Here is a 57671-nt window from a genome sequence, read left to right as displayed (position 1 = left end):
TCCTCGGCCGATACGGCGGCATCGAGCTCCTGTACCAATCGCCCAAGCCCGGACGTGGTGTCCATCGGGTCGGGGACGGCGGCCGGGTCGGCCACTGCACGAGTCGGCGTGGGCGTCGAGATAGTCTTGGCCGTATCGGTGCGCTTCAGACGCGGTGGGCGGCGGGTGGAGACGAACAGCGGCTGCACCTCGACCAGCGGGTTGTAAGGTGCCAGACCGAACCACTTAACCGGCGAGCCGGCCATGCGGCGGATTGCGTACTTGGCTTGCAACGACAGGGCACCGCGTGCGGAAACCTTGGATTCCGGCATCAGGGCCTTGTGAATCAGCACGTAACGGATGGTGCCGATGTCCGGATCGGCGTCGACCTTGGGGTAAATCGATTTCTGCTTAGGCAGTTCGCCGGTTTTGGACAGGTCGTGCATGATCTGGTGGATGTACGCCGGGATGGACTGCGAAACCTTGAAGCCCAAACGGAAGCGCACGCGGTAGATGTAGTTCGTGCCGAGGTTCTCCACCGAGTATTCACGGGTGAACGGCTCGTCGGTGGTTTCCACGCTGACTGCCCACCAGGCGCGGGCGCGCTTGGGGTGGTCGGCGAAGATGGAGAAGAAGATGTCCGTGTCGAGTCGCTTGGTTTCCGAGTCGGAGGTCAGGTACACGATGTTGTCCGCAAAATACGGGATGCGGAAATCACTGTGCAGCTTGTCGAGCGCGGGTAGGAAGTCGTTGGGCCTCATGTGACGGCGTTGCGCACGTTCGAGCTTGGTGCCCTCATTCCACGTGTACATGACGAACAGAATCGCGGCGGTCAGCAACATGGTGAACCAACCACCGTGCAGGAATTTGGCCATGGACGCGATGAAGAACATAGCCTGAATCGCCAAGAACAGCACGGTGAACACGATGGCACCGACCCGCTTGCCGGAATGCCATAGGTAGACGCCGAGCAACACGGTGGTGGTGATCATCGTAATGGTCAACGCCAGGCCGTACGCGGCGGAGATGTGTTCGGAATCCTTGAAGATGGCGAGCACGGCGAGCGTGGCCACGCACAACACGCCGTTGACCACCGGAATGTACAGCTGGCCGCGCGTACGGGCCGGGTAACGCACCTGCAGATGGGGCATCCAGTTGAGGCGGGTGGCCTCGGAAACCATGGTGAACGCGCCCGTGATCAGGGCCTGGGAGGCGATCACGCCGGCCGAAACAGACAGAATCACGGCCAGGTACCGCACGTTCGGGGTCATCATCTGGAAGAACGGGTTGAGCGACTTCATCGCGGTGTATTGCGGGTTATCGCTATTGGCCAACATCCACGCGCCTTGGCCGAAGTAGTTGAGCACCAGCGCAACCTTGATGAATGGCCAGGTGAAGTAGATGTTGCCGCGCCCCACGTGGCCCATGTCGGAGTACAGCGCCTCGGCACCGGTGGTCGAGAGGAACACGGTGCCCATCAGGGCGATGCCGGCAGCATTGTCCGGGCTGAACAGGAATTTGATGCCGTACACCGGGTTCAGGGCCGCGAACACAGACCAGTCGTTAGAGAGATTCGTGACGCCTACGATGGCGAGGAAGCTGAACCAGACCAGCACCATCGAGCCGAATACTTTGCCGATGCTTTCGGTGCCGCGCGACTGCACGGAGAAGAGAATCACGATGATCACGACGGTAATCATCAGGGTCAGGCTTGGGTTTTCGTCGAACAACCCTTCCAATGGCGGCAGGGTCTGCAAGCCTTCGACTGCGGAACTGATGGAAACCGCCGGGGTAAGTACCGAATCCGCAAGGAATGCCGCGCCGCCGAGCATGGCGGGAATCGCGAGCCATGCGCCGTACTTGCGAATCAACGAGTACAGTGCGAAGATGCCGCCTTCGCCATTGTTGTCGATGCGCATGGCGATGAGCACATATTTGACGGTAGTGATCAGCGTAATCGACCAGAAGACCAGCGACAGCATGCCGAGCACGGCCTCTCGGTTTACGCTGCCAAGCCCTCCCTGACCGGCAAGGAAGGTCTGCGCGGTGTAGAGGGGCGAGGTGCCGATGTCGCCGTACACCACGCCGAGCGCCACGATCGCCATGCCCCAGGTAACCTTGTCTGGGCTGGATTGCAGGCGGGCCCACCATCGGCCGAGGCCGCCTTTCGACCATGCGCTGGCGATTTTCTCGGCTTCCTTGGTTTCGGCTTCCCTCTGCTTGGCGAGTGCCTCGCGCTCCTCCTTGGTGAGAGTGCGGCGGGACACCTTGGGAGCGTTGGTAAAGGTGTCGGCCCTCAGCAGTGCTTCTTCTTCCTGTCGGGCCTTGGCTTTGGCGGCGCCAGCCTGGGCTGTCTGGGCCTTTGAGGCTTTTTGGGCGCGTGCGGTCCTTTGGTTCGACTCAGCCATACGTTCAGTCCTCCATTGAGGTGGAGATCATCCCCCTCGCTTATGTTAGGTACATCATGGTAGACCTCGTTCACAATTCTGACAAATTTTACAAGTCAACACATCGCCGCGACGGCCGCACACCCGGCCCTCACAGTCCGTATACGGCGCGGGTGGTATCGCGGGTGCCGCGCGCCACATCCGCGATGGGCAGGTCGAGCGTGTCGGTCATGGCGCGCAAGGTGTAGGGGATCATGTACGGCGCGTTGGTGCGGCCGCGGTAGGGCATGGGCGTCAGATACGGCGCGTCGGTTTCGACCATCGCATGGTCCAGACCCACGATTCGCAGCGATTCGCGGATGCCGTCGTTGCCCTTGTAGCTCACAGTGCCGGAGAAGCTCAGATACCAGCCATGTTCGCGCGCGATCTCGGCCATCTCACGGTCGCCGGAATACGAGTGGAATACGGTGCGTTCGGGCGCGCCGTCGGCCAGCAGGGTTTCGATGACCTCGCGATGGGAGTCGCGGTCGTGAATCTGCATGGGCAGGCCCAGTTCCTTGGCCAGGGCAATATGCGCGCGGAAAGCTTCGCGCTGCAGTTCCTTGGCACCTTCGCCGGTGCGGAAGAGATCCATGCCGGTCTCGCCGATAGCCACCACTTGCTCGGGGTATGTGGTGGCGAGGCGATGCACTTCGGCGAGCGCCTCCTCGAAAGACGTGTCATGGTAAGGCTTGTATTTGAGGGGCAGACCATCCGGCCCCGGCACACCGCGATGCCCGTGGAGCACGGACTCATTGGGGTGTATTGCGAGCGCCGCGTGCACGTTACCTGGATGATCGAGGGCCATCTGGACGGCGGTCATCAGGTGCGGCAGCTCGCAACCGCAGTCGATGATACCCCCAATGCCGACAGATTGCGCCTGCGCCAGCAATTGGTCGACGTCATACACCGGAACTTCGGGCTGCCCCTTCTCCTGCGCCTCATGGCTCATAGCGCGCGCGAAAGGGATTACGGAGGCCACGTGAGTGTGGTTGTCGATGGTCTGGGCGTCGTCCGGCAATGCTTCAGGTGCCGGGGCCCAGCTACGGTCGCGATGGTGGTGCTTGCTCATGGTTTCTCAGTGTAGGCTACCGCCAGCAACGCTCGTAAGGCAGTCCGGTAAGACGTTCGACTACACGACGGGTATCGTCGGTCACGTCCGCCTTGGCACCACCGTTGCGCAAACGGGTGATTTCAGCCAGAACGACGGAATCAGTGCGCTTGTCGATACTTACGGGCCAAGCCTTCGAGCGATTATATGCCGCCAATCTCGGCCGCCTGAACTTGCCGTTTCTTGCCACGAGCGCAACATTCCCGGGAAAGTAACGCAACCGGCAAGCGAGACGGCCGCCATCCTGCCGCCTTTTCTGCCTCATCAGCCCATTTTCTGCCTCATTTTGATAAAATATGATGCAGAAAAGTTCGCATGATGCAGAAAATGAGGCAGTATGAGATCATTCGACTACATCGAATCAGGTAAGACGTTGCTCACCCCACACACCACGAGTTTGCTTGCCGCTATTCACGAGGCAAAAGGGCGTCAAAGCATACAGACAACGATCAGACCGGATATATTGGAGACGCTGGTTGCCGTCGCGCGCATCCAAAGCACAGATGCCTCAAACCGCATCGAAGGTATTTCTACCAGCGATAGCAGGCTCAACGATCTCGTCTCGGAGAAAGTCACACCGCGCAATCGCAATGAAGAAGAAATTGCCGGTTACCGTGACGCGCTATCGGTTATTCACGAAAGCCACGACTATATTCCGATTACCCCGAACGTCATTCTTCAACTGCACCGCGACCTCTTCCGACACACACCACTGACCTTTGCGGGGCATTTCAAGGACAGTGACAACGTCATCATCGAACGAGATGCACACGGGACCAGCACCGTGCGATTCGCCCCACCGTCCGCACTTGTCACACCGGAACTGATTGAACGCGCGTGTTCCGCCTACACGCAAGCAATCCGAGATGAACATACCGATCCATTGCTTGCCATCGCCATGTTCATTCTCGATTTCACCTGCATACATCCGTTCAATGACGGCAACGGCCGCATGAGTCGGCTACTCACGCTCCTGATGCTGTACCGCAATGGCTATATGGTCGGCAAATACATCAGTATCGAACACCTTATCGAGCAAAGTAAAAGCACTTATTATGAGGCGCTGGCCGCAAGCACCCAAGGATGGGACGACAACGCCAATGATTATGCGCCATTCACGAACTACCTGCTTGGCATCATACTGTCCGCGTGCAAGGAATTCGACGAACGCATCAATCTCACGGCAGGCGGCAGAGCGCAGGGAGCACCGCGAGTAGCCACCAAGGGAACGCGGATTGAAGCACTGCTTGATCAATCCCTAGTTCCACTCTCCAAGGCCGATATTCTCGCTCGCATGCCCGATACCAGCACCACCACCATTGAGCGCACGCTGAAATCACTGTTGGACTCCGGTACGATCATCAAAATCGGTGCTGGTCGCAGCACCCGCTACGTGAAACGCCGCTAAACACATCCTTGTGCGCAACATTCCCGGGAAAGTGTTACGAATCCACCACGCACAACCCTAATCCGCGACGCAATCCCGGGAATGCGTCGCCATTCCACCGCGGACCGAGTTTGGTCATGCCGATGCCGAACAGCGGCATCAGCGGCAGCGAAATCGCCGCGCAACCCAGCAACAGCGAGGCGAACGCAGCCGTATGATTCTAGTCGTACACCACGAAGAACACGAAGGTCTGGCCGAATATGTCCATCGAGACCTGCACCGATACAGTATTTCAACCTAAGACTTACCAAAAGACCTTTGCGGGGAGCCTCGTTGCCTCAACCGGAGAATCACCAAACTTCAACCACATATTTCACATACCCACAAAAGGCCGCCACCGCGGGAGGAGCCACGGTGACGGCCTGCCCCGGCGCCCTGTACAAGCGGCGCCGGCGACGGTGATGAGAGGAAGGAGGGTACGTGTAGTAAGTGAAGCGAACGATCGCGTGGACCGGTGCGGACAGGAGACGAACAGACTCAGCCGGCCGCAGCCAGTCCAGCCAGCCACAAGCCAAACCGGCCCAGCCAGACACAAGCCAGCCCACCCGGCCCGCGCGCGCCGTTTACTTCATGCCGGTCATCGCGATGCCTTCGACGAAGCGCTTCTGCACGAAGAAGAACACGATGAGCAACGGCAGGGCGGAGATCAGCGCGCCGGCCATCACCACGCCGTACGGCGTGACGGACGAACCGTGACCGGTCAGCATGGCCAGACCGGCGGTGATGGTGCGGGTCTCCGGCTTGGAGGTCATGATCAACGGCCAGAGCAGGTCGTTCCAGTTGCCCATGAAGTTGAACATGCCCACGGTCAGGATCGCCGGCACCGCGTTCGGCGCGCAGGCCTATGTGCCCGAACGGCACCATGTCGGCGTCGGCCCAGTGGCCGGTGTTCTGGAACGGCGCCCAGCGGGCCAGGCGGGCGAACTGCTGGTAGATGTCTTCCCAACGGTCCCACAGATCGTCGGAAATACGCCACATTTGGGCGTTCTCGCGCAGGAAGTCGACGTAGCTCGTCGCCACCCGGCCGCCGGGCGAGAGAGACAGGTCAATCGAACGGCCGTATTTGGCTTCGGCTTTGGCGATGGCGCGATGATAGGCGGCGATTTCGTCGGAGTGGAACGGGGTCTGCATGTCGTCGACCTTGAGGAAGTCGAGGCCCCAGGAGGCGAACAGATCGAGCTGCGCGTCATACCAGGCCTGCGCGCCCGGGTGGGACTGGTTCAGGCCGTAGTTGTCCGGATTCCACTTGCACACGTGGTCGAGGTCGGCCACGTCCTTGGCGGTGTAGCTGGTGCCGTATACGGGCAGGTTCTTGTCCACGGCGATACGCGGGATGCCGCGCATCATGTGCACGCCAAGCTTCAAGCCCAGTTCGTGGACGGCGGCGGCGAGCGGGCCGAATCCCTTGCCGCCGGCGGCACTCGGGAAACGCACCGGGTCGGGCAGCTGACGGCCGTATTCGTCGAGAATCAGCGGCGCGTTGTCGTTGTAACCATGTGCGCGGGCGGTCGGGTCGTACCAGTCGATGTCGATGACCAGCGTATCCCAGCCGACGTTTTTCAGGTGTTCAGCCATGAACCGCGCGTTGGCCAGCAGCTCGTCTTCGGTGAGGGTCGTGCCGTACGAATCCCAGCTGTTCCAGCCCATCGGCGGACGCCATGCCTGAGGAAGGGCCTGGGGAAGATTCGCCATCGTATCCTGCTTTCGTTGATATTCGCATAAGTTGCCATACGGCGGTATGCCAGCCGCAAACCAATCGGCATAGCGCACGTACGGATAGGTGAAGAGTGACGCCACTCCCCCGGAGAGTCCCATCCCAACGTACGACGAACTTCATGGCCTCTTGGCACACCGCCGTATGTACCGTTACATATTCTTCCACCGGAACGATATCAAGCAAGCGCATGTTACGCTCGGCGCGTCATCACCCAAGCGCAGCATTTTCAGCGATTCCGGTACACAGCCACCATTTGCCAAAACACGATGTTGTGAATACCGTTACAACCATCGGAAGCATTACGGGCATTGTCCAATGCCCATCACAGGCGAAACATGAGGTGACGTTATGCCGAGCGGCAAACCAACATTGCGCGACGTAGCGAAGGCCGCCGGGGTCTCCCCCATGACCGCCTCGAATGCGCTGCACGGCAAGCCGGGTGTTAAGGGTTCCACGCGCGCCAAGGTGCTGGCGGTGGCCGAAAAGCTTGATTACCGCATCAATCTGACGGCCAGCATGCTGAAGTCCGGCCGCAGCAACATCATCCACATCATCGTCAACGAATTCGATTCGCCGTTCTACTCCAAACTCGTCGAATCGCTCGTCACCGAAACCACCGAGCGCGGGCTGACGCCGTTCGTGGAGCAAACCCGGTACTCGCCGGACGCCGCCAAACACGCGCTGGCCAACAATCCGTTCTCCGGTCAGTTGTTCGACGGCGAGATTATCCACGCTTCGGGCCTGAATGCCGGTGTGCCGCTTTCCGCGATCAACCACGGCCGACCGCTGGTTCTGATTGACGCCTGCGAGGAAACACCCACGTTCGATACCGTGAACTTCCCGAACGAAGACGGCGCGCGGGCGGCAGTGCAGCATCTCATCGAATGCGGATGCCACCGCATCGCCATCGTCGGCGACGGGTATTCGCCACGAACCGAACTGGCGCATGTGGAAAGTTCCAGCGGACTGCGCCTGCGCGGGGCCAGCGGCGCACTGCTTGACGCCGGGCTGCCGTATGACGAATCGACGAACTTCATTGGTTACGGTAGCGACAGCGGCATCGAAGCCGGTCATGCCATCGCCGAGGCGATGCTCGAAGTTCGCGCACAATCGGCTGATGGCATTACTGAGTCCCGTTCCTCGGACGCCACGCAAGCAGAGGGAAGCACCCCGGCCATCGATGGCATCTTCTGCATTAACGACTATGCCGCATTCGGAGTAATCCGAGGCCTTGCCGACTACGGCATCCGCGTGCCCGACGATGTGAAAGTCATCGGCTTCGACGGCGCCACGGCCGGTTCGTACACCACACCGACGCTGAGCACCGTTCAAGTGGATCTCGATCAGCTCGCCCAATTCGCGCTCGATATGATCACCCGCCGCGTGGAACAGCGCGACCAGGGCGACGGCAGGTCCGACGAATCCGCTGGCATGCCGGCCACGCGCGCCACCATTGGATACACACTGGTTCCGCGCGAGTCCACTGTCGGTTCGGCAAACAGGTAACGCCGAAACGCCGAAATAGGGCGGCGATTCCCGACTGCCGCGCCCACTGCCCAAGTGCCGTGCGGCGTGACGTGCGAGGTTTCGGTATGCGTCAAACCGTTCCCAGCGCTCCCATGTGGTGGTGGCGCCCATGCACACTTTTCCTAGGGTTAGGACCATGGCCTTCCCCAATCACACGGTGTTGTAGAGGCGGGCGGGGAAGGCGTCGCGGTATTGGCCGGGGGTCAGGCCAGTGCGGCGATTGAAGACGCGCATGAAGTACTTGGGATCAGCGTAGCCCACTTCTCGCGCAATATCCGCCACGCTGGAAGCGGTAGAACTCAGCAGTTCGCGCGCACGGTCGATGCGATATTCAATGATCTGCTCGGCCACACCCACGCCGAACACGCGCCGGTACATCGCGGTCAGATAGCTGGGTGAATAGTGGAAGCGCGCGGCCACTTTGGCCACGGTGATGTCGTCGAAGGCATTGGCCATAATCCACGAGCGGATGGCCAGCATCGGCGCTAGGCCGGATGGAACCGGCGACGGCACCGATGCCCCGCTATCAGGGCCCGCAGCCGCACCATGAGTGCCATTCGGTCCATCAACCTTTGTGATATGCGCCGATTTCGCGAGTCCAGCCCTAAAGCCATTGTCCAGCTGAGCTTGCTTCCGCTCTTGCCTGGCACGATCCATACTGGTGATGGGCTTGCCGTCGCCCCGGTAGCCGGCGAGCGTACGATGGGTGGCGAAGTCCGCCTTCAGCCGCTCCTGCGCGCTGGCCTCCAGCAGCAGGCCGGTGGCGAAGTAATCGCAGTAAGCGTTGGAATACGGGCCGAATCGCGCATAGATGTCGATGAGTTGCCCACACATCACCGCCAGTCGGTCGGGATCGGGCAGGGTGCGTTCATCGGGCAGCAGCAGGCAATGGTCGTCCTGCGGCAGATTTGCGGCATCGGGAAGCGCACGCGCATCCGGCAATTTGAAATGCATCCAGTAGAAGTCCACGTCGGACGTGATGATGTCGGCGCCCGCATGCTCCACATTCGGCGGCAACAGTGCGATTTGGCCGGCCTCGATATGCAGGGTCCGCTCCCCTACCCGCATTGGCAGGACGCCCCGACGCACGAACATCAGCTCGAAGGTGTCGATGGTGCGCCGCATGTGGCGCCAGCCCGGTCCGGACACAAACTGCCCGACCGAGTAAAAGTCCACCGGCCCTTCGAGCCGACACATCGTGATGCCCATGGCTACCAGAGTAGCCGAGAGCAAATATCAGCCGCGCAGCCAGACGGTCATTTCGTTTTCGCCGCGGTTGGCCCAGGCGAAGTACGGGATGAGCGTGGCGGTGACGGGCTCGCGCTTGACCGGCGCATAGGCGGTGTAGAGCGGTGCGAACGCCGGCACCTCGGCCGCGCCCTCACCCGCGGCGGCCACAGCAGCCGGCAACGGCTCGCGCCAAGCCGGCACCTCAAGCTTCACCATGCGGCGGGCCACATCTTCCACCTCACCTTGTCCCTGCTCATCGATGCCAGTAGCGCCGGCGTGGAAGTCGAACTCCTCGACCTTGGCCACGCTCGGGTCGGCCAATAGTGCCTCCGTATCCGCGTGCATCAGGTGCAGGTTCGCACCATTATCCTTTTCTTCAGCGCAGAAAGTAATCGGACCGCGCACAAACGCCACCTTGCCGGCGTCCTCGCGCACCAGCGGGTTGGCGGCCAGCATACGCACCGGCATCGGGAAGTCGAACGTCACGGTGTCACCGTCGCGCCACTCACCGGTCAGATACAGGTAGCCGTCGCGAATTTCACGGGTCACGCGGGAACTATCGGCCCCAGACTCAGACTCGCCCGTGGCCGTAATCGCGGCGGCAGCAGCGGACTCATCACCCACCCAACCGGGCAGACGGAAGGCCAGCGTAAAGCGAGCAGGAGCCTGAGCCGAGGCACCAGCGGCGTCATTACCCAAACGCACGACCGCCTTGCCATCGCCATACCACGGCAGGTTCGCCGTAACATCCAGCCCCACAGCCGTACCATTCAACTCAGCTTTGGCCACGCCGCCCATATACAAGTGCGTGAACAGCGTACCGCCATCCTCGGCAACCGTGTAGGCATATTCCTGCACCGACTCAACGATGCGGGCGACGTTCGGCGGGCAGCATGCGCAGCCGAACCACTTCTGACGCACCGGCTTGACGTGGCGCAGGCGGCTGTCTTTATGGCAGGCATACGGATTGACTTCCAGCGGGTTCACGTAGAAGAAGCTCTTGCCGTCCAGCGCCATGTCGGCCAGCGTGGTGTTGTACAGCGCCGACTCCATAACGTCCGCGTACTCGGCCTTTGGCGCGAGCTCGAGCATGCGACGGGCGAAGAACGCCAGCGAAATCGCGGCGCAGGTCTCGGAGTAGGCGGAGTCGTTGGGCAGGTCGTAGTTGTAGGAGAACGCCTCGCCGTCCACCGTGCCGCCGATGCCGCCGGTAACGTACAGTTTCTTATCGACGATATTGCGCCAGAGCCGCTCGGCCGCATCGGCGAGGTCCTGGTCGTCGGTCAGTCGGGCCACGTCCGCCAGACCGGAGTAGAAGTAGCCGGCGCGCACGGCATGGCCTACGGCTTCGTCTTGTTCGGTGACCGGCTTGTTCGCCTGGTGATAGGCGTACCGATTGGGGTCCGTGTTGGGTTTGTAGTTGGCGTCGGCGTCGCGCTTTGCGTTCTCGTCTGCCTGAATATCGAAGATGTACGGTTGCCGGCCGCGCTCGGTCACGAAATATTCGGCCAGATCAAGGTACTGTTGCTCACCGGTGACCTCGTACAGCCTCACCAAAGCCATCTCGGCAATCTCATGACCGGGGTAACCACGCAGCTGGCCCGGCTTGCGACCGAAGCGCTCATCTACGTAATCGGCGAAACGGCAGGCGGCCTTGAGCAACTTGTCTTTGCCGGTGCCCTGGTAGTAGGCCACCGCACCTTCAACGAGGTGGCCGAGGCAGTACAGTTCGTGATGATCACGCAGATTGGTGAACGCGCGATCCATGCCGTTCAGGATGTAGTAGGCGTCCAGATAGCCGTTGTCGAGCTGGGCGGCACACACGATGTCGATGGCTTGGTCGGCGGTCCGCTCGAGTTCAGAATCCGGGTGATGGGCTAGGGAGTAGCCGACTGCCTCCACCCACTTGGAGAAGTCGGTGTCTTGGAACACGAAGCCGTAGAACTTGTCTGGGTCGGGATTGGCCGGGTCTTCGGGGAGCGCCTCAAATCCGCGGAACGTGTACTTCGGCGGCACGAACGCCTTGCCCAGGGTATCCTTGCGCTTGTTTTGCGCGGCAGCGGCCTTGAAGTTGTGCATGCAATAGCTGGGGGCCGTGCCGGGGACGTTATCGTTCAGGGCGTTCCACTGATAGGGAATCACAGCCGTGCGCACGAGTTCCTGCTCGGTGCGCCAGAACGAATCGGTGACGGTGACGTTTTTCAGGGCCAGCGACTTGCTATGCAGCGAAGTCATGACGTACTCCTTTGGACTATGCGACATTCGTCAACAATATGTATCGGTACATATGATACGTGCGCCCGCGCGGGCAGCAAGGTGGACAAATCGTTGCCGGGATGGAATCGCCGGCGCATATCCGCTCGTACGATTTCGCCCGGTGAATCGCCCGACGAATACACGGCGACTTATACTACCGACGGACCACAAACGTCGCCTACATGAATGGAAGATCAATCATCATGACAGCAAACGCCAGCGCACGGGCCATCAAACCCGAACTTCTGCGTACGTACACCGAAGACTTCAACAAAGACCGCGCCAACCTGATCGCGGCGGACGCGGCGGTCTCGGCCGGCGTGCTCAAGGCGGCCACCGACTATCGCGGCGTGCGTGCGCTGCCGCGCGACTTCTCTATCGAACTCAAGCAGGGTTCGATCACCGATCAGGAGCGTTCCGGCCGTTGCTGGATGTTCGCCGCACTGAACACGCTGCGTTACGAACTCATGCATCGCTGGAATCTTGAGGATTTCGAGTTCTCCGAAACCTACCTGTTCTTCTGGGACGCGATGGAGAAGTCGAACACTTATCTGGAAAACGTGCTGCGCACGCTCGACGAGGCGACCGATTCGCGTCTGTTCGAGGCCATCAATGAGTCGCCTGCAGACGATGGTGGCTGGTGGCAGATGTTCGCCGCACTGGTGAACAAGTACGGCCTAGTGCCCAAGAGCGCCTACCCGGAGTCTGAGAACTCCCGCAATTCCGACGATTTCAAGCAGTATCTCAACTCCAAGCTGCGCGAGTTCGCGGCCGAGCTGCGCCGCCGTTCGGCTGCGGGGGCGTCTGAGGACGAGTTGCGTGCGCTGAAGGACGAGTACATGGGCACCGTGTACCGCATCTGCGCCGTGGCGCTCGGCGAGCCACCGGAGAAGTTCGACTTCTTCGCGCGCACCAAGGATGATGATGAGGATAAGAAGGGCGAGGCTTGCAAGTGCAAGGTCGAGGCCGACGCAGACGGCAAGGCCGAATCCTGCAAGTGCGGCGACTCCTGCAAGTGCGAGGGCAAATCCGACGCCAAGGCCTGCAAGTGCGATAAGGACAAGTCCGACAAACCGAAAACCGGCAAGGACGAGCGCCCGCAGATTCGCGAAATCGGCATCACCCCGCTTGAGTTCTACAAGAAGTACGTGCCGGTGGACGTCAACGATTTCGTGACGCTGGCCAACGCCCCGCTCAAGAACCGCCCGTTCAACCAGCGCTACCGCATCCGCTTCAGCGCGAACGTGGCCGAGGCTGGCGATATGGAATTCGTCAACGTGCCGCTGGACGTGTTCAAGAAGGCCGCGCTTGACCAGCTCACCGCCGGCCACCCGATCTGGTTCGCCTGCGACTGCACGCAGTTCGCCCTGCGCAAGGACGGTTTCTTCGACCAGTCCGTGGTGCGCGTCGACCAGCTGTTCGGCACCGAATTCACCGGCGACAAGGCCCACGGCCTCGAATACGGCGACAGCCCGAGCAACCACGCCATGACCTTCACCGGCGTGAACCTCGGCGAGGACGGCAAGCCGAACCGCTGGAAGGTGGAGAACAGCTGGGGCAAGGACGCCGGCAAGGACGGCTACTACGTCATGTCCGACGCCTGGTTCGACCGCTACGTTACCGAGCTCATCATCCGCAAGGAATACCTCGACGACGCCACCCGCGCCCTGCTCACCACCGAACCAGTCGAGCTCGATCCCTGGCAGCCCCTCACCCGTCGCTGCCGCTGACATATTCCGTCTATTGCCCCGCTGACGTGACGAGCCACGAAGCAAACAGCCCGCCGAGCTGTTTCAGGCGACGCCCGTCAGCGCGAGCGTATATTTGCGCCCCTTCTCCGTTCTCCGGAGGAGGGGCGTTTCCGTCTATTTGATGGGTTTTGGCACCTCACGCTTGGTATACGATTACCACATCGGAAATCATCAGCAATAAAAAGAAACCCGGCGGAGGGGGCCGCCGGGTGAGAGAGAAGAAGGGTTCAGTTATGGGGTTCGGAAAAACCTCGCCACCGGTATGAACTTCATTCCGTTGACATCTTCTATATAACCGTCTCTTTCTTGGGGATTCGATGCGCTTGTCTGAGAAAAGTCTTGGCAAACTGTGACGGGTTTGTAACGCCGCCCGACAACCGGCCTCGCTCTGTCGGGGCTTGGCCGCACATACGGCAACGGGCCACCTCGCAACACTTCATGTGCGAGGTGGCCCGTCAGCTACGAGCTAGCAATGCCGAATCACTCGGCGGCGAGCTTGGCCTTCTCAGCGGCCAGACGCTCGGCTTCGGCGGCACGGCGAGCAGCCAGCGCTTCATCGAAACGAGCCAGCTCCTCTTCCACGGCCTCGGTCGGAATCTTGGCGAAGATCGGTGCGGGCTTAGGCACCACGGCGCCGACCTCGATTGCCTCGCTCTTCCACGGGTGCACGTTCACACCGAGTTCGTAATCGCCGGTGATGATCGGATACGTGAAGCCGAGCTTGTCGAGATCCTCGACTTCCTTGAGCTCAGGCAGCGGCGAGAAGGTGCCGGTGCCGCCGAGCGCCTCCCACACCTTCTGTGCGGAGTGCGGCAGGAACGGCGCGAGCAGGTGGTTCGCGTCAGACACGGCCTGAGCGGCCACGTGCAGCACGGTGCCGAGACGAGCCTGGTCGTCCTTAATCTTCCACGGTTCGGTGGCGGAAATGTACTTGTTGATGTCGCCGACCACACGCATCGCCTCGGACAGGGCGTGCTTCTGGTGGTGGGTTTCGATGGAGGAGCCGACCACGTCGAACGCGGCGGAAGCCTCTTCCAGAAGGCCACGGTCTTCGTTGGTCATCGAATCCTCGTCCAGCGGCGGAATCTCGCCGAAGTTCTTGTTGATGAGGTTGGCCACGCGGTTCACTAGGTTGCCCCACGAGGAGGCGAGCTCCTCGTTGTTGTGGCGCACGAACTCGGCCCACGTGAAGTCGGAATCCGAGGATTCGGGGCCGGCCACGGAAATGTAGTAGCGCACGGCGTCCACGGGGTAGCGGGCGAGGATGTCTTTGACGTAGATCACGATGCCGCGGGAGGAGCTGAACTTCTTGCCTTCCATGGTCATGAACTCGCTGGCCACCACCTGCTCAGGCAGGTTGAGCGGACCCATCGGGCCGGTTTCGCCGCCCTTGGAGCCCTTGCCGTTGTACGCCAGCATTTCGGACGGCCAGATCTGGGAGTGGAAGGTGATGTTGTCCTTTCCCATGAAGTAGTAGGCCGGGCAGCTCGGGTCGTTCCACCATTCGCGCCACTTCTCCGGGTCGCCCTGGCGGCGGGCCCATTCGATGGAGGCCGACAGGTATCCGATCACGGCGTCGAACCACACGTACAGCTTCTTGTTCGGGTTGTCAATCCAGTCCTTCACCGGCACCGGGATACCCCAGTCGATGTCACGGGTGATGGCGCGCGGCTTGACTTCCTTGAACAGGCCGAGCGAGAAGTTGATGACGTTGGTACGCCAGCCCTTGCGGGTCTCCAGCCATGCCTTATTGGCTTCGGCGAGCGCCGGCAGGTCGAGGAAGTAGTGCTCGGTCTGCTCGAAGCGCGGGGTTTCGCCGTTAATCTTGGAGACGGGGTTGATGAGCTCGTCCGGGTCGAGCTCGTTGCCGCAGGCGTCGCACTGGTCGCCACGCGCACCTTCGGCGTGGCAAATCGGACACTCGCCCTCGATGTAGCGGTCGGGCAGGGTACGGCCGGTGGACGGGCTAATCGCCACCTGCTGGGTGCCCTTGTAGATGTAGCCGTTCTCCAAGCACTGCTTGAACATCTCCTGCACCACGTGCTCGTGGTTACCGGTGGTGGTGCGGGTGAACAGGTCGTAGCTCAGGCCGAGGTCGCACAGATCCTTGGCGATCACGCGGTTGTAACGGTTGGCCAGTTCCTGGGCAGTGAGACCTTCCTTCTCCGCCTCGACGAGAATCGGGGTGCCGTGCTCGTCGGTGCCGGACACCATGAGCACATCATTGCCCTTCATGCGCTCGTAGCGCGCGTAGACGTCGGAGGGCACACCAAATCCTGCAACGTGACCGATATGACGGGGGCCGTTTGCATACGGCCAAGCAACATTCACCAAAACATGACTCATAAGGCTTGATTATCCGGCGCGGCGGGGACACGCCCGGATAGCTGCCGCGCCGCCATCCTCATCCCACTCACCTATCCACCCGCAACTTCCCCACATACTTATCCGTACACCTCTTGCGCGCTTATCCACATACGCATTCGCACACGTATCCGCGCACCCATCCGTACGCACGCCCACGCACATCCGCACACACTTCCGCCTGCCAATATCCACCGAGTTATCCACATCATTTGCGCATCTAGTAAAGTTATGCACTTATCCACCGTTTTCGCCTATCCGGTGGCGCGCAAGCCGCATTTCTGCATATTGTTCGGTCATGGATATCACAGCAGGTCCGATGACGGACATCACAACAGTCGCCTCGCCGGCAACCGCGCAGCCTGCGGTGCCGCCGATACTGTTTACCAAGGATCTTCCGGGACCGCTCAGCCTTAACCGTCTGGCAGCCTTCGGCACGTTACGTAAGCTCGACGATTCCGCCGGCTACTGGATCGAGCATTCGGGCACACTGTATGGTCGCGCGAAAATCGTCGCGGAGGTCGCCCCGTTTGGCACTGTGGTGTGTTCGATGACCGCCGCTTGGGTATGGCTGGGAGGCCCCGACTTTCCGAGCACCATAGACGTGATTTCCACATCGCACTTCCGCTCGGCATCCGTCAGCCGCCGTATCCGCGTATTCAAAAGATTGACGTTGCCGGAGCAAATCATCAAGCTCGGCGGGCTGCCTGTCACCACGCCAGCCCGTACGGCTTGCGACCTGGTGATGAGTCCTGAAGACATCCCCGATCCTTCCACCGTCAACGCACTGGTGTGTCAGCTGATGTCCGCGTACCAGTTTCGGCCAAACGACTGTCTGCAAATCGTCAAGGAGCATCGGCATCACAAGTACGCCGGACGCGCACGCATGTTTTTTGAATCGGTGCAGCAGGAGATGGACGAACCGGCTTTGGAGCAATGCGCATGACGAGGGGGTTCATTGTCAGAGGCCATCGCAGAGGCCGCCATGCCACTCACCGTTTACGGCATTTGCGGCAGGCGCAACGGTTGCCTCGCCACGCGGCGGCGGCACACTCATCCGAATCCGCATCGCGCGCAATCTCGGATATGACCGCGCCGCCTGAACCGCCCATCAGACTTACGCCCGCGGTGGCATGTTCGCCCGATACGGATGTTGCCGTGCTCTGGCACATCGCATATCACGTGCCCGAACTGCGTAAATGGCTGGTTGCCAATCCCAAAGCCGACGCGCCTTTGCTGGAATTGGTCTCGCAGCGTGGTGGGCCCGGGATCCGGCAGGCGTTGGAAATATTGTTCGAGTCGATGGAAGCGTAACGGGGAGATAATCGCCGGCTGCTGCGCTATCCCTTGATTTTCAGCACAGCCGCATACACCTGCTTGTGATTGGCCAACGATCCGTCAGCCAGTGGATGCTCCTGCACCACTTGCGCGATGGCGTCCTTGATACGCAGGCCGTCCTCCAAAGCACGGTCGATGGAGAGCACGGCCATGTCATCCACGCTCAACGTGCTGGGCGCGGCCGCTTCGGCCTCCTCGTTGGACGCGCCGCCAATGACCAGCACCATCTCGCCACGGGGCGGATCATCAATCACACTTTGGCGAATCTCGCCAATCGGGCCGCGACGAATCTGCTCATAATCCTTGGTGAGTTCGCGGCACAGGGCCATCGGGCGATTCGGGCCGAACGCGTCCAACAGATCGTCCATCGAATCGGCAATGCGATGAGGCGTCTCGTAGAACACGATGGTGCGGCGTTCGGGCAACAGCGTGCGCAGATACTGCACGCGCTCGGAATGCTTTCGCGGTAGGAAGCCTTCGTAGCAGAAGCGGTCGGTGGGCAGGCCGGAGAGGGCGAGCGCGTCGAGCACAGCGGAGGGGCCGGGCGCGCAGGTGACGGGCAGACCACGTTCGATGGCACGGCGCACGATGGCCAAGCCGGGGTCGTTGATGGTGGGCATGCCGGCGTCGGACACGACGAGCACGGTGGCGCCGGTTTCGACCTGGTCGAGCAGGCCGTCGGCCTTGTCGCGCTCGTTGTGGTCGTGATAGGCGATGACGCGACCGTTCACATAGACGCCGAGGCGACGGGCGAGATCGTAGAGGCGGCGCGTGTCTTCGGCGGCCACGATATCGGCCCGTTCCAAGAGGGCCACCAGACGGGCGGAGGCGTCGCCAACGTTGCCGATCGGGGTTGCGGCGAGCACCACGGTGCCGGCGGGGATGGTCACGGCCGATTCGCGGGATTGGGCGACGGCGGATTCGCCGGCATGAACTTCATCATTGCGTTCAGGCACTTGCGTCACGCTACCGTCAGCGTCATACTGCTCATTCAACTCATCTGCGCTTGTCATACTCCCAGTATTGCCCATGCCACAGAGCAATCCACGACAATCCATGGCGAAATCGAGGCATTCTCCCTTTGCAGGGGCTGATTTCACATGTTCCGGAGGTCTACTTCCGTTTCAAGAGGCTCCTCATCCGGTGAAGCACCAGTACAAACGGCTTTGACGCAACGCTATTCCGCCATTTTGGCGGCGTATCTACTTGACCATCAGCCCCTCGAAACGCAAGTAGACCTCCGGCAAACCCCAAATCAGCCCCTTGAAACGCGAGATGGCAGAATTTCAACGAAAACAAATGAAAAAGACCCTCTGCGGTGGAATGAATGCAGAGGGTCTCGTGGAGCTGACGGTAGTCGAAACCGCGACCTCTTCGATGCGAACGAAGCGCTCTACCAACTGAGCTACAGCCCCTTGGATGTTACTTTGCTCCGCAAAGCAACTCGCAACAATATAGTACGGAGTGCGGTCAAACGCAATTTGACGCCGAAGTGTCGCACGCGTGTCGACACGGTAACGTTTCGGTGTCGCCGGTCGGGCCGCCGCAGGCGCAGCATCGCCCCAGCCGTCTGCCGGCGTAATAGCTCGAACTAAGACCACCACTCCGCATGGATACCGCGGCGGCACCCGGCAACGTCATCACGTCTCCAGCACGCCCAGCACCTTCTTCTCGTTGTAGAACGCGAACACGATGCCGCCCAGGCCGCACAGCACGGCCGCACACACGGCGGCGATGCGGTAGCCCGCGCCGGACGCCATGCCGATGGTGGAGACGCCGGTGAACAGCAGCATGGCCACGGACTGGCCCATCTTCATCGCAAAGGTGCGGGCCGCGTAGAACATGCCCTGACGGTCCTGGCCGGTGGTCTTGGAGCTGGCGTCGGCGATATTCGCCACGATGGCCTGCGGCAGGATACCGAACGCGGCCATCGGAATCGCGCCGACCACCGAGAGCGCCAAGCCCTGGGCCATCGCCGGAATGAAGCCGAGCGCGGCCGAACCAAGGGCGCCGGCAAATGCGAACGCACAGGTGAAGATCACGAAGGCAACCAGCAGCAGCCTCTTCTTGCCGACCTTATTGGCCAAGATATTGACCGGCAGATAGAACAGCACAGAGACGCCGGTCATGAGCACGAAGTAGATGGTCGTGGTGGTTTCCGGCAGCCTGAGCAGGCTGGTCACGAAGAACGGCAGACCGGTCTGGAAGGTGGTGATGGCCACCCAGTAGACCACGTCGGAGCATACGAACTTGCGGAATTCGCCGTCGCCGAACGTCTGCTTCAGGGATTCGATGGTCGATTCGGAGGTGGGCTGGGAGTTGACGTAGTCCTTCTCGCGGATGGCCAGCGGCGGCACCAGCATGCACACGAACGCCACGGCGGCCATGATGGTGAAGGTCACGCGGATGGCGGTGATGCGGCCCATCATCGGCACGAACGCGCCCCAAATCACCGGCGCCACGTACGCGATGGCCGTACCGGCCACCCAAGTGAAGGAGATGGCGGTGGAGATGGTGAGTTGCTGCTTGGAGTCGTGGCCGAGTTCGGCGATGAGCGCGTTGTACGGCGTGCAGTAGAACGTAAGGGCGATGTAGTAGCCGATCACGGTGACGAACAGGAACGCCGCGTTCACCCAGCTGGTGCCGTTGATCGGGCTCCAGAACACGAGCACGGTGACTACCGCGAGCGGCAGGGCGGCGAATTTCAAGAACGGCATACGGCGTCCGGATTTGGCGTCGCAACGGTCGGAGAGGGACGCCACGGCCGGGTCCACGAAGGCGTCGAAGAATCGGGCGAAGGCGGTGATGCCGCCCACCACGGTCACGATGCCGAGCACAACCAGGCCTTGTGGCACGAATACGGTCTGGCCTTGGGAGATGGTCTCCTGGTCGGGCTGATAGAAATACACGAGCCAGTTGGAGATAATGCCGGAAAGCAGTGCCCAGCCGAACTGGCCGACCGCAAACGCCCACACTTTGGCGATGGGGAGATCTTTGACGGCTGATTTCGCCGGTGCAACTTGCGTACCCGTTACACTTGCTGTAGTCGTATTGCCCATTCTCACAACCTCCGAATCAACATTGACACAGTGTCAATATCCAGTATACGCCGGCACACCATGCGTTCTACGATAGTGGGCATGACAAGTCTGACCGAGCAACTGCCATACGTATACGCTTTTCCTGATGCGTTGGGGACCGGATTACTGGTGCACACCGAGAGCGTATTGGACGATGAGATACGCGATCGTATTGGCTCGTTCATCCATGAATATGAGGTTGTATTATCTCGATTCCGCGATGATTCCATTGTCGGCCGGATGCGCACGGCCGCACATGGCGGCACGTTCGATTTTCCCGACTGGGCATCGGGTCTGTTTGGCCTGTACGACCGCCTGTTTGCGGCAACCGATGAGGCGATCGACCCGTGCGTGGGCGAGGATTTGATTCGACTTGGCTACGACGAGTCGTATTTGTTTGCGGCTACGCCCGATGCCGCTGAACATGCAGGCGCGATCCACGGACGAGCCGTTTGGTCAGCCGACGTTGAGCGGCACGGCACCACACTTATCACCCACAGCCCAGTCGCGCTCGATTTCGGTGCGTGCGGTAAGGGGTATTTGATGGATTTGCTTGCGGGGATGTTGGGTGATGGCGCGGGTCACCCTCAACCCATTCAATACGTCATCGACGCCGGGGGTGATTTGCTAGTGCACACGGACGGACCAATCACCATCGCCCTTGAAGATCCTGCCGATCCGGCCAACGCCGTAGGTACGGTCGAAATCAGTCAAGGTGCATTCTGCGCGAGCTCCCCCAGCCGCCGCCACTGGTCTGACGCCGCAGGTCACCAACTTCACCATCTGCTCAACGCCATCGACGGACTACCGGTTGACGATGTAGCCGCCACATGGGTGGCCGTCATACCGCACGCAGCATCTTTGAGCACCGCACTGGCCGACGGACTCGCCACAGCCCTGTTCACTACCTCGGCCGCCCAGTTACGCGCTCACTTCGATTTCGAATGCGCCATCCTCAACGCCAATCGTGCCGCCGCACAATCCCCCAATTTTCCGGGCGGTTTTTCCACACACTAATGTACGAAATCATCAGTATCGCATCCAGTGGAGCATTCCCTCGGACGGACCGATGGGTTGCTCCCCTCAGTCAGCTACGCTGACGGCTCCCCTCGGAGAGGGGAGCCGAGTATAGCTAATCCGCTAATCCGCTAACGCAGGAAACAATCCGTCAGCTGGTGAGCGCGAACTGGCTGTTGTAGAGGTCGGCGTAAAAACCGCCCGCCGCCAGCAGTTCGTCGTGCGTGCCGCGCTCGATCACGTCGCCGTGGTTCATGACGAGAATCATGTCGGCGTCGCGAATCGTGGAGAGGCGATGCGCGATCACAAAGCTCGCACGGCCCACGGTCAGCGCATCCATGGCCTTCTGAATCAGCTCTTCAGTACGGGTATCGACCGAGGAGGTGGCCTCGTCGAGAATCAGAATCGGCGCGTCCTGCACCATCGCGCGGGCAATGGTCAGCAGCTGCTTCTGGCCCTGGGAGAGCGACGACTTGTCATCGAGCACGGTGTCATAGCCATCCGGCAGCGAGCGGATGAAGTGGTCGAGGCCCACGGCCTTGCACGCATCCTCGATTTGCTTGTTGGTCACGCCAGGCTTGGAGTAGGCGATGTTCTCGCGCACAGTGCCGCGGAACACCCACGTACCCTGCAGCACCATGGAGAACTGGTCGTGCACGTTCCAGCGCGGCACGGACTTGGTGTCCACGCCGTCAATCGAAATCGAACCGCCGGAAATCTCGTAGAAGCGCATCAGCAGGTTGACCATGGTGGTCTTGCCGGCACCGGTCGGGCCGACGATGGCGACCTTCTGACCGGCCGAGACTGAAGCGGAGAAGTCGTTGATAATCGGCTTGCCCGGCTCGTAGCCGAACCGCACGTGGCTGAATTCCACGTCGCCCTTCACTTCGTGGCCGTTGGCCCCAAGCAAAGCGGACTTGCCGGATTCGTCTTCCATCTCCGGCTCTTCAAGGAAGCCGAACACGCGCTCGGCGGCGGCCGCGCAGCGCTGCAGGTTCTGGAAGGCCTGCGCAAACTGCGAAAGCGGCTGAGTGAACAGGCGGACATACATCATGAACGCCACGATCACGCCGAACTCGATCTGCCCGTCGAGCGCGAGCGCCGCGCCCACCACGCACACCACCACGTAGCCGAAGTTGCCCACGAAATTCATGAGCGGCATCATCAGGCCGGAGAGGAACTGCGACTTCCAGCCGGACTCGTAGAGGTCCGAGTTGTACTTCTCGAAGCGACGAATCGAATCGGCCTCGCCGTTGTATGCCTTGACGATGAGGTGACCGGCGTACATCTCCTCCACGTGGCCGTTGACGTCGCCCAGCGCCATCTGCTGCCGGGCGAAGTACTTCTGGGAGGACTTCATGATGGCCATCATGACGATCAGGCCGATGAGGCTGGCACCGATGGCGCACAGGGTCATGATCACGTTGTTGTAGAACATCATCACCAGCGCGCCCACGAACAGCGTCACCGAGGTAATCAGCGAGCCGAGCGACTGCCCCAGCGTCTGGCCGATGGCGTCCACATCGTTGGTGATGCGGGACAGCACGTCGCCGTAGCTGACCTTGTCGAAGTATTTGAGCGGCAGTTTGTTGATTTTGACCGAGATCGATTCGCGCAGTCGCTGGGCGGTGCGCTGGGTGACGTTGGCCATCATCCAGCTTTGCACGTAGCCGAGCACGGCGTAGCCCACGTACAGGGCCACCAAAGTCCAGGCGATACGGCCGACCGCATTGAAATCGACCGAGTTCATCACCGGCTTGCCGTTAACGATGGCAGGCAGGCCCTTGACGATTTCGTTGGTCATGTCCTTGAGCTTGTCCGGGCCGATGATCTGGCAGACGGTGCCGGCCGCGCCCAGGATGAGCGCGATGATGATGACGGGAAGATAGTTGCGGCAATAGTTCACGAGCTTGCCCATGACTTTGCCGAAGTCGTTGGGCTTTTCGGTGGTGCGCCCACCGCCCATTGGTCCTCTTGGCATTTGTGTTACTCCTTAAAAGTCCGTATTGACCTCCCTCTGATGAGGGAGGTGGCGCGAAGCGCCGGAGGGAGAGAAGCCGTACGCGACTACCCCTCAGTCAGCTGTGCTGTTTTATTCGCTCGCTTATCAGCTCGCCTTCGCCTGGGAACAGCCCCTGACATGGGGAGCTACTGCTGCCGCCCCCTACGCCGTAAGCTCCGACTGGCTGAGCTGGGATTCGGCGATCTGGCGGTACACGTCGCAGTTGTCGAGCAGTTCCTTGTGCGTGCCCTGACCCACGACCTTGCCGTCGTCGAGCACGACGATGCGATCGGCGTTCATGATGGTGCCAATGCGCTGGGCCACGATGAGCTTGGTGGAATCCTTGGCCTCGCGGGCGAGCGCGTCGCGCACTTCGCGGTCGGTCTTGAAGTCGAGCGCGGAGAACGAGTCGTCGAAAATCAGGATTTCCGGATGACGGTACACCGCGCGCGCAATCGACAGACGCTGCTTCTGGCCGCCGGACACGTTCGATCCGCCCTGAGCGATCGCGGCGGAATACCCGCCGTCCATACGCTCCACGAATTCGCTGGCCTGGGCCACATCGGCCGCGGCCTTGATGCGATTCAGCTGCTCGGCCGGCATATCGGCACCTTCCGCAGCCTTGCCAGCGGCGATCAACGCGGCCTCGCGCTTGCGCCCGGCCGGGGTGGAGGTATCGGCCATCTCGACGTCCGCCGATTCGCCCGGCCGATCGCCGTAGCTCACGTTGGAGGCCACGGTGCCCTTGAACAGCACGGACTGCTGCGGCACGTAGCCGATCTTGTCGCGCAGGGCCTTCAGGTCGTAGTCGCGTACGTCCACGCCGTCGACCAACACCTGGCCTTGGCTGGTGTCATAGAAGCGCGGCACGAGATTGATAAGAGACGACTTGCCGGAGCCGGTGGAGCCGATGAACGCCACCATCTGGCCCTGCTCGGCGGTGAAGTTGATGCCTTCCAGCATCGCCTCGCGCGAATCCGGGTAGGTGAAGCTGACGTTGCGGAATTCCACGGTGCCCCTCTGGCCGGTTTTGGCCACGTCGGCGGCGGTTTTGGTGCCGTTCTCGACGATTGGCTCAGTGTCGAGCACCTCCATGATGCGCTGCGCGGACACGTCGGCGCGCGGCCAGAGCACGAACACCATGCTCATGAGCAGGAAGCTCATGATGACCTGCACGGAGTAGTTAGAGAACACGACCATGTTGGAGAACACGGTGAGCTTGTCCTTGAGCCCGGCGGCGTCGATGAGGTAAGCGCCGATCCAGTAGACGGCGAGCATCAGGCCGTTCAGGACGGTGTTCATCAACGGCATCATGAACGCCATGACGCGGTTGGTGAACAGCTGGGTCTCGGTGAGGTCCTTGTTGGCCTTGGTGAATTTGGCTTCCTGGTAGTCCTCGACATTGTAGGCGCGCACCACGCGCAGGCCGGTGAGGTTCTCGCGGGCCACGAGGTTGATGTTGTCGGTGAGCTACTGCATGGCCTTGAACTTCGGCATGACCATGGCCATCATGACGGTGATGGACACCAGCAGAATCACCACGGAGATGCCGGTGGCAAGCGTCCATTCGAAGCCTTCACCGGCGATCTTGCACACGGCCCATACTGCCATAATCGGCGATTTGACGATGAGCTGCAGGCCTATGGTGATGAACATCTGCACCTGCGTGACGTCGTTGGTGGAGCGGGTGATGAGGCTGGCCGTGGAGAACTTGCTCATCTCGGCCGGGCCGAAGGACTCGACCTTGCGAAATTCGAGCGAGCGCAGACGCTGGGTGAACGAGGCGGCCACGCGCGCAGCGATGTAGCCGGTGATGATGGCACACGCCACGGATCCGAGCGAGATGAGCAGCATCTTGCCGCCGGCAATCCAGATGTCCCTCATTTCGCTGCCCGGCGTCTCGACCAAGGTGGTGATATCTGACATATAGTCGGGCAGTTTCAGGTCGAAGTAGACCTGCCCGACGATGGTCACCAGGGCGATGAGCATCTGACCGATCTCCGCTTTGGAGAGGTATTTCATGATGCGAAACATTGGTTTCCCCTTGTGTTGGTTGGGTTGGTTATTGGTTATTGACGATTGGTTCTTAAGTTGGCTGGGTTATCAGCGATTATCGGTTCACGATGTCTTAATAGTTTCCATTGTATGATTACTTACACTGTGAGATATTACGCGCACTTCTGTATGTTCGCTGTGAGCGTCCTCAATTAGCCTTGCCGATTAGTTCTCCGCGCGCTTAGCTGCCATGTGTTCAGCCACGCGCTTGTCCCGCTCCACGAATGCCTCACGCACCTGTTCAGCAGTCGGCCGAGGCTGCCCCGGATGGCAAATCGACATATATGTGGTGAACTCAGACACCAGGTCAACGAATTCGCGCGTGCGCCGCTCCCCCATTTGCGAGAAAATCCAGCAAATCGCGGAACGCATTTCCTCTATCATCCGATGAGACTGCTCGCGCCCGGAATCAGTAAGATTCACGCGAATGATGCGCCGATCTTTGGGGTCAATGTCACGCGTGACCCAGCCCTTCTTCTCCAGAGACGACAGCACGGTGGAGATACGTCCGGAGCTTGCTCGCAGCGCCGACGCCAATTGCGATGGCGTTTGCGTCCCCTTCATGGACAGCTCCCGGAGCACGAACTGCTCACCATGGGCTCCACGAGTGAATTCCCTCTGCATTGTCGAACGATTACCCCACACGCTGGCATACAGTTCACTAACTGCTTCCTGCTCAAATCCCATAAGAGCACCATCCATTTCCATTCGCTACACGGCAGAGCGCCGCAAACATCCCAAGAATATCTCACACACCGTAAACAATTCACTACTAGAAGCTATTCCAGAAATGCACAACGCACACACTCCAAGCTCTTTGAGATTCTGAAAGCCGCATAGATATTCACTTTGGGGCGTCATCTAAAAGTCATGAGCCATTCGAATTGCGCTGGCCCAATCGCTACGAATCATATTTGCCGTAGCCCTTAAGTGAATCCCACTGCATCGAGATATCGCGCCCGCTATCCCTTCCGATAACGCCGACCACGCGTGTTGCCTTCAGCAATCATCTTTCCTTGCGCAACTAAACCGTTTAGGAATTTGCGGACTGTTCTGTTATCGAGCTCTGTTGTCTTGGCGAGTTCAGGTACAGTCACATAGTCGACCTCTGTCAAGCGTTGATTCATCGCCGACAGCATCGCTGTCCGCGAATCAATCTCACCCGATGCGGTTGCATCTGCTTTCTTACCATCCACGGTCTTCAGCGCAGGAACAATAGGAATCGTCGCCTCGAATATGTCACCATCGCGGAACTCAGGCTCTCGCTCAGTATATTGCCGGGACGCTCTTATCAGATTCCGTAGTCCGCTACCCAGCTGCTCGGCTATGCCAGTCTGCACAAACACATTAGCGATAATCGGATTCTTTGGCATTGGCGTGAACTCGCCCAGCTTCATTCGACCTTCAAAGAACGAGCGCGAAGCATTAACCGTCCGGATGGATTCATTATCAATGGTGACACGCGCCACCACCGGACTGGAATACTCCCGATGCATGAGGCTGTTTGCCACCAACTCACGGGCGGTCATCGTACGCGGGCTCACTCGCTTATCGCCCTTTAACACAAAGCGGTCAGGCAGATTCCGCTCAGTAAATTCACGGAGTTGCTCGTACGAATCGAGCAAGTTGGTCCGCACCATAAGTCGGTCATCGTATCGGTCAATATTGTCTCGCCGAACCACGGCATCAGTAATATACGCTGGGCAAACCGAGGAAATGACTTCATCCTTGCCCAAGAGCAGCACTGCAGCAAGATTAAAGCCCTCTTCGCCGGTCGTGTAATCACGATCGTATAGCTTGGCGCTGCGGAACAGTTCTTCGTCGGACATAGTTCCCCAAGGGTGCCCAGCTCGCTGAGCAACCGCCAGCTGCCGCATTCGCGCAATCAGCTCAGGACGCAAATCAAACGGAGTCACGTAACGGAAAATCCGCCGTTCGGAATAGTAGTTCTGCTTGCGAATATACATTTGACTAATCTGGATATCTCTTTCGATACGCGTATCCACATCAGCAATACGATCAAACACTGCGCCCTTGAACCGTACAACCGAAGAACTCGGAGCTACCCAAATACGAACAACAATCCGTTCGTCGTACTCGATATGTTCCGTTTCCACCATTGGAGCCGGTTCGAACATTTTACGATTAGACACTACGTTGACAACGTTGCGCTCTACCTCACTAACGCGCTTAGAATCGACGCCGAGCACTTGACCGTCATCGTCAACGCCAAGATAAATGCTGCCACCAGAACGATTGGCGAATGAACATACAGTCTCAAAAGTATCCGCATGAGGCAATTCACTGCAGCGCTTGAACTCGACCATGGATGATTCACCGGCCTGCAGCACTTGCATAAGTTCATCCTGCGTCATCGCATTCCGCCCTTCATAGCGATAATTCATACATTAGGACATGGCACTTATCGTATTTTAGCATCTAATTAGGACATTGTTTTATGTCCTAATGTACTAATCAGGCGGCTAATTGTACTAATACTTGCGCACTAATGTACTAATTTGATGATCGAATGTACTAATTGTCCGCGCAAATGTACTAATTGGATGACCGAATGTATCAATGAGACCTATAGGCAGCCGATTGGCTGACGATCAGCCCAGTCATTGACTATCGGCCGCTAGCCAGCCAGCCGCCAACAGCCACCAGCCACCAGCCACCAACTAATAGCCGCCAGCCAATCAGCCCGTTCAATCACTCCTTGTGTTCCAGCGAGGCCTTCAAATCGCGGCTACGGTAGCGTTCGCGCAGCATCGAGAATCCACCGAAGCCCACAAGCCACACCAGGCCGGCAATCGCGGAATTGCGCGTATCGTCCGCAAGGAACAACGTCAGGTAGATGAACACGAAGAACACGATTGCCACCGTATTGAGCACCTTCCAAGCGGGCATGACGAAACCGTCCGGAATGAAATCAGCGGAGCGACGGTACTTGCGGTGTGCCACCAGCGTCAGAATGTAGATAAACAGGAACACTGCGGAGCTGGCGGACGAGAACAGCACGAACGCTCCGGACACGCCGGGGATAGCGTTGACAATCGGCGAAAGCAGAATCAGCACCGCGGACACCAGAATCGCACGAGCCGGCACCTTGCGGTCGGACACCTGACCGATTTTGTTGAGCGTCGGGCTCGGCGACTCCTCGGCCAGCTGGTACAGGTGGCGGCCAGCCGAGTACAGCAGCGAGTTCAGCGCGGAAGATGCGGCGGTAATCACCACGAAAAACACCAGCGCAGACGCCCAATTCAGCCCGGCGTACTGGAACACCATAATGAACGGGGAGGCGAAGGAGCCGTCCTTGTTCGGCTTGAACGAGGTCCACGGCACAATGCACATGATGGCCGCCAGTGCGCCCACATAGAAGATGAGCACGCGCACGATAATCTCGTTGATGGCCTTGGGCAGCACCTTGCGCGGGTTCTTGGTCTCGGAGACGGTGACGCCCACGAATTCAATCATTTCGTAGGCGAAGAACACCATCTGGAAGCTCATGAGGAAGGCCATCCAGCCGTTCGGCGCGAACGAGAAGTTGGCGAACAGGTTGTCGAATCCGGCGTGGCCGGCCGGGCTCACGTGGTCCACGCCATGAATCTGCACGGCTGGGTAATGGTAGCCGATCACGATCATGGCCACGGCGGTGGCGATCATCGCGCAAATCAGCGTGATCTTAATCATCGAGAACCAGAATTCCACCTCGCCGAACACCTTGACGGCAATCAGGTTGATGGAGACCAGCACCACGAGGAAGCACAGTTCGATCAGCCATTTCCAATGGGTCAGGTCGATGCCGAACGTGTCGAAGAAGGTGATGAAGTATGTGGAGACGGCCGTGATCTCAGTCATGCCGAGCAGCACGAGCGCGGCCCAGTACGTCCAGCCGGCGAAGTGCCCCCATCCGTTGCCCAGGTAGCGGGTGACGAAGTTGATGAAGGTGTGCTGGCTGGGGTCACGGTACATCATTTCGCCGATGGCGCGCATCAGGAAGAACATGATGACACCGACCAGAATGTACACGAAAATGATCGAGGGGCCGGTTAGCGAGATCGACTTGCCCGAGCCCAGGAACAGGCCGGTGCCGATGGTGCCGCCAATGGCGATGAACTGTACGTGGCGGTTGCTCAGGCCACGCTCCATCTCGTTGGTCTGGTCCAGGCTTTCGACAGACCTAAGTTTGCCCGTAGCCTGCTGTGTACCACCATTCACATTCGTATCGGCCATACTGATTTCATTTCTCTTCTCTGCCGCCCGATTGTTACGCACCAGACGCGATACTCGTTCAAAACAAGTTCAGACTGTATCACCGAAATATGTCACGAAAACCGCTCAGCTCAAGAATACATGCGATGATACTGTAAATATTCCGCCAAAAAGTTCAATCCACCAACACCAAATTGAACTTCTACCTCTATTCCACGGACTTGAGCGAGCTGACCGGGTCTACGCGATCGAGCACTGGGTTGGTGAACAGCTGCACCAGCAGCGCGAACGCCAGCGTCGCCACCACGGCAATCGCATAGCTGTACCAGCGCACTTCCACTTCGAAATACAGCGACGGCATATTCAACGCAGCAGTCAGTAATCCGTCTATCCACCTGCCAAGCGGCAGACCAACCACCACACCCATACCGGTCAATATCATCATCTCGCGGTTCACGTAGTTGTGCACCTCGCGGTCATAGAAGCCCAGCACCTTCAGTGTGGCCATCTCGCGGATGCGTTCGGACACGTTCGTATTGGCCAACGTAAACAGCACCACCAGCGCCAGGCCGCCGGCGAGCCCCACAATCAGCGCCACCACGGCACCCATCAAATCGAACTTAAACGTGGCGGCTAGATGCGCACAGCTCACGGCCTTGAGCACCGACGATTCCTCGCCCAACCGATCCGCATATTCGGCCTGTTCGGTCTCGGAACCTTTCAGCTTGGCGAGCATCGCGTTCCACGTCAAGGTCGAGGCAGTGCCATCTCCCGAAGCCGAAGACGTCACACCGTCGGCCGCAAACTTCTGGTCGTACAGTCGCTCACTGATGTACACATCAGAGCCAATAAGATTGCGCGTCACGGCCGCGACCTGCACCTTGGCCCGGCTGCTGCCGCCATTGCCCAGCGTGACGGTGTCGCCGGCATGAATATTCAGCGAGTTGGCGGCGGACTGCGACACAATCACGCCACTATCGTCCAGCGCTACAGTGCCGCCACCCGCTTTGCCGAAGATATTGGGCAGTCCGAACCATTCATCATCGCCGGTTTGTTCCAACGTGACCATATCGTTCAAGATATTCAGCGAATCGTTGGGCACGGTCATCAGCTGCACGGTTTCGCTTTCCTGCGCTGCATTGCTCATCTCGCCGCTATCCACGCGCAGATTCAGCGTTTCGGTGGCCTGGCCATCTTTTGCCACCTGCTTGCGCATCGCGGCGGCGTCATCGTCATTGGCCACCACCATCAAGTCATACTGGTAGATCTGCCCATATTGCTTGACGCCAGTCGTGTCGACGGTGTCGTTAATCGCAAATCCGCAGATAATCAGCGCTGTGCAACCAGCCACGCCGCCCACGGTCATAATCAAACGCGACTTGAATCGGAAGATATTGCGCGCAGTGACTTTGCCGAGGAAGTTCAGCCGGCTCCATACCGGGCGAATCCGCTCCAACAATATGCGAGCGCCCGCCTTCGGCGCCTTCGGCCGCATCAGCGCGGCGGGCGTGTGCCGTATCTCCTCGCGGCAGGCGAGCGCGGTGACCACGCCCACACCGACCACGAACAGCACGATGCCGGCCGAGCCGTACAGCCAGTCGTATTCAAGCCGCACACCGGGCAATATATACAGTCCCTCAATCACCACCAGCAGGAATGCCGGGATGCCGAGGAATCCGACCAGCAGACCGATGCCGCCGCCGACCAAGCAGGCGAGCAACGCGAACAGCAGATACCGGCTGGACACGGCGAGTCCGCCATAGCCGAGTCCAAGGTAGGTGCCGATAAGTCCGCGATCTTCCTCGACCATGCGGGTCATGGTGGTCAGGCTCATGAGCACGGCGACCAGCAGGAACACAATCGGGAATGCGCGGCCGATGGATTCGATGGAACTGACATCTGATTTGAGCGCGCTGAATCCGTCGATCGAAGCGCGCGTCTGCACATACCAACGTGCGTTGGCCACATCGTCGATGCGCCGTTGCTGCTTGGCGAATTCGCTTTCCGCTTCGCTTCGCTTCGCATCGAGTGCAGACTGCGCATCATCCAGTTTCGCCTTGCCGTCCGCGAGCTGTTGTTCGCCTTCTTTCAGCTGCCGCTCGCCTTCTTCAAGCTGCTGCTTGCCGCTGGCCAGTTGGGCGGCCTGCGCTTCAAGTTGCGCCGACTGGGTTTCGAGGGTTGCGGCATTCGCTTCGAGTTCCGCGGATTTGGTATTGAGCTGTGCCTCTCCTGCAGCCGCTTCCTGTTCCTTGGCGGTCAGTTGCGCGTTCTGCTGGTCCAAGGTGGATTGTGCGGGGGCAATGGTTTCGTTTAATGTGCGCTGCAAATCGGCTTTCTGCTGGGCCAGACTGTCTCGCTGCGTTTGCAGTTCCGTTTGCTTGGCGGTCAGCTGTTGCCGCAGATCGCTGATTGACGGCACTTCAGGCACGGTAATGCCAAGGCACGCGAGCAGTTGCTTGATGGCCTGCCATGTGGGTGAGTTGAAGTCGATATTCGGGTCAAGTTGCGCCAGTAGATTGTTGGCCTGTTGAATCAGGGGCAGCATCTGATCAATTTGCGCCACGCCTTGGTCGATTTGGGTAATGCCCTGTTCGATTTTCGTGCGATTGGCGGTCAGTTCCGTTTGCGCCGCATCGAGCTGTTTGCGAGCCGAGGTGAGCTGCGTTTTGCCTGATTCGAGCTGGGTGCGCGCTTCGGCTATCTGCTGGCGACCTTGCGCGATCTGTTGACGGGCCGATGCAATCTGCGCACGTCCATCGGCGAGCTGCCGTTCGCCATCGGTAATGGTTGTCCTGTTGTTCTCCAATTCGGTACGGCTATCTTGCAATGTCGTTTCGTTGGCTTCCAGCTCGGCCCAGTTGTCGTCGATCTGCTTCTGGGCTTCGTCCAGCTGCTCGTTGGCCTCGTCTTTGGCATCGTCCAGTTTGCGCTGCGCGCTGGAGACGATCTGTTGACGACGGGCTTTCTGGCGTGTGGTCTGTATCTGATGTTCGATACGGTCGGCCACGGTTTTGACGGCTTCATCATAGGCATCGGAAAACGTGTCAAAATCGGACGCACCGGTGACGGCAATCGATATCGCAGTGTATATATTGCCGGTCACGCCGTCGCTGGGTGCAAAGAACGTATAGTCCTCGGATGAGGTGGACCGGAAGGAGGTCATGCCCGAATAACCGTCTGGATTGCTGAGGTCGCGCGGGTCGAGCACGACACCGGTGATGGTGAGTTTCGTGGGGAACTGCGGGGATTGCTCGGCGGCGTCCGTATTGGCGTCGGACTTCGCATCGGATGCCGAGGCATTGGCGGCGACACCTACCGTATCGGCATTATTGGAATCGTCATTGGAATCATCATTGGCATCGTCAGTCTCCGTGGCCGCTACCGATATGACGGATGAAGAGGCGTCTTGTGGCGTCACAGTAATGGTGCCGCCAATCTTGAGTCCGCTATCGTTCAGGAATTGCTGCGTAACCGCCACTTCGCCGGCCTTGTTCGGCAGTTTGCCTTGTTGCAGGTACGGCTGATCAAGCCCCTCGGTACCGATTTCCTGCATGGTCACGGTTTTCTTGGTGCCGTCCACCAATGTGGTCACCGTCTGAGAACGTTCGGGCTGCACGGTTTGCACACCGTCGATTCGGCGCAGTGCCGCTGCATCATCATCGGTCAGGCCGTATGTGGATAGCACCTGCAGGTCATGCAGTCCCTGCTGATCGTAAAAACGACCGGCCGCCAGAAAAGCATCGCGGCATCCGGCGTAGATGCCGGTCAGCACGGCCACGCCAAGCAGCGTAATGACGGCGATCGAGACGAACCTCTTCCAGCTGCGCAGCCAGCAACGCAACGTATCTCTGGCAAATACCGCAGAAACGCCCGCTCCTCGACCGCCGCTATCGTCGAGGTTCCGCCGTTTCACAGAATGTTTCACGGGTTGTTTCACAAGTTGTTTCACGGGGCGTTTCACAGAGTGTCTTGCAGCGAGCATCGCCAATCACCTACCATTCGATATCGGCGATGGGCTGCGGCGTTGCGTTGACCTCCTCGCTGGCCACCTTGCCGGAGCGGAAGCGAATCACTTTATGAGCCATCGGTGCAAGCGCGGAATTATGCGTGATGATCATCACGGTCATGCCTTGCGTTTGGCAAATATCCTGCAGCAGCTGCAGTACTTCCTTACCGGTCTCGTAATCGAGCGCACCGGTCGGCTCGTCACACAACAGCAGCTTCGGCTTTTTGGCAATCGCGCGGGCGATGGATACACGCTGTTGTTCGCCGCCGGACAGTTGCGCTGGGAAGTTCCCCATGCGCTCCCCCAACCCGACCTTGTACAGGGTTTCCACCGGGTCGAAATGGTCTGGGCAAATCTGTGAGGCAAGCTCCACGTTTTCCAGCGCGGTAAGGTTCGGCACAAGATTGTAGAACTGGAAAACGAAGCCGATGTCGTTGCGCCGGTAGGTCACCAAATCGCGCTTGCGCAATCCGGTGATGTCGCGATCGCCCACAATGACGCGGCCTGAAGTCGCGGTATCCATGCCGCCCAGAATGTTCAACGCCGTGGTCTTGCCTGCGCCCGACTGGCCGAGGATGACACTTAACTCACCTTGGTCGGCGGTAAAGCTCGCCTCATCGAGCGCCCGAATCACACTGCTGCCGGAGGGGTATTCCTTGACCACATGATCGAATTCGATATACGCCATCACGCACCTCCAACAGTTCCCACCACGGCCTGTTCCATTTGCAATGCCACCTGCGTTCCCTTGCTATACTCAAGTAAAACAACACTGTGTCGGTTCTGCAACCAACAGTTGGATTGTGAGTTGTCGGAACTTGGGGAGAAGGCCATGGCCAAGGAATTGACGGAAAGCCGCCGCACCCGATACACGCGGCTCGCCATGCAAGACGCGCTTATCGAGTTGCTGCGTGATCAGCCGCTCGGCTCCATCACCGTTAAAGCGTTGTGCGAGCGGGCCGATGTGAATCGTTCCACGTTTTACGCGCATTATGCGAGCATCGAGGAACTGCTGCACGACATTGAAGACGAAACCATGGCCTGGGTCACCACCGCACTCGAACAGCTACTCGCCCAGCCAGATTCTGCCGGCATCGAGCATGTTATTGAGCGCATCTGCCAGTACATTGCCGACAATCGCAATCATCTCCAAGTGCTGATGAGCCCGAAAGCGGATATCGGTTTCCAGCAGCAGCTGCTGGGATTGATTTACAGCCAGCGCGGCGTAGGCGAACAGTTGCAATCTTCGGCGGGTTGCCCAGCCGAGGTGCAGATGCGTATGCGATTCGCCGTGTCCGGCAGCATTGGGCTTTTGCAATATTGGCTCGCCACCGATCTCGCGGCCTCTCCCGAATCGGTGTCCCACACCATCTTCACCATGTGTATGCCTGCCACGCAGTGAGCACGGTGAATTCAGTGAACTCAGTGAAGCGTGCGGTTTCATAAGCATCGCTCGCTATAGCTTCGCCTGCTCACCGGCCGCGCCCACGCCCGCGCTTGCAATAGCGCACAAATAGACGATTGACCATTTCTGAGACGATACGGCGGCATAGAATAACGAACGTTGCGCATCGCGGCAAGCCCCGCGTGCGCCAAAACCCAAGAAATGTGAGAGAAGGGCACAATGAGTACTACTGATGCGCCTAAGAAGCCGCGCGAAACCGACGATGTGCCGGTGCCGGCCACGCTGCGCAAGTCACTGAAGAACCGTCATATCCAGCTGATTGCATTGGGCGGCGCCATCGGAACCGGCCTGTTCTATGGTTCCAGCGAATCCATCGCGCTGGCCGGCCCCTCGATTCTGCTCGCCTACTTGGTCGGCGGCTTCGCAATCTTCATGATCGTGCGCGCGCTGAGCGAAATGTCCGTTGAGGATCCGAAGGCGGGCGCGTTCAGCTACTACGCCACTCGCTACTGGTCCAAGCGCGCCGGCTTCATCTCCGGTTGGAACTACTGGTTCAACTACATCCTCGTCTCGATGGTGGAGCTGTCAGTGGTGGGTTCGTTTGTGAACTACTGGTTCCCGGCGATTCCGACATGGGTGTCGGCGGCCGTGTTCTTGGTGATTATCTGCGCCGCCAACCTGCTGGGCGTCTCCAAGTTCGGTGAGTTCGAGTTCTGGTTCGCCATTATCAAGATTGTGGCCGTGATCGCCATGATTATCGGCGGCCTGGCCGTCATCATCTTCGCTCTGCCCACCACATCCGGCATCAAAGCGAGCTTTGCCAACTGGTTCACCTTGGAAGGGGGCTTCTTCCCGAACGGTCTCATGGAGCAGACTAAGGACGGCACCTGGACCGGCCTGTTGATGGCGCTTGTCGTGGTGATGTTCAGCTTCGGCGGCACCGAGCTCATCGGCATCACCGCCGGCGAAACCGAGGACCCTCGTCGTACGATTCCCCGCGCCACCAATGACATTATCTGGCGAATTCTCGTGTTCTACATTGGCGCGCTCGGCGTAATCATGGCCGTAATACCGTGGAACACCATCGGCGGAGACGATGTTCCCAGCCCGTTCGTGCAAATCTTCGATTCCGTGGGCATCCACGCGGCCGCCGGCACCCTCAACTTCGTGTGCCTGACCGCTGTGATGAGCGTCTACAACTCCGGCCTGTACGCCAACTCCCGCATGCTGTATTCGCTGGCCAAGCAAGGCAATGCGCCCGCGTATCTGGGCAAGCTCAATGCTAAGGGCGTGCCGGTGGCCGGCGTGCTGACGTCCGCCGTGATCACCGCCATCGCCGTGGTCGTGGTGTTCGTGTGGCCTGAGTTCGCGTTCAACTATCTGATGTCGATTGCCACCATCGCCGGCATCATCAACTGGACGATGATCATGTTCACCGAAATGAAGTTCCGTAAGGTGGTCGCCGCGGGCGGCGCTCCCGAGGATTCCGAGCTGGCCGGCAAGTCCGGCAAGGAAGCGCTCGACGCGATTCACTTCAAGCTGCCGTTCGCTAAGGTGACCCCGTGGGTGGTGTTGGCGTTCTTGGCACTGGTGGTGGTGCTCATGTGCTTCTCCGCCAGCTACCGCGTCGCCGTTATCGCCGGCGTGATCTGGCTCGCCATTCTCTTTGCGGCCTACCAGCTCACTCAGGCGAAGAAGTAGAGTCTCATTTGTGAATAGCTTTCACTGAGGAGTACTCAGTGAAAGCTATTCACAAATGGAATTTATGGGTCAAATTCCTCTAGGTAACGCGGGATACCGCCCAGTATTGCGTAGGCCAGCGCCCCAGTGTCGTTGACTGTCTGATAGCTGCTTAGCGTTGCATGCTCTCGGGAGAATCCGCAGGATCGGCGAGATATGGCTTGAAGACGCGCTCGGTGACGGGGATATGGAGCATCAGCATGGTGCCGTAACCAAGGATCACCAGCAGGAACAGTCCACCGGGCATGTGGAACCAGCTGGCCACCAGCAGCGCCACGAACACGGCATCCACGATGACCAGGGCCACGGTCATCGCGATGTGGGAGATGCCGAAGATGAAGGTGTTCTTCAAGGTGCCGGCCACGGTGTTCTCGAAGCGTGCCTGAAGCGCGAACACCCATTCGAAACCGATAAGCCAGAGGATGGTCAGCGCGAATTTGATGATGAGCAGCGGCGCGATCTGCAGGACGATCCATGACCAGACCAGTGCAATCAGCGCCACCAAGAACGGCAGCCACAGCAGCGTGGCTTTGATGAAGTTGGTTTTGAATGACTTGAAGTAGTTGGCGGTTACGCCTTTGCCCTCGCCCTCGATGGAGCGGCGGCAAGCATCATGGCCGGCAGTCAGGGCCGCACCGATGGTGATGATCGGAATCGAAGTGACCAGCATCAGAATGTTGATCCATACGCCGTCAACAAGATTGCTCCACGCGCGCATGAATTTCGAGTCCGGTGCCAGCCAGTTCATCAACTACTCCTTGTACAGCTTTTGGCTCCCCTCAGGGAGGGGAGCCAGATTGTCGGGCTCACCCCTTGACCGCGCCCGCCATGACACCAGAGACTATATACTTCTGGCATACCAAGTAGAAGACGATGATGGGGATGATTGCCAGCACCAGGCAGGCCATCATGGCGCCCATATCTACGGAACCGTAGCCGCCCTTGAGGTATTGCACGGCGACCGAGATGGTCTTGTACTTGCCGAGGTCGAGCGTCAGGTACGGCAGCAGGTAGTCGTTCCAGATCCACATGGCTTCGAGGATGGCCACCGAGACGATCGACGGCTTCATAATCGGCACTACGATCTGGAAGAAGATGCGTGGTACGGACGCGCCATCAATCATGGCGGATTCCTCAAGTTCCTGCGGGATGCCTTTGATCACGCCGGTGAAGATGAACACGGCCAGGCCGGCACCGAAGCCGAGGTACACGATGCACAGGCCCCACGGAGTATTGAGCTTCAGCATGTCGGCGATCTTGGAAAGGGTGAACATCACCATCTGGAACGGCACGATCATGTTGAACAGGAACAGGGTGTAGAGCAGCTTCGCAGCCCAGTTGTTCACGCGCACGATCCACCATGCGCACATTGAGGTGCACACCAGAATCAGCACCACCGAGCCGACAGTGATAAGCAGCGTCCAGCCGAAGGAAGCGAAGAACTGCGTGGTCTCGATGCCGCGCACATAGTTCTCAAGTCCTACAAACGCTTTGCCGGTCGGCAGGGAGAAGGCGTTCTTGGAGATGTACGCCTTCTGCTTGAAGGAGTTGATCAGCACCAGGACGATCGGGAAAATCCAGAACAGGGAGACGACGGCAAACAGCACGGCCCACAATGCGCCATGCTTCACAGGCTTGTTCTCGTTCATCAGGCTGCCACCTCCTTGCTCGTGGTGAGCTTGTTCTGAATCAGGGCGATGACCGCAACCAGGATGAAGAACAGCACGGCCTTCGCCTGGCCGACGCCTTCCCAACCCATACGGCCGTAGAAGGTGCGGGTGATGTTCAGCGCCAGACCTTCAGACATGTTGCTCGGCGCACCGTTGGTCAATGCGAGGTTCTGATCGTAGAGCTTGAAACCGTTGGTCACGGTCAGGAAGGAGCACACGGTGATGGATGGCATCATCAGCGGGATGATGATGCGGAACATGGTCTGCCGTCCGTTGGCGCCGTCCACGGCCGCAGCCTCCAGCACGTCGGTGGGCAGGGCCTGCAGGCCGGCGATGTAGATGATCATCATGTAGCCGATCTGCTGCCAGCACACCAGGATGACCAAGCCCCAGAACCCGTAGGACGCCTTATAGGTCAGGGCGCGTCCCCAGTGGGCCAGCACGCCGTTCAGGAGCAGCAGCCAGATGTAGCCCAGGATGATGCCGCCGATAAGGTTCGGCATGAAGAATACCGAGCGGAACAGCGTGGAGCCCTTAATCGCCTTGGTCAGCATGTAAGCGATGGTGAAGGCGATCACGTTGATCACGATGGTGGTCACGATGGTGAACGCGGTGGAGAAGCCGAGCGCGTGCAGGAATTCCTTGTCCTTCAGCGCTTTGCCATAGTTCTTAAGCCCCACCCATTCACCGTCGGTAACGGTGGTGAATTCGCAGAGGCTTAAGTAGACGCCCATGATGAAAGGCACCAAGAACCCGATGATGAATGCGGCGAATGTGGGGAGCGCGAACAGCGCCCACCATCTGCGTATCGCCTTGCCAGCCATGCTGATCATGACTTTTCCTCCTCCTTGAGTCCGCTGCGTTGCGACACTGCATCGTGCGCCGGCTGCGGAGTTCAACTCAATGCGAGCCTGCCGATCGAGAACCGCATGCACGGCCTGTTCTCGTTCAAGCCTATGTTCACAGTAAACGTCGAATCATTATATGTCAAACGTTGTCATTTTCAGCGTTTCAAGCTCGAGCATACTCCGACTCCAGCAATCCTCTTTCAACTAAGATAATGGCTATATAAAGCCAATCTAACGCCGTCATAGACACTTTGCAAACGTTTGTAATACAATCGTTGTCATCGCCGCCAATCAATCAATCAGCATGTACATTGGAGTCAGTTGTGCATGTGTATTGCGATTTTCCATTCAACGCAAGGGGGCTGCAATGGCTACGAGCACTCAGGATGTCGCCCGCGAGGCCGGCGTCTCCATCTCCACCGTCTCACGTTCCTTCACCAGACCGGATCTGGTGTCGGCCAAGACCCGCGAGCGCGTGCTCGCCATCGCCGACAAACTCAATTTCTCACTCTCCCGCTCGGCTGCGGCCCTGAAATCCGGCCGCTCCCTGCGCATCGCAGTACTGATGAGCGGCCATATCCGCCTGTGGTTCACCGCCTCGGTCATCGAGGGGCTCAACGAGGTGCTGCACACGCAGGGCTACGATATTTCGGTATTCCAGATTTCCAGCATCGAGGAGCGCAAGGAATTCTTCGAGATGTTGCCGGTACGCCGTAACGCCGATGCCGTGATTGTGGCGTCTTTCGATATCGACAACAACGAAATCGCGCAACTGGCTTCGGTCGGCGTGCCGATCGTCGGCATCAATTCAGTCGAGCCCGAAGCCCGCGGCTTTACCGCCGCCGTCAATATCGACGATGTGCAGGGCTCCACGCTGGCCGCCCGCCATCTTATCAATCTCGGACATCGCCGCATCACCTACATCAGCACCAATCGCGAGGTGTCGCTGAGCTTCTCCGTGCAAAGCCGATTCGACTCATTCACCGCCTGCTGCCGCAGGGAAGGCATCGAGCCGCAGGTTATCGTCTGCAAGGTCGATGACGATGGACGTTATGAAATCAGCGACGTAGTCAACCAACTCATGAGTCAAGACGAGATGCCCACCGCCATCGCATGCCAGGAGGATGGCATTGCTTTGCCGCTTATGTTCCAGCTGGAGCGCAATGGATTCTCCGTGCCCGGCGACGTCTCGTTGATCGGTTACGACGATAGTTTCTACACCGGCGATATCGGCCTGACCACCATCCGCCAGGATCCGGTGGAAATGGCCCGCGTGGCAGCCCGCATGACGCTCGATCTCATTGACGAAAAGCCGATTGAGCAACCCTACATCGTGTTCCCGGCCCAGCTGAAGGTCCGCTCCTCCACCTCCCGCGTTAAGTAGGCTCACACAACAAAACGCCACCATAGAAAAAGTGTGAGGCAACCGCACAATAACGCTCAATCGCACATTGTGAAGAATGGCGAAAAATCGCCGATTCATGGACTCACAGTGTGCGATTGAGCGGGTGCGTGCCTCACACTTTTTCTGTGGCGGTCGATTTTGTGCGAGACTCAGCAATACAAAGCGGCGCCCCTGGAGAAGGAAATGGCAGGGGCGCCGCGGATTGTTACTTATCGGCCAAGGGACTCTATGAGACTCAGTGCGAGGCCTCGTATTCGGAAGCCCAACCGTCCACGAAGGCGGTCTTGACGGCATCCCACTTGCCGGTGCCCTGCGCGTACTCGAGCAGCGCCTGGCCGACCTTGTTCTTCCATTCCTCGGACGGCATCATGGTGAAGTTCCAAGAAACCTGGGTCTTGCCGGACTCCTGGTCTTCCACGGCGGCCTCGGTCAGCGGGTTGTCGCTTTTGACGTCATCGAAGGTCTTGAACGGGGTGGTGAAGCCCATGTCCTGAGAGAGGGCCTTCTTGCCGGCATCAGAGGTGATCACCCAAGACAGGAAGTCCTCGGTGGCCTTCTTGTCGGCGTCGGAGGCCTTGTCATTGATGCACCAGTAGTTCTCGGAACCGGTGGTCAGACCCTGCTTCTCCTCGCCCTTGACGCCGATGTAGATCGGCATCATGCCTACCTGATCGGCGGTCATGCCGGCCTTCTGCAGGTCGGCCCAGGCCCAGGTGCCGTTCTGGTAGAAGGCGGCCCCGCCGAGCGCGAACTCGGAGTTCGCATCATCTCCGGTCTTGGCGCTCAGCTGGGTGGGTTCGGTGGTGGAGTCGGTGATGTACAGGTCGAAGATCTTCTTGTAGTTCGGCAGGTAGGTGCCCTTGATCTTGGCCGGCTGCTCGGTGACGTTGTCGTCCTTGAACTCGTAGTAAAGCGGCAGATTGGCCAAGTGGGTCTTGAAGCGCCAGTCGGAGCTGGAGTCGAAGCCGGCGGAGGTGAACGCGCCCTTGATGCCGAGCTCGTCCTTGCGGGCCTGTATGTCGTCAGCCACGGCCTTCAGGGTGTCGAAGTTGTCGATTTCGTCCATGGACGTGGCCTTGGCGCCATCCAGCGCGAAGTACTTGTTGAGGATGTCCTTGTTGTAGATCAGGCCGTAGGTTTCCATCACGTACGGCACGCCGACCACCTTGTCGCCATCCTTCAGGGCCACATCCTGGTTGGTGAGCTCCTTGTACACATCCGTATTGGACATGTCGGCGGTGTACCTCTTCCAGTTCTGGTAGCCGACCGGGCCGTTGACCTGGAACAAGGTCGGGGCTTCGGTTTTGGCGATTTCGGACTTCAGGGTCTGCTCGTAGGTACCGGAGGCCGCGGTCTGCACCTTGACCTCAACGCCCTTTTCCTTGGTGTATTCCTTGGCCAGAGCAGCCCACTGATCAGCCGCTTCCGGCTTGAAGTTCAGGTAGTAGACCTTGCCCTTGGCGTCATCGCCGGAGGTCGAGCTTCCGCAGGCCGCCAAAGTGCCGAGGGACATCGCAGCAATAGCCGCCATCGCGACTGCTGACTTGACTGTACGATTCATCATCGAACCTTTCTCTTTCATCGTCGACCCCGGCCGTCCCCGGTCAGGACAGGTACGCTAGCACGCACCCTTACGACTATCGACATGCACTATTGTGCAACGGTTTGCTTCTTTTTGCAAACGATAGCAATATCGGCGCGTCATAAATCATCATTTTCAGGCCATTGTCAACAGATATCCCATTAGTTCAGTCATTTTTGCCTCATTATCGCAATGCAAGCGTTCGCAATTATGAGAGCGCTAACATATCTTTCATGGCAATCGATTGCCACTTATACCCATCAAAAACAACACGCCGACGCTATCGTTTGCAAATCATTTATCGACATACCGCAATTCCCATCACAAACAATAAAGGTCCGCCCGCAGTAGCGGGCAGGCCAGCGTAATCACAGCGCAACCGGGGCTAGGCGTTCCACCGTTCGATGACGTTATCTCCCTTATAGACGCTGAGCACCGAGTAGTGTGCCGTATCCAAACGCAGCAACCGCGCGAAATGCGGGTCCACGCCCAGCCATTGCGAGGTGAGGATGCGCAGGATGTGCGCATGAGCCACCAACAGCACATTATGGCCGTCTTTCAGCAGCGGCGTAATCTCATCGATGGCGCTCTTGGCGCGTGCCGCTGCTTCTTCCAGCGTCTCGCCAGGCCCGGCATGGACCGGCACCTGCTCGCCCGAAGGCAAGGTCTCGACCCAATCGCCCTCCAGCATGGGCGTCAGCGAGCGCGGCCCGTCACGCCACACATCCCATTCAAAACCGCTGGCCTCACTCACCTGCTGGCGCGTACGCCCCTCGGCTCGGCCGTAATCCCATTCAGCGATGCTGTCCAACACACCGCAGTCCGCAAAACCAGCCAATTCAGCGGTTTGGCACGCCCGCTTCAGCGGACTGGAAAACACACAGCCCTGGCTGAATCCTTCGGGGAAAGCTTCGCGCAGGCGCCTTCCGGCATCCGCTGCCTGCTGCTCGCCGACCGCGGTCAACGGGATGTTCGTGCGCCCAGTATGCTGCCCGGATTCGCTCCACACGGTCTGGCCGTGGCGCAACAACACCAAAAATCCGTTGCCGCCACGAGAGTTCTCGACGGCAACGGTGCCGTTCACGTTCTGTTCGCTCATGCCTCCACTCTAGCCTGCGCTCGTTCATGACTCCACCATTAACGCCCATCTTTTGCGCTGAGATGATTGAGATGCTATTAGACTGAGAGTCATGAGCGACGAAACGAACACCGACTTCCCCTCCAGCGCCGACCGTGCGGTCGACAGCCTGCACCGCATCGACGAGAAGGTCAACAGGCTGCGCGAGGACCGGCTCAACGACCCTGATTCTCTGGGCGACAAGCTCATCAAGTCGGCAGTCCCAGCGCTGGCAGGCTTGGTTGCCGGCAAAGCATTCCAGATGATATGGGACAAGGGCACGAGCAAACGCAATCTGCGCAAGGGACTGGCGGCAGACGCGCCGCAAGGTCTGGCAATGAGCCTGGCATTCGCCGCCGTTTCGGCCGCACTCGGCGCAGTGGTTTCGCAGCTGTCGGACCGGGGCTCCAAGGCGTTCGTCGACCACCGCCATCGCAAGTCCAGCCGCTAACCCCCAGGTTGGATGATGGTTTCTGTTGGTTGGCTGATGGCTCATCGCTGGAATTTCGTCAAGGAACCATCAGCCAATCGGCAGGAACCATCAGTCCAGCACAGTTCCGCCACACAATATCGGCATTTCACTGTGAGGTAATCCACCGTGGCGTCCGGCGTCTGCCGTGCGACAATAAAGCCATGGTTACCAACGCAACAATCGAGGCTCTTCTGGGCCGCCGCTCCATCCGTAAGTTCAAGGGCGAGGCCATCGACGACGATATCCGTGCCACGCTCGAAACCGTCGCCCAACATACCGCGTCCAGCCAGTTCCTTAACGACTGGTCCGCCATCCGCATCACCGACCCGGCCATCAAAGCCAAGCTCGCCGAATTCGGCCATCAGCCGTATATCGCCACCGCGCCGCTGCTGTACGTGTTCGTCATCGACGAGCACCGCAACGCACGCATCGCCGAACGCAAGGGTATCGATCCCGCTTCCGACGAATTCCACCTCAAGTACAGCTATCGCTTCACCCAAGCTCAGAACGACGCCGTGCTGGCCCTGCACGCCATGGAGACCGCCGCCTATTCGCTGGGACTGGGCTGCGTGATTCTCGGCTCTCTACTCAACAACATCCCCGGCCTTATCGACGTGCTGAATCTGCCGGAATACACGTATCCGGTGCTGGGTCTGGCCATCGGCAAGCCCGATCAGAACCCGACCGTCAAGCCGCGCATGCCGCACACGATGCAGTTCTTCGAGAACACCTACCCGGCTGACGCCGATGGCGTACTCGACCAGCTGTCCGCCTTCGACGAGGAAGTTCACCGGTACTACGATCTGCGCCAAGCCGACCGTCCGGTGGACGCCTTCAGCGATCAGGTCGCCACGATCAGTCGGCAGGATGTCAGCCATCAGACACTGCTCGACAAGGCCGCCGCTCAGGGCTTCCGTCTGGATCAGTGAGACCAGGACCAACGAGATAGGCTCGGATGGGCTCGTCACTGAGTCGTCTCAGTCTCAGCACTGCGACGACTCAGTCCCAACACCTCAACATTTCATCACCGGATACCGGCAAAATTGCACAACCATCCCCGCCGGTGTCGCACCATCAACAAACGTCCACATATCAGTCCCATTATGCGGACAACCAACGGCCAGTTTTGCAAGAAAACCCGCCAAACCAGCAGTATCCGCACCAGTGGTGGGAATAGACTGCGTGTGGCCGCAATGACTACGAACCGGAAAAGAGGGACTGGATGCGGACGGTTTGGCAAGTCTTCCTGCGCGATTGCAGACGTATCTTACGCAATCCCGTTGCCGTTGTGGTGACGCTCGGCGTAGCGATACTGCCCTCGCTGTACGCATGGTTCAACATTCTCGCCAACTGGGATCCCTATTCAGCCACCGGCAATCTGCAAGTGGCCGTAGCCAATGAAGACCAAGGCACCACCAACGATCTGGTCGGCCATCTCGATGCGGGCCGGCAGGTCGTCAAGAAACTCAAGCAGAACGACGAACTCGGCTGGCGCTTCGTAGACAATGAGGAACAGGCCGTACACGGCGTGGAGACCGGCAAATACTATGCAGCCATCGTGTTGCCCAAGGATTTCAGCGCCAGCCTGGTCGAATCAGTGACCGGAACCTCCAAACAGCCGAAAATCAAGTATTACGTCAACGAGAAGAAGAACGCGATCGCACCGAAAATCACCGACACCGGTGCCACCACCATCGACGAGCAGATCAACTCCGCCTTCGTCACCACGGTAGCCACCACCGTTGCCTCGGCCGTTTCCGAAGCGGGAGGCGATCTCGACCAAACCACCGGCAAAGTCCAGCACGATACGATCGATGATCTCAATACGGTGATGTCCACGCTGAACACCGTTCAGGATTCACTCACCGACTTACAGGACACGCTGGCCCAATCAGACACGATTCTCGCCGACGCCAAACAGACCACCGTCTCACTCAAGCAGACCGTCGCGGCCGCGCAGAAGGCCTCCCGCCAGTCCGGCACACTGTTGGCGGAAACACAGGCCGGGTCACAAGCCTTCTCCACCACACTGGTCGGCGCGCTCGACACCAGTTCAGCACAACTCTCCGGACTGGCCGTTCACGTCAACAACGCCGCCGGCAGCATCACCGCCTCCTTCAACAGCGCGCAGAACTCCGTCGACACCATCACCAACACACTTTCGGCCCCACTGAATGCCACCCAAACGTCAATCAGCGATCTGAAAGACGCGCTGACCAAAGCCGGCATCGGCAAAGACACCACCGACCCGGTCGGCCAGAACATCTGGAAACAAATCGATGCGCTCGACTCATTGATCAGCAAACAGCAGACACAGCTCAACACCTTCCATACCGACACCACACAGTTCATCAACTCCGGTAAAGACGCCACCACGAATCTTTCCGGAGCCATGACCAACACCACCACCGGCGGCATCGCGGCGCTGAATACCGCGCGCGGCTCGCTGACCGGCACCGTAATGCCGTCGCTCACCTCATCATTGAACAGTTTCGCCGCCCTGAACGGCACACTGGATGGCACGTTGACTTCGTTATCCGGCACCTTGGATCAGGCCGACGGGCTGTTCGACCAGCTTGCCAATACACTGAACCAAACGAAAACCACCATCAGCAGCACGCAGGATTCGCTGCGCCATGTGGCCAACGATGTCGCCACCGTACGCACCGATATCGCCACGCTCGATAGTTCCGCCGCTTACCAGAAAATCCGGGATACGCTGCATCTGGATGACAAGGGATTCGGCGAATTCATGGGCAATCCCGTCACCCTGACCACGAAAGTCGTGTACGCCACCGACAATTACGGGTCCGCAGTCACCCCGTTCTACACGAATCTGGCACTGTGGGTAGGCGGTTTCGTGCTGATTGCCATCTACAAGCTTGAGGTCGACCGCAAGGGCATTCGCCGTATCACCGCTACGCAAGCATATCTTGGCCGCTGGCTGCTGCTGGTCACCATCGGATTCCTGCAAGCCGTCATCGCCACCATTGGCGATCTGGTGCTCGGCATCCAATGCGAGCATCCGCTGCTGTTCATCTTGGCCGGAATCTTCTGTTCGTTCGTCTACATCAACATTATTTACGCACTGGCCGTGGCGTTCCGCCATATCGGCAAAGCCATCGCCGTAATTCTGGTCATTGTGCAGATACCCGGTGCCTCCGGCCTGTATCCGATTGAAATGATGCCGAACTTCTTCCGCGAACTGCACCCGTGGCTGCCCTTTACCTACGGCATCAACGCGATGCGCGGCCCGATTACCGGCCTGTACGCGAACCATTACTGGCTCGACATGCTGCACCTGTTCTGGTATCTGCCGGCGGCACTCTTCGTAGGACTTGTCGTACGCCGGTATGCGATGAACCTGAACGCGCTGTTCGACCGTCGTTTGGGAGATACTGACCTGATGATCACCGAGCACAACAGCATGGTGAACGAACAGGTGAGCTTGAACTCCGTATTCCGCACGGTGTCCGACAGCAAGGAACTGCGCGATATCATCGCTCATCGCGCGCACCGGTTCTTCGCACGGTACCCAAAGATGATCGTTGCCGGTCTGACATTGCTGACCGTACTCCCGTTCGTATTCCTGGTGCTGCTGTTCGTCACCCAAGAGAAAATCGCCATGCTGACCTCTTGGATTCTGTCGATTATTCTTATCGACGCCTATCTCATTGTGGTTGAATATGCACGCGAAACCTACGCCATGCAGCTTGGCGTCAGTGCCATGAGTGCCGACGAGTTCCGCAATGTGATGCTCAACGGATATGTGTGGCGGCGTTTCCACGGCCACGGACGTCACGAAGCGGCGATGGACAGCGATCCGGATATCGGCGAAACCACTGAACGACTCACACTGTTCGGCGATCAGGCCGCCGAGCCGACTGCGCACACCGCACAGTCCGAGCAGTCCGGTCAATCCGGGCAGCCTGAGCAACCCGGTCAGTCCGGGCAGTCTGGGCAGGGAGGCGCACGATGAAGCTTATCTGGAAAATATTCGTACGTGACGTGCGCCAAGCCACCCGCAATGTGATCGCCGTAATCGTGGCTATGGGATTGGCGATTGTGCCGGCACTGTACGCCTGGTACAACATCGCCGCCAGCTGGGACCCGTACGGCAACACCAAGGCCTTGAAGGTCGCTGTGACGAACGTGGATAAGGGCTATAAGTCCGATCTGATGCCGATCACCATCAACGTCGGCGAAACCGTGACCAATACGCTCAGGGCCAATCATGACCTTGACTGGCAGTTTGTGGATCGTGCTAAGGCCATCGATGGCGTGAACTCAGGCGAATACTATGCCGCGCTGATTATTCCAAAGAGCTTCAGCTCCGATATGATGACGCTGTTTTCACCGAAGATCAAGCACGCCAAGCTCGAATACTATCTCAATGAGAAAATCAATCCGATCGCTCCGCATATCACCGACCAGGGTGCTACCACCGTGGCCACGACCATCGACCAGACATTCGTGAAGACCTTGGCGAGCGTGGCGCTGGATTTGGTTTCCAACGTGGCCGATTACGCGCAAAGCCCGCAAATGGAGCAGTACGTCGACAACGCCACCAGTCATATTGCCACCATGTCGTCTCGTTTGACCGGCACTGCGTCGCAGATGGATTCCTATGCCAATCTGCTCGGGGCCGCCAACAGCATCATTGATTCCACCGATAAGCTGCTGGGGTCAACAGGCTCAGCTGCGGCCACAACCAAAAAGGCGTTGAAACAGACCCGCAACGGCGTCTCCAGCCTCGACAAGGCATTGTCCGGAGCCACCGATGGCGTCGGTACGGCATTGCAGCAGGCCGGTTCATCCTACGACACCATTGCCAAGCAGATCGATGCCGCTTTTGCCGATGTGGGCTCACAATCCTCGCAGATATCAAACAAGCTGACCGATATGCAATCCAAAGTGGAGGCTCAGGCCGACAGCTTTGGAAAGTATGCCGCCGCTTTACGAGATCTCGCCAAACAAGTGGCTTCGCTGCCCATGGGTGGAGATACCGTTGCCGCTCAACTGAACGCGGCTGCAGACCAAGCCACAAAGGCGCAGCAGAGCATGCAGCAAGCCGCCACCGCGCTAGGCGATGCGGCCACGCACATAGCCAACGGTACTGCCGATGCCGATACAGCGCGTCGAGATCTGAAATCACAAATCGCCGCCGCCAAACAATCGATTACTCAGGCTTCAGACACGTACAAGAGCACGCTGAAACCGCAACTGAACAATCTGACCTCGTCCATGGGCGAAGTGGCCACGCAGGCAAGTTCCGTAATCGACGGGCTTGCGTCGACCGTCAGCAGCGTTTCAGGCCTTTCTGGCGGCGTTTCAGACAGCCTGACAGACATCCAGTCGGCCTTGACTGACGCAGCTAGCGCTTTGACCCGTTCAGCAAAGAAACTCGACAACTTGTCTTCCCAACTCACCTCTATCACCAGTGGCGGCGCCATCGACCTGTCTATGATTTCTTCTGCGAAGCCCGATGCCATTGCTTCCATGCTGGCGGCACCCGTAGCGGTCGACCGCATTGCGCTCTATCCCGTTGCCAACTATGGTTCCGCGATGGCTCCGTTCTACACGATTCTGTCTATTTGGGTCGGTGCGATCATTCTGGTCGCCATGTTGAAAGTATCGATTTCCGACCATGAGAAGGCTCGTATCTTAGGGTTGGGCAATGATCTGCCGCTCGGTTCGGAAGTGGGGCTTCGCGAGGCCATGATTGCCGGGCGGATTGCCGGACCGGCCGCCGCGTTGGATGTGCTGAAGAAGCCGCGTGCCGAGTCTCCCGGCAATGCGCGGCAGTTCGGTTTACGCTTGCACCACGAATATTTCGGCCGATACATGATTTTCGGTTTCCTTGCTTTGCTGCAAGGTACGCTGGTGTGCCTGGGCGATATGTTCTATCTCGGCGTGCAGTGTGAGCATCCGATTCAGTTCTTGATGGTCGGGTGGTTGTCTGCACTGGTGTTCTCGAATATTGTGTATACGCTGACCCTGTCGTTCGGTGATATCGGCAAAGCCATTGCCGTAGTACTGCTGGTTATGCAGGTAGCCGGTTCCGGCGGCACATTCCCCATTGAAACACTGCCGACGTTCTTCCAGGTCGTTTCTAAATGGCTACTGTTCCCCTATGCGGTGGATGCGATGCATTCGGCCATGGCAGGCTCATTCCGCATGGAATACTGGGTTTCCATGGGCAAACTGGCACTGTTCCTTGTCCCCTCATTGCTGTTGGGACTTATGTTGCGCAAGCCGGTAATTCGCTTCAACGATTGGGTTATCCGCAACCTTGAAAACACCAAGGTGATGTAAGTGTTGGACGGAGTGTGTCCGAGCGCCCTGAACGCTTAGCAGCCTACGACCTGGCGTGTTTGGACCGTAACCTGTCTCAGACACGGCGTTGGCGAGGCCTGTGGAGCTTCTGACGCTAACGTCTACGTGGCTTGTAGCCCTTTTTACGACTGTGTGGCTTGAGTTGCTGGTTCAGCGGTACATGTCGGTAACTGGATTGCGGATCGCGATGCGTGAGGTGCCAGCATCCGCAAAATTCGCAACGGTACACCCATAGCTCGACTCCGCGCTCGATCAGGCTTTGATCAGCGGCACGCTGAGCCTGCGCCTTATCGTGATACATGATTTTATTCGACGTAGCGCAACGTTTAGGGGTGAAGTAATGCATAGCAGAAGCCAGTGTAGAGCGACCCCATAACCAAGCCAGTTTCTGGCTCCCCTCTGGAGGGGAGCCGTCGACGGATTTTAGTGGTGGTTGCAGCACCTGTGTGTTTTGCCGCTCTTGATGGCGGTCTTGGATTGGTGCGATCGTATCATGCTGTGTTGATGAGTTCGAGTATTTTCTCGCTTGGTTTCCTGTAGCCGAGTGTTTTGCGGGGCCGGTCGTTGAGTTCGACGGCGACCGCGTCGAGGTAGTCCTCCGTGTATCCGCCCAGGTCGGTGCCCTTGGGGAAGCATTGGCGCAGGAGCCCGTTGGTGTTCTCGTTCGTGCCTCTCTGCCAGGGCGAGTGCGGGTCGCAGAAGTAGACCTGCATATCCAATGCGGTCGTCACACGCCGGTGCGGGGCGAGTTCGGATCCCCGGTCCCAGGTCAGCGAGTTCCTCAGGAGTTTCGGCAGCGACCGCATCTTGCGGATGACGGCCTGCTGGACGTGCCCGGCGTCGTGCCCGTCGGGCAGGTGCAGGAGGATCGTGAACCGTGTCGGGCGTTCCACGAGCGTGCCGATCGCGCTTTTGCTGGCCGCGCCGCGGATCAGGTCGCCTTCCCAATGACTGGGTATTGCCCGGTCCCCGACTTCGGCGGGCCGCTCGCTGATCATGATCATGGGTTCGCGGAAACGGGGCTTGCGCGAGTCCGTCTGCCCGTGCGGCCGGCGTTGGGCGCGCCCGCTCCTCAGGGTCTTGATGACGTCCTTTTTCAGTTCGCCCTTGGCCTGGGCGTAGATGGCCTGGCGGATCGTCTCCGCGCACACATGCATAGCATCATTATCCGGGAAATCGGCGCGCAGGCGCCCCGCAATCTGCTCGGGACTCCAATGCGCCCGCAATCCTGCGCGAATGTATGCGGGCAGGCCGGGCACCGTATGGATCTTCGCGGGCTTGGGTCGTCTGAGCCGGTCCGCGCTCATCTGCCGGGCCCGGTACGGCTCGTGCATGCCGGCCGCGGGATTCGCGTTGCGCGCCGGCTCGCGGCTGACGGTCGACGCGGGACGATTGAGCCTGCGCGCGATCCCGCGCACGCCCATGCCGGCCTTCCGCCAGTCGGCGATGCTGATGCGCTCGTCCTGGTCCAGATGCCTCGAACTGATCTTCTGGGGAATGTCCACGGCGGAACGATACCAGTCCGCCGACGGTTTCTCGTTCCTGCCGTTCGATCGTGTCCTGCCGTTGCGCCACGCCTTGCCGGTGCGTTTGGACACGCCCACGGCGCGGGCGGCCTGCGTGAAGTTCATGCCCGCCTCCGGCAGCTCGGCGTAGCGGCGCCGCCTCGCCGCGCACATCTCACCACGCGTCGCGTACTCCACACCCTCGAACGCCCACCTGCCCATCCGATCCTCCTGTCGGTCGATCAGATGTTGCAACGATCACTAGAACCCGCCCCGTCCGCGCGGCGGACCGGGGGGAGGCCCGGGCGTCGGGATTCCACGGTCACGGACGTGCCGTTTTCCGGATTTCCTGCGGAAATGGGAACGCGCCGCGCCGTCTCTCTTCGGCCCCGGCGGCGGGGCCGGCCGGGAAAGGTCCCGGACGTGGGTCTCATGAGTGCGAAAAGCCCCCGGTGTTTTTGTGGGGGTGTGTGGGTTTGGGTCGTAAGCGTTTCGGGTATGCGAGGAAGCCCCTTGGGGCGTGTGCTCCAAGGGGCTTCCTGTACGTGTGGTGCGGCGGCGTGCTACTCTCCCACACCCTGTCGGGTGCAGTACCATCGCCGTGCCAGGCCTTAGCTTCCGGGTTCGGAATGGGACCGGGCGTCTCACCTGGGCCATGGCCGCCGCAAATCTTCTCTTATACGGCCAGACGCTGGGGTCTGCCGGCCTGTGGCGGCCTGGGAACCGGATAGCGGACGCGAATATGTCGATGTTTCGTCTTGTGGCCAGACAATGCTCATTGCCGTCTGGTGTCGTTTGCAGGAGGAAGATGCGGTCCAACCGCCAGGGGTCGGAATGTCAGTGTTGCCTTTCGTCCGTTAGTACCGGTCGGCTCCACCCCTCGCGGGGCTTCCACGTCCGGCCTATCGACCACGTGTTCTGCATGGGGACTACAGCAGCTCGAGGCTGCACGGAATGCTTATCTTGGAGCAGGCTTCCCGCTTAGATGCTTTCAGCGGTTATCCCTCCCGAACGTAGCCAACCGGCCGTGCCACTGGCGTGACAACCGGCATACCAGAGGTTCGTCCACCCAGGTCCTCTCGTACTATGGGCAGGCCTCCTCAGCATTCCAACGAGCGCAGAGGATAGAGACCAAACTGTCTCACGACGTTCTGAACCCAGCTCGCGTGCCGCTTTAATCGGCGAACAGCCGAACCCTTGGGACCTGCTCCAGCCCCAGGATGCGACGAGCCGACATCGAGGTGCCAAACCATCCCGTCGATATGGACTCTTGGGAATGATCAGCCTGTTATCCCCGGGGTACCTTTTATCCGTTGAGCGATGCCGCGTCCGTACACCGGCACCGGATCACTAGTCCCGACTTTCGTCCCTGCTCGGACCGTCGTCCTCGCAGTCAAGCCCGCTTGTGCACTTGCACTCGCCACCCGATTGCCAACCGGGCTGAGCGGACCTTTGGGCGCCTCCGTTACTCTTTGGGAGGCAACCGCCCCAGTTAAACTACCCGCCAGGCACTGTCCCTGAACAGGATGACCGTTCGAGGTTAGACATCCAATGCGAACAGAGCGGTATTTCACCTTGCGGCTCCACGCGATCTGGCGACCGCGCCTCTCGGCCTCCCGCCTATGCTACACAATCCACACCGAATGCCAATACCAAGGTATAGTAAAGGTCCCGGGGTCTTTTCGTCCTTCTGCGCTTAACGAGCATCTTTACTCGTACTGCAATTTCGCCGAGCTCCTGGTCGAGACAGTGGGGAAGTCGTTACGCCATTCGTGCAGGTCGGAACTTACCCGACAAGGAATTTCGCTACCTTAGGATGGTTATAGTTACCACCGCCGTTTACCGGGGCTTGAATTCACCGCTTCGCCAAAGGCTGACGGATCCTCTTAACCTTCCGGCACCGGGCAGGCGTCAGTGCATATACAGCGGCTTGCGCCTTCGCATGCACCTGTGTTTTTGGTAAACAGTCGCTACCCCCTGGTCTGTGCCACCCCCAAAAGCTCCCCGCGCGAGGCGGTTCACCATCGGGGGTCTCCCTTAAACCGAAGGAACGGGAGTGATTTGCCGAGTTCCTTGACCAGGATTCGCTCGATCGCTTTGGTATTCTCTACCTGACCACCAGTGTCGGTTTGGGGTACGGGCGGCTTTGAGCCTGACGCCGAAGCTTTTCTCGGCAGCCGGGATCACCGGATATCGGGCCGAACGGCCCCCATCATCGCACCTCGGGCACACGCGGGACGGATTTGCCTGTCCCACGCCCTGCGTGCTTGACCACGGAAGACCACCTCCGCGGCCGGCTACCCCTCTGCGTCACTCCTGCGCTGACCTACTACAGCTACGGTCCCAACGCCCGAAGGCATCCCACCACCGAAGTGGAGGTAAGCCCGCGGCCGGAGGTTAGTACTCACTGCCTCGGTTTTGGCGGCTGAAAGCCGGTACGGGAATATCGACCCGTTCATCCATTCGACTACGCCTGTCGGCCTCGCCTTAGGACCCGACTCACCCAGGGACGATGAACGTGGCCCTGGAACCCTTGGTCATCCAGCGGACGGGATCTTCACCCGTCTCTCGCTACTCATGTCTGCATTCTCACTCCCATGAAGTCCACGGCGCGTTCACACGGCCGCTTCGCCCCTCATGGGACGCTCTCCTACCCAGTACAAAACACTGCCGCGTCTTCGGTGGTGTGCTTGAGCCCCGCTACATTGTCGGCGCGGAACCACTAGACCAGTGAGCTGTTACGCACTCTTTCAAGGATGGCTGCTTCTGAGCCAACCTCCTGGCTGTCTATGCGACTCCACATCCTTTCCCACTTAGCACACGCTTCGGGACCTTAGACGACGGTCTGGGCTGTTTCCCTTTCGACGACGAAGCTTATCCCCCGCCGACTCACTGCCGGGATACGCGTCACCGGTATTCGGAGTTTGGTTGCTGTTGGTACCCGATACGGGCCCGCAAGCATCCAGTAGCTCTACCCCCGGGACGTAATGACCCGACGCTGCACCCAAATGCATTTCGGAGAGAACCAGCTATCACGGAATTTGATTGGCCTTTCACCCCTAGCCCCAAGTCATCCCCCCGGTTTTCAACCCAGGTGGGTTCGGTCCTCCACACGGTCTTACCCGCGCTTCAACCTGCTCAGGGCTAGATCATCCCGCTTCGGGTCCAGGACACGCGACTTTAAACGCCTTTTAAGACTCGCCTTCGCTACGCATACCCCACACGGGTTATGCTCGCCACATGCCACTGACTCGCAGACTCATTTTTCGATAGGCACGCCGTCACCCCACAAAAGGGCTCCGACGGATTGTAGGCGCACGGTTTCAGAGACTGTTTCACTCCCCTCCCGGGGTACTTTTCACCTTTCCCTCACGGTACTCGTTCGCTATCGGTCAGACAGGAATATTCAGGCTTACCCAACGGTCTGGGCGGATTCGCACGGGGTTCCACGGGACCCGTGCTACTTGGGAGACGCGATCGGCAGACCATGCGCGTTCAGGTACGGGGCCCTCACCCTCTGCGGCCCGGTATTCAACCCGGTTCCCCTGACACATGGTTTTCTGCAACTGCCGGCCGGCCCGTCGGAGCCGGCGCACGCGATCCCGCAACACCCCGCGCGCAACCCCCGACGGGTATCACACGCGCAAGGTTTGGCCATCATCCGCTTTCGCTCGCCACTACTCACGGAATATCCTTTCCTGCAGGTACTGAGATGTTTCACTTCCCTGCGTACCCCCCGGCCGAAGCCGGTACCGACCCATGACGGTCGGTGGGTTCCCCCATTCGGAAATCCTCGGATCAAAGCCCTGTCGGCGGCTCCCCGAGGCATATCGCAGCCTCAAACGTCCTTCATCGGTCCTGTCTGCCAAGGCATCCACCATACGCCCTTGCAAGCAACACACACGCAACATGCATGCGCCGCAAGATTCCTCCAGCAAATTCCCAGACGACAAATCATCACACTAAAAATGATCACAAAACGATCGAAACGAACAACAGAGTTCGATTCGAAATCAACAGCAAAACAAGGATCCAGAAAACCCTTGCTTTGCTCGCGTCCACTATCCAGTTCTCAAGCCACCACGCACCGCCACGCCGCCGCACCGGCACACGGCCGGCCCTCGGGCACGACGGGCACCGAATCGCGCCAGGCAAAAAAGCCTGGGGTGGCGATCCGGGAGCCCAAAAGCGCATCCGCACCACTCCGGCACCCACCGCACGACCGGCAGGGCAAAGCCAACGACATCTTCCACACCAGCAACCCCGCCACCGCCGCACCATGCGACGCGCGGGGCGCACACCGTCGGACGAACATCCGACTGAATTCTCCGTAGAAAGGAGGTGATCCAGCCGCACCTTCCGGTACGGCTACCTTGTTACGACTTAGTCCCAATCACGAGCCTCACCTTAGACGGCTCCATCCCACAAGGGGTTAGGCCACCGGCTTCGGGTGCTGCCCACTTTCATGACTTGACGGGCGGTGTGTACAAGGCCCGGGAACGCATTCACCGCGACGTTGCTGATTCGCGATTACTAGCGACTCCGCCTTCACGCAGTCGAGTTGCAGACTGCGATCCGAACTGAGACCGGTTTTCAGGGATCCGCTCCGCGTCGCCGCGTCGCATCCCGTTGTACCGGCCATTGTAGCATGCGTGAAGCCCTGGACGTAAGGGGCATGATGATCTGACGTCATCCCCACCTTCCTCCGAGTTAACCCCGGCGGTCCCCCGCGAGTTCCCGGCACAATCCGCTGGCAACACGGGGCGAGGGTTGCGCTCGTTGCGGGACTTAACCCAACATCTCACGACACGAGCTGACGACGACCATGCACCACCTGTGAACCCGCCCCGAAGGGAAACCCCATCTCTGGGATCGTCGGGAACATGTCAAGCCCAGGTAAGGTTCTTCGCGTTGCATCGAATTAATCCGCATGCTCCGCCGCTTGTGCGGGCCCCCGTCAATTTCTTTGAGTTTTAGCCTTGCGGCCGTACTCCCCAGGCGGGATGCTTAACGCGTTAGCTCCGACACGGAACCCGTGGAACGGGCCCCACATCCAGCATCCACCGTTTACGGCGTGGACTACCAGGGTATCTAATCCTGTTCGCTCCCCACGCTTTCGCTCCTCAGCGTCAGTAACGGCCCAGAGACCTGCCTTCGCCATTGGTGTTCTTCCCGATATCTACACATTCCACCGTTACACCGGGAATTCCAGTCTCCCCTACCGCACTCAAGCCCGCCCGTACCCGGCGCGGATCCACCGTTAAGCGATGGACTTTCACACCGGACGCGACGAACCGCCTACGAGCCCTTTACGCCCAATAATTCCGGATAACGCTTGCACCCTACGTATTACCGCGGCTGCTGGCACGTAGTTAGCCGGTGCTTATTCAACGGGTAAACTCACTCACGCTTGCTCCCCGATAAAAGAGGTTTACAACCCGAAGGCCTCCATCCCTCACGCGGCGTCGCTGCATCAGGCTTGCGCCCATTGTGCAATATTCCCCACTGCTGCCTCCCGTAGGAGTCTGGGCCGTATCTCAGTCCCAATGTGGCCGGTCGCCCTCTCAGGCCGGCTACCCGTCGAAGCCACGGTGGGCCGTTACCCCGCCGTCAAGCTGATAGGACGCGACCCCATCCCATACCGCGAAAGCTTTCCCAGAAGACCATGCGATCAACTGGAACATCCGGCATTACCACCCGTTTCCAGGAGCTATTCCGGTGCATGGGGCAGGTCGGTCACGCATTACTCACCCGTTCGCCACTCTCACCACCAAGCAAAGCCCGATGGATCCCGTTCGACTTGCATGTGTTAAGCACGCCGCCAGCGTTCATCCTGAGCCAGAATCGAACCCTCCACAAAAAAACTTCATGAAAAACATCCGAACAGATGACTCTCAAAACAAAAATTGACGAGCACGTCCTTAAGGAAGGACGCCCTCAAAAAACCCCACCATCATTCAACCCCTCCCGGGGCACCCCGCCACAAAAGACAAGGCTGACGATGAACTGGCAATCATTGACTATAAAGAAGTAGTACAAACACGCTCTTGAGTTCTCAAACCACCACCAC

At 59.2% G+C, this 57671-nt stretch carries 36 protein-coding genes, 1 tRNA gene, 3 rRNA genes and 2 pseudogenes (1 of these 42 running past the window's edge); 13 read left to right on the top strand and 29 right to left on the bottom strand.

Annotation, left to right across the window (positions count from 1 at the left end; all coding sequences use genetic code 11):
• The 3 genes from ACEUKI_RS08595 to ACEUKI_RS08585 all read right to left on the bottom strand — a co-directional run.
• On the bottom strand, window positions 1-2387 hold the 5' portion of the coding sequence (locus tag ACEUKI_RS08595) for a KUP/HAK/KT family potassium transporter (protein WP_374156727.1). It extends 118 nt beyond the left edge of the window; only the first 2387 of its 2505 coding nucleotides appear in the window; the start codon lies at window positions 2385-2387; its stop codon lies beyond the left edge, outside the window.
• A gap of 130 nt (window positions 2388-2517) precedes the next feature.
• Window positions 2518-3477: a TatD family hydrolase gene (locus ACEUKI_RS08590; RefSeq protein ID WP_251848121.1), complete on the bottom strand. Its 960-nt coding sequence runs from the start codon at window positions 3475-3477 to the stop codon at window positions 2518-2520.
• Window positions 3478-3493: 16 nt separating this feature from the next.
• Entirely contained in the window at window positions 3494-3673 is a 180-nt protein-coding gene (locus ACEUKI_RS08585) for a hypothetical protein (RefSeq protein ID WP_251848120.1), read from the bottom strand.
• A 180-nt stretch (window positions 3674-3853) separates the two neighbouring features.
• Here ACEUKI_RS08585 and ACEUKI_RS08580 point away from each other — a divergent pair, with 180 nt between their 5' ends.
• Window positions 3854-4924 (top strand): Fic family protein, encoded by a 1071-nt coding sequence (locus ACEUKI_RS08580; protein ID WP_080785745.1) that lies wholly within the window; start codon window positions 3854-3856, stop codon window positions 4922-4924.
• Between the two features lie 34 nt (window positions 4925-4958).
• Here ACEUKI_RS08580 and ACEUKI_RS08575 read toward each other — a convergent pair whose 3' ends face one another.
• From ACEUKI_RS08575 to ACEUKI_RS08565, 3 genes and pseudogenes are all read right to left on the bottom strand, one after another.
• A complete protein-coding gene (locus ACEUKI_RS08575; RefSeq protein ID WP_251848127.1) occupies window positions 4959-5096 on the bottom strand; it encodes a hypothetical protein in 138 nt (45 codons plus the stop codon).
• A 430-nt stretch (window positions 5097-5526) separates the two neighbouring features.
• A complete protein-coding gene (locus ACEUKI_RS08570) occupies window positions 5527-5751 on the bottom strand; it encodes a hypothetical protein (RefSeq protein WP_256866971.1) in 225 nt (74 codons plus the stop codon).
• Between the two features lie 34 nt (window positions 5752-5785).
• A pseudogene (locus ACEUKI_RS08565) lies at window positions 5786-6610 on the bottom strand (glycoside hydrolase family 27 protein); the annotation flags it as partial.
• Window positions 6611-7028: 418 nt separating this feature from the next.
• Between ACEUKI_RS08565 and ACEUKI_RS08560 the strand changes: the two are divergent.
• Window positions 7029-8186: a LacI family DNA-binding transcriptional regulator gene (locus ACEUKI_RS08560; RefSeq protein ID WP_374156726.1), complete on the top strand. Its 1158-nt coding sequence runs from the start codon at window positions 7029-7031 to the stop codon at window positions 8184-8186.
• A 171-nt stretch (window positions 8187-8357) separates the two neighbouring features.
• On the opposite strand, the gene ACEUKI_RS08555 is transcribed toward ACEUKI_RS08560, so the two are convergent.
• Both ACEUKI_RS08555 and ACEUKI_RS08550 read right to left on the bottom strand, forming a co-directional pair.
• Window positions 8358-9416: an AraC family transcriptional regulator gene (locus tag ACEUKI_RS08555; RefSeq protein WP_374156725.1), complete on the bottom strand. Its 1059-nt coding sequence runs from the start codon at window positions 9414-9416 to the stop codon at window positions 8358-8360.
• Between the two features lie 27 nt (window positions 9417-9443).
• Entirely contained in the window at window positions 9444-11672 is a 2229-nt protein-coding gene (locus tag ACEUKI_RS08550) for a glycoside hydrolase family 127 protein (RefSeq protein WP_374156724.1), read from the bottom strand.
• A 224-nt stretch (window positions 11673-11896) separates the two neighbouring features.
• Here ACEUKI_RS08550 and ACEUKI_RS08545 point away from each other — a divergent pair, with 224 nt between their 5' ends.
• Window positions 11897-13423 (top strand): C1 family peptidase, encoded by a 1527-nt coding sequence (locus ACEUKI_RS08545; RefSeq protein WP_115770478.1) that lies wholly within the window; start codon window positions 11897-11899, stop codon window positions 13421-13423.
• 501 nt (window positions 13424-13924) lie between these two features.
• Here the strand turns inward: ACEUKI_RS08545 and metG are convergent.
• A complete protein-coding gene (gene metG / locus ACEUKI_RS08540) occupies window positions 13925-15790 on the bottom strand; it encodes a methionine--tRNA ligase (protein ID WP_115770479.1) in 1866 nt (621 codons plus the stop codon).
• A gap of 316 nt (window positions 15791-16106) precedes the next feature.
• Between metG and ACEUKI_RS08535 the strand changes: the two genes are divergently transcribed.
• Together ACEUKI_RS08535 and ACEUKI_RS08530 are read left to right on the top strand one after the other, a co-directional pair.
• Entirely contained in the window at window positions 16107-16754 is a 648-nt protein-coding gene (locus ACEUKI_RS08535) for a hypothetical protein (protein ID WP_008783207.1), read from the top strand.
• Window positions 16745-17122, top strand: coding sequence for a hypothetical protein (locus ACEUKI_RS08530; RefSeq protein WP_336596060.1), 378 nt, complete (start codon window positions 16745-16747; stop codon window positions 17120-17122). The genes ACEUKI_RS08535 and ACEUKI_RS08530 overlap by 10 nt, the downstream gene beginning before the upstream one ends.
• Before the next feature lie 26 nt (window positions 17123-17148).
• On the opposite strand, the gene rsmI is transcribed toward ACEUKI_RS08530, so the two are convergent.
• From rsmI to ACEUKI_RS08515, 3 genes are all read right to left on the bottom strand, one after another.
• A complete protein-coding gene (gene rsmI / locus ACEUKI_RS08525; RefSeq protein ID WP_181896250.1) occupies window positions 17149-18159 on the bottom strand; it encodes a 16S rRNA (cytidine(1402)-2'-O)-methyltransferase in 1011 nt (336 codons plus the stop codon).
• 329 nt (window positions 18160-18488) lie between these two features.
• Window positions 18489-18561: transfer RNA gene (locus ACEUKI_RS08520), tRNA-Ala, on the bottom strand.
• A gap of 225 nt (window positions 18562-18786) precedes the next feature.
• Window positions 18787-20205, bottom strand: a complete 1419-nt coding sequence (locus ACEUKI_RS08515) for an MFS transporter (RefSeq protein ID WP_115770481.1) — start codon at window positions 20203-20205, stop codon at window positions 18787-18789.
• Between the two features lie 81 nt (window positions 20206-20286).
• Here ACEUKI_RS08515 and ACEUKI_RS08510 point away from each other — a divergent pair, with 81 nt between their 5' ends.
• The gene (locus ACEUKI_RS08510) at window positions 20287-21243 is read left to right on the top strand and encodes an FAD:protein FMN transferase (protein WP_179133559.1); all 957 of its coding nucleotides are present in this window, start codon (window positions 20287-20289) and stop codon (window positions 21241-21243) included.
• 151 nt (window positions 21244-21394) lie between these two features.
• On the opposite strand, the gene ACEUKI_RS08505 is transcribed toward ACEUKI_RS08510, so the two are convergent.
• From ACEUKI_RS08505 to ACEUKI_RS08475, 7 genes and pseudogenes are all read right to left on the bottom strand, one after another.
• Window positions 21395-23224 carry an ABC transporter ATP-binding protein gene (locus ACEUKI_RS08505; protein WP_115770602.1) on the bottom strand — a complete coding sequence of 610 codons (1830 nt, stop codon included), beginning with the start codon at window positions 23222-23224 and terminating at the stop codon, window positions 21395-21397.
• Between the two features lie 183 nt (window positions 23225-23407).
• Window positions 23408-25279, bottom strand: a pseudogene (locus ACEUKI_RS08500) (ABC transporter ATP-binding protein).
• A 186-nt stretch (window positions 25280-25465) separates the two neighbouring features.
• The gene (locus ACEUKI_RS08495; protein ID WP_115770604.1) at window positions 25466-25987 is read right to left on the bottom strand and encodes a MarR family winged helix-turn-helix transcriptional regulator; all 522 of its coding nucleotides are present in this window, start codon (window positions 25985-25987) and stop codon (window positions 25466-25468) included.
• A 275-nt stretch (window positions 25988-26262) separates the two neighbouring features.
• Window positions 26263-27675, bottom strand: coding sequence for an RNA-binding domain-containing protein (locus ACEUKI_RS08490; RefSeq protein ID WP_251848115.1), 1413 nt, complete (start codon window positions 27673-27675; stop codon window positions 26263-26265).
• Window positions 27676-28012: 337 nt separating this feature from the next.
• The gene (locus ACEUKI_RS08485; RefSeq protein WP_115770599.1) at window positions 28013-29536 is read right to left on the bottom strand and encodes an amino acid permease; all 1524 of its coding nucleotides are present in this window, start codon (window positions 29534-29536) and stop codon (window positions 28013-28015) included.
• 187 nt (window positions 29537-29723) lie between these two features.
• Window positions 29724-33428: an FtsX-like permease family protein gene (locus ACEUKI_RS08480; protein WP_374156731.1), complete on the bottom strand. Its 3705-nt coding sequence runs from the start codon at window positions 33426-33428 to the stop codon at window positions 29724-29726.
• 79 nt (window positions 33429-33507) lie between these two features.
• Window positions 33508-34209 carry an ABC transporter ATP-binding protein gene (locus ACEUKI_RS08475; RefSeq protein ID WP_374156723.1) on the bottom strand — a complete coding sequence of 234 codons (702 nt, stop codon included), beginning with the start codon at window positions 34207-34209 and terminating at the stop codon, window positions 33508-33510.
• A gap of 144 nt (window positions 34210-34353) precedes the next feature.
• Between ACEUKI_RS08475 and ACEUKI_RS08470 the strand changes: the two genes are divergently transcribed.
• Window positions 34354-34923: a TetR/AcrR family transcriptional regulator gene (locus tag ACEUKI_RS08470; RefSeq protein WP_374156722.1), complete on the top strand. Its 570-nt coding sequence runs from the start codon at window positions 34354-34356 to the stop codon at window positions 34921-34923.
• A gap of 222 nt (window positions 34924-35145) precedes the next feature.
• Window positions 35146-36627, top strand: a complete 1482-nt coding sequence (locus ACEUKI_RS08465; protein WP_374156721.1) for an amino acid permease — start codon at window positions 35146-35148, stop codon at window positions 36625-36627.
• Window positions 36628-36778: 151 nt separating this feature from the next.
• On the opposite strand, the gene ACEUKI_RS08460 is transcribed toward ACEUKI_RS08465, so the two are convergent.
• Genes ACEUKI_RS08460 through ACEUKI_RS08450 form a run of 3 tightly spaced genes read right to left on the bottom strand, consistent with a single transcriptional unit; the run spans window position 36779 to window position 39169 of the window.
• Complete coding sequence (locus tag ACEUKI_RS08460) at window positions 36779-37414, bottom strand: YesL family protein (RefSeq protein ID WP_374156720.1); 636 nt, start codon at window positions 37412-37414, stop codon at window positions 36779-36781.
• Between the two features lie 58 nt (window positions 37415-37472).
• Window positions 37473-38315, bottom strand: a complete 843-nt coding sequence (locus ACEUKI_RS08455) for a carbohydrate ABC transporter permease (RefSeq protein ID WP_374156719.1) — start codon at window positions 38313-38315, stop codon at window positions 37473-37475.
• Window positions 38315-39169: a carbohydrate ABC transporter permease gene (locus ACEUKI_RS08450; RefSeq protein ID WP_374156718.1), complete on the bottom strand. Its 855-nt coding sequence runs from the start codon at window positions 39167-39169 to the stop codon at window positions 38315-38317. Before ACEUKI_RS08450 ends, ACEUKI_RS08455 begins: the two co-directional genes overlap by 1 nt.
• A gap of 382 nt (window positions 39170-39551) precedes the next feature.
• Here ACEUKI_RS08450 and ACEUKI_RS08445 point away from each other — a divergent pair, with 382 nt between their 5' ends.
• The gene (locus ACEUKI_RS08445) at window positions 39552-40568 is read left to right on the top strand and encodes a LacI family DNA-binding transcriptional regulator (RefSeq protein ID WP_080785726.1); all 1017 of its coding nucleotides are present in this window, start codon (window positions 39552-39554) and stop codon (window positions 40566-40568) included.
• A 256-nt stretch (window positions 40569-40824) separates the two neighbouring features.
• Here ACEUKI_RS08445 and ACEUKI_RS08440 read toward each other — a convergent pair whose 3' ends face one another.
• Together ACEUKI_RS08440 and ACEUKI_RS08435 are read right to left on the bottom strand one after the other, a co-directional pair.
• Window positions 40825-42171, bottom strand: a complete 1347-nt coding sequence (locus tag ACEUKI_RS08440; protein ID WP_374156717.1) for an ABC transporter substrate-binding protein — start codon at window positions 42169-42171, stop codon at window positions 40825-40827.
• 385 nt (window positions 42172-42556) lie between these two features.
• Window positions 42557-43270: a histidine phosphatase family protein gene (locus ACEUKI_RS08435; RefSeq protein WP_374156716.1), complete on the bottom strand. Its 714-nt coding sequence runs from the start codon at window positions 43268-43270 to the stop codon at window positions 42557-42559.
• A gap of 91 nt (window positions 43271-43361) precedes the next feature.
• Here ACEUKI_RS08435 and ACEUKI_RS08430 point away from each other — a divergent pair, with 91 nt between their 5' ends.
• The 4 genes from ACEUKI_RS08430 to ACEUKI_RS08415 all read left to right on the top strand — a co-directional run bounded on the left by ACEUKI_RS08430 (window position 43362) and on the right by ACEUKI_RS08415 (window position 50075).
• On the top strand, window positions 43362-43739 hold the full coding sequence (locus ACEUKI_RS08430; RefSeq protein WP_013141481.1) for a DUF4235 domain-containing protein: 378 nt from the start codon (window positions 43362-43364) through the stop codon (window positions 43737-43739).
• 182 nt (window positions 43740-43921) lie between these two features.
• Window positions 43922-44689: a nitroreductase family protein gene (locus tag ACEUKI_RS08425; RefSeq protein ID WP_374156715.1), complete on the top strand. Its 768-nt coding sequence runs from the start codon at window positions 43922-43924 to the stop codon at window positions 44687-44689.
• Window positions 44690-44982: 293 nt separating this feature from the next.
• Window positions 44983-47739 carry a YhgE/Pip family protein gene (locus tag ACEUKI_RS08420; protein ID WP_374156714.1) on the top strand — a complete coding sequence of 919 codons (2757 nt, stop codon included), beginning with the start codon at window positions 44983-44985 and terminating at the stop codon, window positions 47737-47739.
• On the top strand, window positions 47736-50075 hold the full coding sequence (locus ACEUKI_RS08415; RefSeq protein WP_374156713.1) for a YhgE/Pip family protein: 2340 nt from the start codon (window positions 47736-47738) through the stop codon (window positions 50073-50075). The genes ACEUKI_RS08420 and ACEUKI_RS08415 overlap by 4 nt, the downstream gene beginning before the upstream one ends.
• Window positions 50076-50190: 115 nt before the next feature.
• Here ACEUKI_RS08415 and ACEUKI_RS08410 read toward each other — a convergent pair whose 3' ends face one another.
• From ACEUKI_RS08410 to ACEUKI_RS08390, 5 genes are all read right to left on the bottom strand, one after another.
• A complete protein-coding gene (locus ACEUKI_RS08410; RefSeq protein WP_080785720.1) occupies window positions 50191-50442 on the bottom strand; it encodes a hypothetical protein in 252 nt (83 codons plus the stop codon).
• Between the two features lie 145 nt (window positions 50443-50587).
• On the bottom strand, window positions 50588-51823 hold the full coding sequence (locus ACEUKI_RS08405) for an IS30 family transposase (RefSeq protein ID WP_374156730.1): 1236 nt from the start codon (window positions 51821-51823) through the stop codon (window positions 50588-50590).
• Between the two features lie 328 nt (window positions 51824-52151).
• A 5S ribosomal RNA gene (rrf, locus tag ACEUKI_RS08400) occupies window positions 52152-52268 on the bottom strand.
• Window positions 52269-52438: 170 nt separating this feature from the next.
• Window positions 52439-55502 (bottom strand): 23S ribosomal RNA (locus ACEUKI_RS08395).
• A gap of 433 nt (window positions 55503-55935) precedes the next feature.
• Window positions 55936-57461, bottom strand: a 16S ribosomal RNA gene (locus ACEUKI_RS08390).
• The 16S, 23S and 5S rRNA genes sit together here, the layout of an rRNA operon.
• Window positions 57462-57671 lie beyond the last annotated feature (210 nt).

Source organism: Bifidobacterium sp. 2450 (genome assembly GCF_041900695.1).
Classification (GTDB): Bacteria; Actinomycetota; Actinomycetes; order Actinomycetales; family Bifidobacteriaceae; genus Bifidobacterium; species Bifidobacterium longum.
This window is presented reverse-complemented; position numbering and strand designations above follow the sequence as displayed.

Coding starts and splice junctions, on each gene's coding strand:
- ACEUKI_RS08535 (WP_008783207.1), top strand. CDS start 16,107: ATGGATATCACAGCAGGTCCGATGACGGACATCACAACAGTCGCCTCG.
- ACEUKI_RS08415 (WP_374156713.1), top strand. CDS start 47,736: ATGAAGCTTATCTGGAAAATATTCGTACGTGACGTGCGCCAAGCCACC.
- ACEUKI_RS08490 (WP_251848115.1), bottom strand. CDS start 27,675: ATGACGCAGGATGAACTTATGCAAGTGCTGCAGGCCGGTGAATCATCC.
- rsmI (WP_181896250.1), bottom strand. CDS start 18,159: ATGACAAGCGCAGATGAGTTGAATGAGCAGTATGACGCTGACGGTAGC.
- ACEUKI_RS08580 (WP_080785745.1), top strand. CDS start 3,854: ATGAGATCATTCGACTACATCGAATCAGGTAAGACGTTGCTCACCCCA.
- ACEUKI_RS08445 (WP_080785726.1), top strand. CDS start 39,552: ATGGCTACGAGCACTCAGGATGTCGCCCGCGAGGCCGGCGTCTCCATC.
- ACEUKI_RS08545 (WP_115770478.1), top strand. CDS start 11,897: ATGACAGCAAACGCCAGCGCACGGGCCATCAAACCCGAACTTCTGCGT.
- ACEUKI_RS08550 (WP_374156724.1), bottom strand. CDS start 11,672: ATGACTTCGCTGCATAGCAAGTCGCTGGCCCTGAAAAACGTCACCGTC.
- ACEUKI_RS08430 (WP_013141481.1), top strand. CDS start 43,362: ATGAGCGACGAAACGAACACCGACTTCCCCTCCAGCGCCGACCGTGCG.
- ACEUKI_RS08570 (WP_256866971.1), bottom strand. CDS start 5,751: ATGGGCAACTGGAACGACCTGCTCTGGCCGTTGATCATGACCTCCAAG.
- ACEUKI_RS08510 (WP_179133559.1), top strand. CDS start 20,287: ATGACAAGTCTGACCGAGCAACTGCCATACGTATACGCTTTTCCTGAT.
- ACEUKI_RS08465 (WP_374156721.1), top strand. CDS start 35,146: ATGAGTACTACTGATGCGCCTAAGAAGCCGCGCGAAACCGACGATGTG.
- ACEUKI_RS08410 (WP_080785720.1), bottom strand. CDS start 50,442: ATGCATTACTTCACCCCTAAACGTTGCGCTACGTCGAATAAAATCATG.
- ACEUKI_RS08530 (WP_336596060.1), top strand. CDS start 16,745: ATGCGCATGACGAGGGGGTTCATTGTCAGAGGCCATCGCAGAGGCCGC.
- ACEUKI_RS08475 (WP_374156723.1), bottom strand. CDS start 34,209: ATGGCGTATATCGAATTCGATCATGTGGTCAAGGAATACCCCTCCGGC.
- ACEUKI_RS08405 (WP_374156730.1), bottom strand. CDS start 51,823: ATGGGCAGGTGGGCGTTCGAGGGTGTGGAGTACGCGACGCGTGGTGAG.
- ACEUKI_RS08470 (WP_374156722.1), top strand. CDS start 34,354: ATGGCCAAGGAATTGACGGAAAGCCGCCGCACCCGATACACGCGGCTC.
- ACEUKI_RS08420 (WP_374156714.1), top strand. CDS start 44,983: ATGCGGACGGTTTGGCAAGTCTTCCTGCGCGATTGCAGACGTATCTTA.
- ACEUKI_RS08485 (WP_115770599.1), bottom strand. CDS start 29,536: ATGGCCGATACGAATGTGAATGGTGGTACACAGCAGGCTACGGGCAAA.
- metG (WP_115770479.1), bottom strand. CDS start 15,790: ATGAGTCATGTTTTGGTGAATGTTGCTTGGCCGTATGCAAACGGCCCC.
- ACEUKI_RS08440 (WP_374156717.1), bottom strand. CDS start 42,171: ATGAAAGAGAAAGGTTCGATGATGAATCGTACAGTCAAGTCAGCAGTC.
- ACEUKI_RS08450 (WP_374156718.1), bottom strand. CDS start 39,169: ATGATCAGCATGGCTGGCAAGGCGATACGCAGATGGTGGGCGCTGTTC.
- ACEUKI_RS08555 (WP_374156725.1), bottom strand. CDS start 9,416: ATGGGCATCACGATGTGTCGGCTCGAAGGGCCGGTGGACTTTTACTCG.
- ACEUKI_RS08590 (WP_251848121.1), bottom strand. CDS start 3,477: ATGAGCAAGCACCACCATCGCGACCGTAGCTGGGCCCCGGCACCTGAA.
- ACEUKI_RS08425 (WP_374156715.1), top strand. CDS start 43,922: ATGGTTACCAACGCAACAATCGAGGCTCTTCTGGGCCGCCGCTCCATC.
- ACEUKI_RS08435 (WP_374156716.1), bottom strand. CDS start 43,270: ATGAGCGAACAGAACGTGAACGGCACCGTTGCCGTCGAGAACTCTCGT.
- ACEUKI_RS08495 (WP_115770604.1), bottom strand. CDS start 25,987: ATGGGATTTGAGCAGGAAGCAGTTAGTGAACTGTATGCCAGCGTGTGG.
- ACEUKI_RS08460 (WP_374156720.1), bottom strand. CDS start 37,414: ATGAACTGGCTGGCACCGGACTCGAAATTCATGCGCGCGTGGAGCAAT.
- ACEUKI_RS08505 (WP_115770602.1), bottom strand. CDS start 23,224: ATGCCAAGAGGACCAATGGGCGGTGGGCGCACCACCGAAAAGCCCAAC.
- ACEUKI_RS08560 (WP_374156726.1), top strand. CDS start 7,029: ATGCCGAGCGGCAAACCAACATTGCGCGACGTAGCGAAGGCCGCCGGG.
- ACEUKI_RS08455 (WP_374156719.1), bottom strand. CDS start 38,315: ATGAACGAGAACAAGCCTGTGAAGCATGGCGCATTGTGGGCCGTGCTG.
- ACEUKI_RS08515 (WP_115770481.1), bottom strand. CDS start 20,205: ATGGGCAATACGACTACAGCAAGTGTAACGGGTACGCAAGTTGCACCG.